The following is a 55,130-nucleotide window of genomic DNA, read 5'->3' on the forward strand; positions in this document are numbered from 1 at the left end:
GGGCGCGTTTCGGGCCGACAACGACGCGCTGGCGCTCCGCCTCAAGGCGGATGACGTAGAGCGGCTCGGGCTGGCCGCCGATCTCCAGGCCCTTGCGCTGGCCGACGGTGAAATGGATCAGCCCCTTGTGGCGGCCGAGCACGCGGCCGGCCATGTCGACAATCTCGCCTTCGCTCTCCGCCTCGGGCCGGAGCTTCTTGACCAGCCGGGCATAGTCGCCGTCGGGCACGAAGCAGATGTCCTGGCTGTCGGGCTTGGCGGCGACCCCCAGGCCCAGCTCGGCGGCGATCGCGCGCACTTCGGGCTTGGGCATGCCGCCCAGCGGAAAGCGCAGGTAATCGAGTTGCTGCGCGGTCGTCGCGAACAGGAAATAGCTCTGGTCGCGCGCGGGATCGGCGGCGCGGTGCAGCTCGGCTCCGTCCGGGCCTTCCACGCGGCGGACATAATGGCCGGTCGCGAGGCAGTCGGCGCCCAGGTCGCGGGCGAGGCGGAACAGGTCGGTGAACTTCACGCCCATGTTGCAGCGCACGCACGGGATCGGCGTGCGGCCGGCCAGATATTCGCTGGCGAACTGGTCGATCACGGAGTTTCGGAACGTGCTTTCGTGATCGAACACATAATGCGCGATGCCGAGCCTGTCGCAGACGGCGCGGGCGTCGCGGATGTCCTGCCCCGCGCAGCAGCTTCCGGTGCGGCCGACCGCTTCGCCATGATCGTAGAGCTGGAGCGTGACGCCGATCGTCTCCGCGCCCGAGCGCGCGGCGAGCGCGGCCACGACCGACGAATCGACGCCGCCCGACATGGCGACGACGATGCGTTTGGCCTTCAGGTCTGGCCCGAGCTGGAAATCCGCGTCCATCGCGCGGCCATATAGGAGCGTGGCGGCCCGGCGTCACCGTCGGCAATCCTCTGCCGGGCTGTGGCAGAAATGGCGCACCTGCCTTTACCGGCGGTTTAGCACATTACGGCTACGACTCGTTCCACAGAGAAAAGCCGGGGACGCATTTGTTTCACGATCCGCACATGACCAACTGGACGCGCAGCGCGCAATCCGCGCGGCCCGATTTCGCGACTCTGGTCGCGGTCGCGGTCGCCCGGCAGTCGGCCAGTGCCACGGTGCAAGTGATCGCCGGCACTGAATCTTCAGCGATTTCTGCCGTTTCTCTGGTCGAGCTGTTCGGGGAGCGCCGCCGCAAGGGGGCCGTGTCCGCGGCCAGTTTCAACAGCGGCGTGGCGGCGCTGCTAAGCCCTGAGAAGGGAACATGACGACGATCTTTACCGATCGGATTTAGAGTTCCTGAACCAGATTTTCGTAAGACCCATGTTGCGTACCGAGGCTCCCCTTCAGAGCCGTTGTTGCTTGAGGAAAAAATGATCGAGAACCAGAAAATCCGCCCCGCTCAAGTCATCGGGCCGCTCGGCGAGTCGCTGACCATCGACACGCTGCCGCCGCCGAACACCACGCGCTGGGTCGTGCGCCGCAAGGCGGAAGTGGTCGCCGCGGTGAATGGCGGGCTGCTCTCGGTCGACGAGGTCTGCGAGCGCTACAACCTGACGGTCGAGGAATTCGCCGCGTGGCAGCGCGCGGTCGATCGCTCGGGCATGCCCGGCCTGCGCGTCACCCGCATCCAGCACTACAAGTCGCTGTACGAGCGCCAGCAGAAATATTGACGCTTCGATCACGTGGCACGAGAAGCCCCGCCCTCACCGGCGGGGCTTTTTGCTTGTCGACTCGAGCGGCAGGGTGTAGAGGCCGCGCAACGGCGCAGGCCCTGTCTGCGACGAACCATTAGCTATTGTTCGGCGTTTTCGGGCTGATGCATCGCCCGGCAAGCGCTGTTTGAAGAGAAACGGAGACTGACGGTTTTATGCAAATTCTCGTCCGCGATAACAATGTCGACCAGGCGCTGCGCGCGCTCAAGAAGAAGCTGCAGCGCGAGGGCGTCTATCGCGAGATGAAGCTGCGCCGTCACTATGAGAAGCCGTCCGAGAAGCGCGCCCGCGAGCGCGCCGCCGCGATCCGCCGCGCCCGCAAGCTGGAGCGCAAGCGCGCCGAGCGCGACGGGGTCAAGTGACCGAGCGGCCGCAGGCCGCGTAGAGTCATCCCGGCGCAGGCCGGGATCCAGCTTTCCACGTCATCCCCGCGAAGGCGGGGATCCAGCTTCTTTCTTCTTCGCTCCGGGCGAGAAGGTGGATTCCCGCGTGCGCGGGAATGACATAAGAGGGGCGGCCTGAACGCCTGAGAGGAAGTCCGCCCATGTCGTCCGTCACCGCCGTTCCGATCGAGCCAACGTCGCGCCGCGTGCTGACGATGCTGTGGCTCGGCCTTGCTGTGATCGTGGCGGCGGCGGTCGCGCTCGCCTGGTTCGGCACTTCGGCGGCGGTGGCGCAGACCGGCACCAACGATCAGTTCCTCGCCTGGAACGCGCGCCAGGCCGGCGTGCAGACGACCGCCTCGGGCCTGCAGTACAAGGTGCTGAAGGCGGGCGAGGGCGGCCGCCCGACCGACGCCGACGTGGCGCTCATCAAATACAAGGGCACACTTCGCGACGGCACCGTGTTCGACCAGAACGACCGCGCGCCGCTGCCGGTCGCCCAGGTCGTGCCGGGCTTTTCCGAGGGCCTGAAGCTGATGCAGAAGGGCGGCAAATACCGTCTCTGGATTCCGCCCGCGCTCGGCTATGGCGACCGCGACACCGGCGGCGCCATCCCGCCCAACTCGGTGCTGGTGTTCGACGTCGACCTGCTCGAGTTCATCCCGATGCAGGTGCTGCAGCAGATGCAGATGCAGCAGATGATGCGCGGCCAGCAGGGCGGCGCGCCGGGAATGCCGGGCGGCCGGTAAGGCACTTCAAGCAGGCCGAAACATAGCCCCCTCTCCTTTAGGGGAGGGGATATTCCTTCTTATCCGACCCGCATGCCCTTCACCGAGCGCGCGCCTTCGAAGCGGATGAAATAGCTCCCCATCAAACCCTTCTTGATCAGCACTTTCTGCCCCGGCTTGGGAAAGGCGTTGATGCCTTCGGTCGTCTCCCACACCGCGCCTTCGTCGACGGTGAAGCGGAATCTGCCGTAGCCGATCGGCCGCACCGTCTTGATCGGCACTTCGATCTGGCTGAACTCGGCCTCGTCCTTGTCGCTGTCCCGCCCGCCGAAGAAAGGCAGCTTGGGCAAGGTGAAGCCGAACAGCGAGCGCTTGGTCTTCTTCACTTCCTGCTGGTCGAGAACGACCGTTTCCTTCTTCTCGACCGAAGTCAGCAGCGCGCCCGCTTCCCTGTCGTAGCAGGCGAGCCGCTGGGCGTTGTCGGCGATCGCGCGGCAGGCGCCGAGCGCCCGGACCGCGGCCGGCTGCTCGTCGGCGGCAAGAGCCGGACCGGTCAGCACGAGCGCGGCCGAAAGGAAGACGGCGGCTTTGATCATCATGAACCCCTCGATTTTCCCGGGAACCTAATCGGGGGTGGCCGGGCTCACAAGGCCAGTCCGTAACGGGTGTGACTGAAATGCTACACTTACGGGCAAAACTCTCATTTACCAGAGGCGGGCCGTTGTTCTGCCGGGGCCATTTCGCCTAGTAGCGGCGTGATAGCTTCGTTTGCAGCTATGCCACCACGTGCGCCCGGCCCAGAAGACCGGCCACGATAAAGGGGAAGAAAGACTATGCAGCTTGCACTTCGTCGGCACCTGCTGGCCTCGACCGTGCTGATCGGCACCTCGATGCTTGGCACCGCCGCTTATGCGCAAACCCAGACCGCCGAGGCGGCCCCCGCTGACGAGGGCACGATCGTCGTCACCGGCTCGCTGATCACCAACCCGAACCTCGAGCGCTCGACGCCGGTCAACGTGACCACGTCGGAAGAAGTCGAGCTTCGCCAGACCAACGTCGCCGAGCAGCTGCTCCGCGAAATCCCGGGCGTGGTTCCGTCGGTTGGTTCGGCCGTGAACAACGGCAACGGCGGCGCGTCGTATGTCGACCTTCGCGGCCTCGGCTCGTTCCGCAACATCGTTCTCCTCGACGGCAACCGCATCGCCCCCTCGGGCCTGGTCGGCCGGGTCGACTTGAACAACATTCCGCTGGCGCTCATCGAGCGCACCGAAGTGCTGACCGGCGGCGCCTCGACCACCTACGGCGCGGACGCCGTTTCGGGTGTCGTCAACTTCATCACCAAGCAGAACTTCTCCGGCCTCGAAATGCAGGCTTCGGAGCAGATCACGCAGCGCGGTGACGGCAACGTGTTCCGTGTCGACACTACGATCGGCGCGAACTTCGACGACGGCCGCGGCAACGCGGTGTTCTCGATCGGATATCAGGAAGCCGACCCCGTCTATCAGGGCTCGCGTCCGTTCTCGCGCTTCAACATCGATTCGTTCACGGGCGGCGCTTCGGGCTCGGGCACGACGGTTCCGTCGCGCTTCACCGGCACGCGTCCGATCGATCCTGCCACGGGTCTGCCGAGCGTCAATCCGGCGACCGCGAACGGCGGCGTCCGTCAGCTCGATCCGACCACGGGCCGTGCTGTTCCGACGTTCCAGCTGTTCAACTTCAACCCGTACAACATCTTCCAGACGCCGTTCCAGCGTTACAACATCTTCGGCCAGGCCAAGTATGAAGTGACGGACGGGGTCGAGGTCTACACGCGCGGCCTGTTCTCGAAGAACACCGTCAAGACGATCATCGCACCGTCGGGCGTGTTCAACTCGTCGGTGACGATCAACCTCAACAACCCGTTCCTGCCGGCCGCGTTGCGGAACCAGTTCTGCGCGTTCAACACGTCGACGACGGCGGGTGTCTACACGCCGCGCTTCGATCAGGCGACGTGTAATGCGGCTGCGCTCGCCACCGGCCCGACTGATCCGCGTTATCGGACGGTGACGACCAACCTCGGCCGTCGTACGCCGGAAGTTGGCCCGCGCATCAGCGACTTCAGGACCACGATCTTCGATTATCGCCTCGGTGTTCGCGGCGACATCACCGACTCGATCCGTTGGGACGTGAACGGTTCGTACGGCGAGAGCGAGAACATCCAGACCCTGCAGGGTTATGTTCTCACCTCGCGCGTCCGCCAGGCGCTGCTCGTCAACGGGACGGCGGCGAACCCGGTTTGTAACGATACGTCGAACGGCTGCGTGCCGCTCAATGTCTTCGGTCCGCTGGGCACGATCTTGCCGAATCAGGTGCCGTTCATCACCGGCGAGAGCACGACGACTATCCGCACCTCGCTCGCTCAGGCGCGCGCGGTGGTCAGTGGTGACTTTGGTGCGTCGCTTCCCTGGGCAAACGACGCGATCAACTTCGCGGTCGGCGGCGAGTATCGCCACTATACCGCTTCGCAGCGTTCGGACATTCTCGCCAAGACGGCGGGCGAACTGGGCGGCGCCGGTGGCGCGGCTCCGGACATCACCGGCGGCTTCGACGTGTACGAAGCGTTCGGCGAGGTCGTCGCTCCGATCGTGCAGGACAAGCCGTTCTTCCAGAATGTGACCCTGGAAGGGGGCGTTCGTTATTCGCACTACACCATCGACGCGCCGAACCGTCCGAAGTTCAACACGACGACCTGGAAGGTTCAGGGCAACTGGGAAATCGTCGACGCCCTCAAGCTGCGTGGCGGTTACTCCCGTGCGGTGCGTGCGCCGAACATCAGCGAGTTGTTCTCGCCGCTGAATACGGGTCTCACCAACCTGGCAGACGACCCCTGCGCCTCGCTGAATAACGCCGGCACTCGGACTCGTCCGGCGCCGACACCGGGCACCAACCTGTACAATATTTGTATTGCGCAGGGCGCGACCGCCGGGAACATCGCGAGCATCCAGCAGCCGACTGCGGGTCAGGCCAACGTGACCACGGGCGGCAACCTGGCCCTGAAGCCTGAGAAGTCGAACAGCTATACGATCGGCGCGGTTCTTCAGCCGAGCTTCATCCCGGGCTTCTCGGCTTCCGTCGACTACTACCACATCAAGATCACCGGGGCGATTACGACGCCCACCCCGGACGACGTCATTAACAACTGTTTCGGCGCCACGCCGCTGACTCCGCCGGCAAACGCGGCGACCACGGCTTGTACGCTGATCCGGCGCAACCCGACGACGGGCGGGCTTGATGGCGACCCGGCGACGACCGGCGGCCTGTTTGCACCTCTGACTAACCAGGGTACGCTCAAGACCGACGGCATCGACCTGACGATGAACTACAATACCGATCTTGGTTTCGGTAAGCTCGCTCTGAGCTTCGCCGGAAACTGGACGCGTTCATCGCAGTTCCGCGCAACGCCGACCTCCGACAACCGCGAGTGCGTCGGTCTGTTCAGCGTCAACTGCTCGAGCCAGTCGGGTTCGATCCAGCCGGAGTTCAGCTGGACGCAGCGCAGCACGCTCACGATCGAGAATGTCGACCTGTCGCTGCTGTGGCGTCACATCAGTGCTGTGAACTACGAAGGTGGCGTGAATGCCCTTTACAGTGGTCCGGTCACGGGCACGGTTGTGGGCGAGACCTTCAACCTCGGCAACCACACCTTTGGCCACATTCCGGCGTTCGACTATTTCGATCTGGCGAGCCGGATCGGGGTGGGCGACAACCTGACGCTGACGCTGACCGTCACGAACCTCTTCGACAAGAAGCCGCCGCTCGTTGGTGCGACGGCCGGTTCGACCTCGTTCAACAGCGGCAACACCTACCCGTCGACCTACGACGCGCTGGGCCGGACCTTCAAGGTCGGCGCCCGCCTGCGCTTCTAAGCGACGGATAAAAACTGAAATCGGGGCGGGTCCTTCGGGGCCCGCCCTTTTTTTGTTTCTGGACCGGCCCGTGCAAGGCAAGGCGAAGCGATGAGCAGTCGCGAACTGGAATCCCGCATCATGGCGGCACTGGATGGGGGAGACGTCGCGGGCGCGGCCTCGCTCGCGCAAGGCGCGCTGGATCAGGGCGCTCCACCCACGCCATTGATCCTCAATCTCGCCGCCTGGGCCCATGAACAGCGCGGCGACCTCGCCGCCGCCGAGGCGCTGCTCCGGAAAGCGCTCTCGCTCTCGCCCGGCGATCCGCTCATCCTTGCCGCGCTCGCCGGCATCGCGCGTCGGACGGGCGATTGGGCCAAGGCACTGAGCTTGACCGGACAGGCGCTTGCGGCGGACCCAGGCTGCGCTTCCGCCTGGCTGGAACGCGGCTTCGCCTTGGATTCCAGCGGCCGTGTTGCCGATGCGGCCGGGAGCTTCGCCCGTGCTTCGTCCCTCGATCCCGGCGCAGCTCCGGCCTGGGGTGGCCTTTCGAACGCTGCCGCGCGACTTGGCGACTTGCCCCGGGCCCGGGAGGCCGCTGCCCACGCCTTCGCGCTAAGCCCGCTGGAGCCGCTGGCGGTGTTCGGTCAAAGCCGCGCGGACATGGCCGAAGGCAACTTCGCGCCTGCCGTCGCGCGGCTGGAAGCCTTGCTTCGTGCGGAGCCCGCGCCCGACAACCGTCTGGTTGCGTTAGCGCTGCTCGGCGACGCGCAAACGCGCCTCGGCGACATTGACGCAGCCTATGACGCTTATCGGCTGGCCGGAGAGGCATTCCTCGCCTTGCATGGCCCAGGCCCGCCGGAGAGTCAGACCCGCTTCGTTCAAAGGATAGAAGCCGGGCTGCGCGCCGCATCACCCGAACGCTGGCCTCGCGCCACGCACACGCCTGTCCCGGGCGAAGCGGCGCGTCACATCTTCGTCATCGGCTTCCCGCGCTCCGGCACGACACTGATGGAAAACATCCTCGCCAGCCTGCCCGGCGCGCACGCCCTGGAGGAACGCCCCACGCTCGAAGCCGCCGACCTCGATTTTCTGCTGCCGGAAGGCGGTGTCGAGGCGTTGGTGAGCCTGTCGGACAGCGCTGTCACTCGCTACCGCCAAGCCTACTGGAACGCGGTCTTTGCAGCCGGCGTGCCGCGCGACGCCGGCCTCTTCATCGACATGGACCCGATGAAGAGCCTTCGGTTGCCGCTGATCGCCCGCCTGTTCCCCGATGCGCACATCGTGTTCATGCGCCGCGACCCCCGCGATGTGGTGTGGAGCTGCTTCAAGACGGCATTCGGCCCCAGCTCCGCAGCGTTCGAATTCACCAGCCTCGAGCGGACCGCCATTCTTTACGATGCCGTAATGAACCTTATCGAGCGGAGCCGCGAATTGCTCCCGCTTTATTTCCACGAAATAGGCTACGAACGGCTGGTCTCCGACTTCGCCGCCGAAACGCAGCGACTCTGCGCCAGCCTCGGCATCGGATGGACCGACGATCTGCTCCGCTTCGACCGCACCGCCGAGCGGCGTGGAGTGGCCACGGCCAGCATCGGACAAGTCCGGCGCGGGCTCTATGACGGCTCGGGCCAATGGCGCCCCTTCGAGCGGCACATGGCGCCGGTGCTGCCGATACTGGAGCGTTGGCTCTAGGCGATCAGCGCGCCGGGCAGGGCGAGGGGAATGCCCGCCGCTTCCGCCGTCACCCGCGCCCATTCCGTGACCTTGGCGAGCTCGTCCTGGTGCGCCGAACCGGCCTCGGCATATTCCGCCTCCCGATCCGCCCGACCGAAGGACTTGCCGGTCTTGGAGTCCTTGCCGAAGCTGGCGGCGACGAGTGCCTGGATCTCGGCCGCATTTAGTCGGAAGCCATAGAGATCCGCCAATGCGCCCACGGCCTGTTCCGGCACGTCGAGCAGGGTTTCACTATCGAGAGTCCGCACGCGGTCGCCGAGGAGCGGCACGAGTTCGGCAAACAGCGCCTGCTGGGCGAGCCAGCCCGCGGCGGCGATCTGGAGGTCGGTCTGGCCGAAGAATTGCTCGTCGGTGAAGCCGAGCCGCTGAACCAGCCCGTCCGCCCGCTGGCCGATGAACAACTCGCGCACCCAGAGCCGGCCGTCGAGCCCTTTCTTGGCGACCGAGGTCAGGAACACGGGCAGCGGCGCGTAGAGCAGCAGCGCCCTGGCATCCGGGCGCAGCGCCATCATCATGCGGATCAGACCATTGGCGACGTTCGACGGCTTGATGATCACCGCCTCGCCGGGTTCGAAGGGGCGGGCGAGAAGCTTCAGCGCGCCGTCCATCACTTCGGCAACATCGCGGCCCGAGGCACCTCGCCGGCGCCAGCCGACCAGGTCGTTCAGGATCGCCGGTTCCTTCAGGCCCATCGCCAGGCCTTCGCGGTCGAACACGCGCGCGAGCAGGGTCGAGCAGCAGAAGGCCGAGTGGAAGACGAAATGGAGCGGCCCCGGCGCCGTTGCCGCCGCGAGCGCCTGACGGCGGTCGATCTCCGCCAGTTGCGGATTGTCGGACAGATGCTGGTCGATGACAAAGGTCGCCGCGCGATGCTCGTCGCGCGTCACATGCCGGAACTGGACCGCGTCCCTGCTCTCGACATAGCGATGCGCGAGCCAGAGCGGGTCGCGGGGGACCGACGGATCAGCCAACCCTCAACTCCAGCTTCCCGTCGCCCTCATCCACCTTGACGGTCGCGCCGTCGCGGACTTCGCCCGACAGGATCAATTCGGCGAGCGGGTCCTGCAGATATTTCTGCACGGCGCGCTTAAGGGGACGCGCGCCATAGACGGGGTCGTAGCCGACGCGGCCGAGCCAGGCGCGGGCGGCGTCGGTCAGGTCCATCGTCACCTTGCGGTCGGCGAGGAGGCGCTGGACGCGGGCGACCTGAATGTCGACGATCGGGCCCATATGCTCCTGCGCCAGCCGGTGGAACAGGATGATCTCGTCGAGCCGGTTCAGGAACTCGGGCCGGAAATGCCCGCGCACGATCTCCATCACCTGCGGCTCGACCGACTTCACGTCCTGGTCGTCGGCAACCTGGCTGAGGAATTGGCTCCCGAGATTTGAGGTCAGGATGATCAGCGTGTTCGAGAAATCGACCGTGCGGCCCTGGCCATCGGTCAGCCGCCCGTCGTCGAGCACCTGCAGGAGCACGTTAAAGACATCGTTGTGCGCCTTCTCGACCTCGTCGAACAGCACGACCTGGTAGGGCCTCCTGCGAACCGCTTCGGTGAGAACGCCGCCTTCCTCATAACCGACGTAGCCCGGAGGGGCGCCGATCAGACGGGCGACGGCGTGTTTCTCCATGAACTCGGACATGTCGATGCGGACCATCGCCGAGGCGTCGTCGAACAGGAATTCGGCGAGCGCCTTGGTGAGCTCGGTCTTGCCGACGCCGGTCGGCCCCAGGAACAGGAACGAGCCCAAGGGCCGGTTCGGGTCCTGCAGCCCGGCGCGGGCGCGTCTGACAGCGGTGGACACGGCGTGCACCGCTTCCTTCTGCCCGATCACGCGCTTGCCGATCACATCTTCCATGTGGAGGAGCTTTTCGCGCTCGCCTTCGAGCATCCGGTCGACCGGGATGCCGGTCCAGCGCGAGACCACGCCGGCGATATCGTCGGAGGTGACTTCCTCGCGCAGCATCGCTCCGGCCGACGCCGTTTGCGCCTCGGCCAACTGCTTCTCCAGCGCCGGGATGACGCCGTAGGAGAGCTCGCCCGCCTTGGCGAGATCGCCCTGGCGCTGCGCCTGTTCGAGCTGGAGCCGGGCCTGGTCGAGCTGTTCCTTGACCTTGGCCTCGCCGGCGATCTTTTCCTTCTCCGCCTGCCAGCGCGCGGTCAGCTCGGCGGACTGCTGCTCGAGATTGGCCAGCTCGGCATCGAGGTTGGACAGCCGCTCGCGCGAGGCCGCGTCGGTTTCCTTCTTCAGCGCCTCGCGCTCGATCTTGAGCTGCATGATGCGCCGGTCGAGATTCTCGATCTCCTCCGGCTTGGACTTGATCTCCATCTGCAGGCGCGAGGCGGCCTCGTCCATCAGGTCGATCGCCTTGTCGGGCAAGAAGCGGTCCGTGATGTAGCGGTTGGAGAGCGTCGCGGCGGCGACGATCGCGCCGTCGGTGATGCGCACGCCATGGTGGAGCTCGTATTTCTCCTTGAGGCCGCGGAGGATCGAGATCGTGTCCTCGACCGTCGGCTCGTCGACGAAAACGGGCTGGAAACGCCGCTGGAGCGCCGCGTCCTTTTCGACATATTTGCGGTACTCGTCGAGCGTGGTCGCGCCGATGCAGTGCAGCTCGCCGCGGGCGAGCGCCGGCTTCAGCAAATTGCCGGCGTCCATCGCACCTTCGGATTTGCCGGCGCCGATCAGCGTGTGCATCTCGTCGATGAACAGGATGATGTCGCCTTCGGCTTGCCGCACCTCGTCGAGCACGCCTTTCAGCCGCTCCTCGAACTCGCCGCGATATTTGGCGCCGGCGATCAGCGCGCCCATGTCCAGCGACATCAGGCTGCGACCGAGCAGGGAGTCGGGCACGTCGCCATTGGCGATGCGGAGCGCCAAGCCCTCGGCGATCGCGGTCTTGCCGGTGCCCGGTTCGCCGATCAGCACCGGATTGTTCTTGGTGCGGCGGGCGAGGATCTGGATGGTGCGGCGGATTTCCTCGTCGCGGCCGATGACCGGATCGAGCTTGCCCTCGCGCGCCGCTTCGGTGAGGTCGCGGGCGAATTTCTTGAGCGCGTCGTAACGGTCTTCGGCCGACACGGTGTCTGCGGTGCGGCCGCCGCGCAGCTTGTTGATCGCGTCGTTGAGACCGGCCGACGTTACATTCGCCTTGGCGAGGGCCTTGCCGGCGGCGGTGGTGGTTGCAAGCGTCAGCGCCAGCAGCAGCCGCTCGACAGTGACGTAGCTGTCGCCCGCCTTGGTCGCGATCTGCTCGGCCTGGTCGAGCACGCGCACCACATCATTGTCGAGCCCCGGCGTCTGTTGCGCGCCCGAGCCGGATACTGCCGGGACTTTGGCGAGCGCATCGTCGGTTTCCTTGAGCGCGATCGCCGGATCGCCGCCAGCGGCCCGGATCAGGCCCGACGCCATGCCTTCATTGTCTTCCAGCAGCGCTTTCAGCAGATGCTCCGGCCCGATCCGCTGGTGCGACATACGGATCGCGACGGTCTGCGCGGCCTGGAGAAAACCCTTGGCGCGGTCGGTGAATTTTTCGAGGTTCATGCTGTCCCCTGAATTCCTTTCAGCGCCAAGTTAGTGTTGCTTTTCTGCAACACAAGGGCTGCGAGCCTGGCGACGCAATCCCTTGCAGCATCTGGTGACGGACTGGATTGCTTCGTCGCTGCGCTCCTCGCAATGACACGGGTTAGGCCAAGCGGGGCCTTCTCTATCTGCCTGTCAGCGCGATCAACTTGCGCGCCGCCAGCTCCTCCTGCGGCGGGTCGAGGCGGACGCGGAAGCCGGGCGCCAGTTCGCGCGCGCGGCGCTGGAAACTGTCGTTCTGGTAAAGCTGGCGCAGCGATGTGGCAAAGGCTTCGGGCTGGATGCTGCCGGCATAGACATGCCCGCCCAATTGCATCCGCGTGATCGCCTGGCCGGTCAGCGCCTTTTCGAGATCGTAATGCACGACGACTACCGGCACGCCGGCCGCGAGCGCGCTGCTGACAAGGCCGAGGCCGCCGGAGGACATCACCACCCGTGAACGTTCGGCAATGCGGGCGAACGAGACCGGTGTGCGCTCGACAGCGAAGCCGAGCTTCTCGAACTCCGCTTGCTGGGCAGCCGATGCGCCCTGCGCATAGAGCCGGACCGGCAGCGCTGCGCGGATCAGCCCGTCCCAAAAGGCGCCGGTTCGCAGCAGCGCGGAGTCGGCATAGACGAACACTTCCTCGCCAGTGCCGGCCTCTCCGACCGGCTGCGCGACTGACGGCGCGACGACCGGCTCCCGCCGCCATTTGGCATAGGGGTCCAGCTTGGTGAAGGTGCCGGGCAGCACGCAATCGGCCTCGAACAACGCAGGGAGCCGTTCGATCGGATCGAGGTTGGCCCGGCGCATCGCGTCGTTCACCGCGGCCAGAATATCCGCTTCCGCGAAGACGGCCGGCCGTCCCGTGAGGCTGGGAAATTCGGCAAGGTGAGCGGGGACCGCATCGAAGCCGACACCCACCGAGACAGTCGGCAACCGACCGCGCGCCGCGCTCAGCAAGGCGGGCGCGAAATCGGCGGCCACTGCGTCAGGGCGGATCGCGTCCAGCATCTGTCGCCAGGCGAGGATCATCGCCGGCAGCGCGCTGGGATCGTCCATCCCAACGCGCACCAGAATGTCGCCCATGGTGCTCGGCGCCGGGCCGCCGAGCGCGCCGACATTGCCGAGCAGCCGCGGCCATATGGGCGCCTGCCACAGCGTCACCTCGGCGGGCAGATCGAAGTCGCGGCTCAACCGCTGTGCGGCGACCGCAACGTCATGGCCTTCCGCCACCAGTCGCCGGGCAATGCCGGCCAGGCGGACCAGGTGCCCGCGATTCGCCCCGAGCTCCCAACCCAGCAGAAATTTCGCCATGCAGTCAGATGCCGCCGGGAACCGGGGTTCGGCCAGCCGCGATGAGACGAGCGGCCAGATCGTCGCGACAGGACTCGAGCACTGCCCGTTCGGTCGAGCGGATCACGAAATTCGCGCCGACCTTGCCTTCGCGAAAGAAGGGATAGCTGCCGATCTGGCACCCCGGATGGCCCTTTTCGGTCGCTGCCAGCAGATCGGCGACTTCGCTTTCGGCGACCCAGCAGCCGACCGTTTCCGACAGCAAAGGCTTGCCGCCCTCGATCGAACCGGAGAGGGCGTCGAGCATCATCGCGGTGATGTGCGGGACGCCTGCCATGATGAAGATGTTGCCCCAGCGAATGCCGGGCGCGCCCGACATCCGGTTCTCGATCAGGTCCGCGCCTTCGGGCACACGCGCCATGCGCAGCCGCGCCTCGGTAACGCCGCCGCGCGTCGCGTAATAGCGCTCCAGCGCCGCCCGCGCCGTCGGGTGCACGGCCACCGGAACGCCGACCGCCTCGGCGATCGCGTCGACGGTGATGTCGTCGTGCGTCGGCCCGATGCCGCCGGTCGTGAACAGATAGTCATTGCGAGCGCGGAGCGCGTTCACGGCCTCGACGATCGCCGCGACCGTGTCGCCCACGACGCGAACCTCGGCCAGGCGAATGCCCTGCAGGTTCAGCCATAGCGCGATCTGGCCAATATTCTTGTCCTGCGTACGCCCGGACAGAATCTCATCGCCGATGATGACGAGTCCCGCGGTCCAGATGCGTTCGGTCGCAGCCATGCCTTGCCCTTAGCCGACAGGGTTGCGCGCGCAAGCATTGGCACAACATCGCGGCTGACGAGTTAAGGCGCCATGTCCGCACCCGATCAAGCGAATGTGCGCAACCGGCTGCTGCGGGCGCTCGCTCCTGCAGATTATGATCGGCTGAAAGCCAAACTTAATCATGTCGAGACGCCCAAGGGCACGGTCGTGATCAAGGAAGACGTGCCGCCTCCCCTGTGCCTCTTTTTCGAAAGCGGGCTCGGCTCGGTGCTCGCGCATGTGCCAGGCGGGCAGACGGCGGAAGTGGGGCTCTATGGCTTCGAGGGATTTGCCGGGCTGCCGATCCTTCTCGAATCCGGTCACTCTCCGCACCGGCTGGAAATGCAGATCGGGGGAACGGCCTATGCGATCCCTTCGGAGGTGATGAGGGACGCGCTGCGTGAAAGCGAGACGCTGCGGGCCGTCATGCTCCGCTATCTGCAATTCTTCATGCTGCAGGTCGCGCAGACGACGGTGTCCAACGCGCTGCACCCGGTCGACGAGCGCCTCGCCCGCTGGCTGCTGATGGGTCACGACCGGATGCCGGACGACGAGGTGCCGCTGACTCACGAGTATCTGAGCTTCATGCTGGCCGCGACGCGGACCACCGTGACGGCGGCGCTCAGTACGCTCGCGGACGCCGGGATGGTCCGGACCGGGCGCGGATCGATCACGATTCTGAACCGAACCGGCCTCGAACGCGTTGCAGCCCACAGCTACGGGCTGGCGGAGCGCGAGTATAACCGCCTGATCAGCAAGACATTCTCCGTCGGATCGGCATAAGGATCAACGACAAGGGGCCGAAGCGGACATATGGAGCGTTATTTTCTGCATCTCGTCGACGGCAAGTTCATCCGCGACGACGAAGGACAAGAATTCGAATGCCTTGAGGCGGCGAAGGCGGAAGCCGTGGCGAGCGCGCGCTCGCTGATGCGCGACGCGATCTGGCACGGCCGGTTGCCGCTCAACGAAAGCATCCAGATCGCCGATGCCCAGGGCCAGGTGCTCGACACCGTTGCATTTCGGGACGTGATCAAGATCGAAGGGAATTAAATCGCGCCAGTGTCGGCGGCGCGACAGAAGTCATCCGCTCGACATGCTAGCTGTGTATCCTTCGGGGGTGCACATCGTGGCTGGCTATCGTTTACACTGCCTCGACGGCGGCGGTCATATCGTCGAGCGTCACGATTTCGACGCTGACGACGACGGCGCAGCGCTGGATTATGCGCGCGCTCGTTATCCGAACCTCGGGCTGGAACTCTGGGAGCTTGGCCGGCGCGTGGTGAAGCTGCCGCCAACAGAGGTCGCGATGAACGGCTTCCGCGCTACTGGACAAGTGATTTAGTCTTGTAATACACCTCCGCTTCAGGAGGTGATTATGCGCAAATGGGTGCGGCTGGGACTGTTTGGCGCGGGTGGGGCGCTCGCTGCGTCGGCGCATGCCGCGCCGCTGGTCGGCCCCTGGCCCGTCTCGAAGCCGACAGAAGTCGCGGTACTCGGCACACCTCATCTCTCTGGCATCGAGACGCTGAAGCCGGAGTGGCTTGCGCCGCTGCTTGATCGGCTGGCGGCGTGGCGGCCCCAGGTCATCACGATCGAAGGCCTGTCCGGCCCGGAATGCTATCTTCTGCGGCGCTACGAAAAGAGCTGGCCCGACACGGCCAATGACTATTGTGCGCGGGTCGAGAAGGTCGCCGGACTCGCCGCCACCGCCACAGGTCTCGACATGCCGGCGGCCGAAGCAGCGGCAGAGGCTGCAGTTGGCAAAATCGGCCCGAACGCTGGCCCGGCAGAGCATCGGCACCTCGCCGCCTTGTTCGCGGCGGCCGGAAATCTCGGTTCGGCTTCGGTGCAGTGGCTACGACTCGCGCCAGCTCAGCGCCGGGCCGGCGATGGCGTGGACGCGGCGCTGGCTTCCGAGCTGAACGAACTGATCGTGCGGCGGAACGAGAACTACCTGATCGCCGCGACGCTCGCCGCCCGGCTGGGGCTGGAGCGGCTCTATCCGGTGGACGATCATCTCTCCGATCGCGTCCAGGCCGAAGCGCCGCCGGGTCAGGACAAGGCGATGCAGGCGATCTGGAGCGGCGCCCGTCCGCCGCTCGCGCTGCAGGCCCAGGCGATGGAGAAAGGCCTGAACGACGGCGCCTCGGTGCTCGCCTATTACCGCTTCATGAACCGCGCCGATGTCGGTGAGGCGTTCGTGCGGGCGGACATGGGCCGCGCGTTCCAGGAACCGTCGCCCGAGCATTTCGGCCGGCGCTATGTCGCCTGGTGGGAAACGCGCAACCTGCACATGGTAGCGAACATCCGCGCCGCGCTTGGCCATTATCCGGGCGGGCGGGCGCTGGTCATCGTGGGCGCGACGCACAAACCCTATTTCGACGCCTATCTCGGCATGATGCACGAGCTACGGCTGGTGCCGGCGGCGCAACTGCTCGGCAAATAGTCAGGGCTTGTCGGTCCAGTAGCGCAGCAGGCGCTCCTGCAGCAGCCGCATGCGCGTGTAATTTTCGGGTCGCATGCCAAGCCCTTCGAGCGCCGCGACTTCGTTCATTTCGTAGAGGATTTCGCGCCGGAACGGGTCGGCAATCCGGCTCTGGATGAAGCTGATCGCGACCAGCCGTTCGCCGCGCGTCACCGGCGCCACTTCGTGCAATGTGTCCGACGGATAGACGATCGCGCTGCCCGCCAGCCCTTTGAACGGCACCGGCCGAGTGCCGAGATGGACGGTCAGCTCGCCGCCTTCATAGTTGCCGGGATCGTTCACGAAGATGGTGCAGCTGAGGTCCGACCGGATCGGCCCGGTCGGCAAGCGGATGACGGCGGCGTCGGCATGCGCGCCGTAGCGCATGCCAGGCTGATAGCGGGTCAGCATCGGCGGCGCGACCGCGACCGGCATCGCGAAATTGCGGAAATCCTCATGCGCCATCAGCGCCTGCATCAGCAGCTGCGACGAGCGCTGATAGGCGGACTGGTCGTGAAGCTGCAGGTTCTGCTTGGCGGTGTTGTGCGGATTGGTGATGCGGCCGTCGATGAAGGGCGCCGCCGCGGCGATCTCGCGCAGCTGCCGCAGTGCCTCGGCAGACAACAGGTCGGGGATTTCCTTGAACATCCCGCCCGCATAGCCGCGGGCGCGCCGTTTCAGAAGAGCGCGCGGCCGCCGAACAGGGTGTGCGTCGCGCCGCCGATCCAGATCTCCCCGTCGGCTTGCTCGACCGAGACGCGGCCGGTGCGGCCGAGCTTGGTCCCTTGTGCCGCGGTGTAGGGCGCGGTCACGCGGCCGCTTCCCAACATCCACTGGGCGACCGAGGCATTGAGGCTGCCGGTCACCGGGTCTTCGATGAGCCCGCCGAACGGGTCGCTGAAGATGGCGCGGACCTCATAGGCGGCTTCCGATCCCGCCGGATAAGGCCCGACCACGCCGATTTCCATGCGGCTCGGATGATGGCGCGCGGGGCTGAGCGCCAGAACCTCGTTGGCCGAGCCGAGCAGCACCGCCACCCAGCCGGGGCCATTATCGGCCCAGGCCGCGTCGAGGATGCGGTCGCGCGAAATGCCGAGCACGCCGGCGATCTCGGCGAGCTTTTCTTCCTCGACCGGGCCCGAGCGGATCAGCGGCGGGGCGGCGAAGGCGAGGCGTCCTTCGCTGCGGCGGACCGGCACCAACCCGGCGCCGCATTCCTGCACGATTTCGTCAGGGTTGCGCGGCTTGCCGCCCGCCTCGAGCCAGGCGTGGCAGGTGCCGAGCGTCGGATGGCCCGCGAACGGCATTTCGCGATCGAGCGTGAAGATGCGGACGCGGTAATCGGCCTTGGCGTCGGTGGGCGGCAGCAGGAACGTCGTCTCCGACAGGTTCAGCCAGCGCGTGATCCGTTGCATCTGCTCGGTGTCGAGATCCGTGGCGTCGTGCACGACCGCGACCGGATTGCCGCTGAAATCGGCGACGCCGAACACGTCGACCAGGCTGAAGTCCATCGTCCGCTCCTTGGCTTGCGTGATCGCGCTTGGCTCACCTATGCCGGTGGCGCAATCGCCGGTGAGCTTGAGGGGGGTCAAGAGAAGCATGCAGCGGTCCGGCCACGGCGTCGCGTTCGTGCTGGTGACGATCTTCATCGATTCGATCGGATTCGGGTTGATCATCCCGGTGCTGCCGCGCCTGCTGATGAGCGTCGGCCGCTTCGACCTGCCGCACGCAATCGAGATCGGCGCCTGGATGGGGCTGGCGATCGCGGTGGCGACTTTTTTCGCCGCGCCTGTGCTGGGAAACCTGAGCGATCGGATTGGTCGGCGGCCGGTGCTGCTGATTGCGCTCGGCGGCATGGCGCTCGACTATCTGCTGCTCGCCATCGCCAACACCCTGCCGCTGATCTTCCTTGGGCGCGTTCTCGCCGGCGCGCTGGGCGGCAGCTATGCGCCAGCGCAGGCCGCCATTGCCGACCAGACCCGGCCGGAGGAACGGGCCAAGAGCTTTGGCTTGGTCAGCGCCGCTTTCGGCATCGGCTTCATCGCGGGCCCGGCGATCGGCGGCCTGCTCGGCCAGCTCGGCATCCGTGCGCCTTTCTATGCGGCGTCGGCGCTCGCCGCGCTCAACTTCCTCTATGGCCTGACAATCTTCCCGAAAACATTGCCGGAGGAGCGACGCCGGCCGTTCGACTGGCGGCGCGCCAATCCGCTGGGGGCGCTCGCCTCGGCGCGGGCGATCCCCGGCATGATGGCCGCGGCGGTGGTGCTGACTCTCTGGCAGATCGCAAGCAACGTCTATCCGCTGACCTGGAGCTTCTACGCCATTGCGCAGTTCGGCTGGTCGAACGCGATGATCGGCGCGAGCCTTGCCGTCGTCGGGCTGATCATGGCGCTGACCCAGACCTTCGTGACCGGCCCTTTGGTGCGGCGGCTGGGCGAGCGTGGGGCTGCGACTGTGGGGCTGGTCGGCGCGATCGCCGGCTTTGTCGCCTATGCCTTCGCCAACAAGACCTGGATGGCGTTCGTGATCATGGTGGCGATCGCGGTTCAATCGCTCGTGCAGCCGAGCATCATGGCGATGCTCTCTCGCCGCGCGACGCCCCAGACGCAGGGCGAGGTGCAGGGAATCGCTGCCATGTCGATGGGCATCGGCTCGATCGTCGCACCGCTGCTGCTGACAGGCGTGATGGCCGAGTTCACAAAGGCGGATGCGCCGGTGCACTTTCCCGGCGCGGCGTTTCTGGTGGCGGCGCTTTTCGGGCTCGCCGCGCTCGCGATGCTACGCCGCCTGCCGCGCGCGACGCCCGCGTAACGGATGCATCCCTTGGCGCCCGCGCCCGTTGAGGCGCGGCACGCAAGGAGAATGACATGGCCGGCAAGCTCGCGATGGTTACCGGAGCATCGAGCGGCATCGGGCTGGAGCTCGCCAGGCTGGCCGCTGCCGATGGCTATGACCTGATCCTCGCCGCCGACACGCCTTTCGTCGAAGCCGGGCCGCAGTTGCGCCGCTACGACGTGCAGATCGACGAGATCGAATGCGACCTGTCGACTTTCGACGGCGTCGACCGGCTGCTCGACGCCTGCCGCGGCCGCAAGGTCGATCTGCTGTTCGCCAATGCCGGGCACGGCCTGGGCCACGGCTTTCTCGACCAGTCGCCGGCCGAATGGCGGCACGTGATCGACACCAACATCACGGGCACGCTCTATCTGTTGCAGAAAGTGCTGCGGGAGATGGTCGCGCGCAACGAAGGCCGGGTGCTGATCACCGGATCGATCGCCGGGCACATGGCCGGCAGCTTCCAGGCGGTTTACAATGGCACCAAGGCGTTCATCGACAGCTTCGCCGATGCGATCCACAACGAGCTGAAGGACACCGATGTCGTCATCACCTGCCTGAAGCCGGGCGCGACCGAGACCGAGTTTTTCCACCGCGCCGAAATGGACGACACCAAGGTCGGCCAGGCGGAGAAGGACGATCCCGTCGACGTCGCAAAGACCGGCTACGACGCCCTGATGAAGGGCGACCGCAGCGTCATCTCCGGCTTCAAGAACAAGCTGCAGGTCGCAGCCGCCAGCGTGCTCGGCGGCGGCTGCTCCGCCGAAGCGCACCGCAAACAGGCGGAGCCGGGCTCGGGCGACTAGACCGCGACCGGCTGGCGCTGCGGCGGCCGGAATGCCGCCTGGCGCCAGCGGGCCTGCGGCGGTTCCTCGGGATCGGGACGGGCGTCCCGCAGATAGCCGAAATAGGTCGCGATCAGCCGTTTCGACGGGTCGGCGATCGGGCGGCGGCCGTGCATGAAGCGGCTGTTATCGAGCATCAGCAGGTCGCCGCTCTGCCAGCGGACGGGCACGGTCAGGCGATGCGCCTCCTGCCGCACCGCATCCACCCACGCGTCGGGCACACCGCGCCCGTCGGCGAGCACGGGGAAGTCCCTGCGGCCGAGATAGTCGCGCGCGAACAGCAGGAAATTTCCGAAGGCGAGATCGCGGCCGAACATGGTGCGGTGAAGCAGGGGCCGCGTGAAATAGCGCCAGATGCCCTCGGGCTCTCGGACGAACCGATAGGGGCAGTCGGTGGGCGGCGTTGCAAGCTGCACGTCGCTCGGCCGATCGGTGCCGAGCCAGAAGCGCAGGATTTCGGGCGGCGCGCCGGCCGGGTACATCAGTCGCTGGCCGGCGAGCAGGTCGCGGAGCGCATCGGGCAGGGCGCGGACGATTGCGACGCCGTCGCAGATCGTCGTCTCGCCGCCTTGATCCGGCGCCTGCAGGCAGTGGAAGAAGGCCACATCGGGCTTCCACGGTTCGCGCGACAGTTCCGGATGCAAGGGAAAGGCATCCGCGCCGCCGTTCACCGACTGAATGTTGTGATCGGCGTCGAACACTTGCCGGTCCGGGCTCTCGTTGAACACCGAACTGGCACAGAAGCGGCCGGTGAAATCGCGGAATTCATCGAGGTCCGGCGCCGCGCCCCGGAACAGCAGTGCGCCGTGCGTCCGATAAGCCGCCATTACGGCTTCGTAATCGAGATCGCGCAGGCCCTCATCCGCTTGTAACGTGAACACGGCATAGGGCTGTGCGTCTTTCGGCGCGCGCATGTCGACCATGAACGGGGCCATAGCGCAGCGCCACGCATCCGGGCTAGGAGCTTCGCGATGCGGATCGAAGACCTGTTCGCCACGCCCGACCATTATCTCTGGGGCTTCGAGGGCGATCTGGCCCGGTTCGTGCCGATGAACCGCGCCGCCTTCCGCCGGTCGCTGTTTCTCGACCAGCGGATTGCGGCACCCACGGCGCAGGAGCTGCGGGTGCCGATCGATCCGCTGTTGGCCGCCTTTCGCCAATGGCAGGCGCCGCGGCCGCGGACCGGTTACATCTTCCACATCGCCCATTGCGGATCGACCCTGCTTAGCCGGGCGCTCGACCTCAGTGAGCATGTGCTTGGATTGCGCGAACCCTGGGCGCTCCGCCAGTTGGCGGTTGCCGGTGCGCAGGGTGCGGCGGAGGATGCGGGCTGGCGCGAAGGCCTGGATTTGGTCACGGGCCTGCTGGCGCGCCGCTATCGACCGGACGAGCCGGTCATCGTCAAAGCGAACGTACCGGTGAATTTCGTGCTGCCGCAGCTCTTCGCGCAGGATGCGGATGCCCCCGCAATCCTGCTGCACCTGCCGGCGGAAGCGTATGTGCTGGCCGTGCTGCGGACGGAGGAACACCGGGCGTGGGTGCGGTTCGTGACCGACGAGCTGCGCCCGGCAATGGAAGCGGCCTTGGGCGAGGCGCTGCCGGCAGGCGATGTCCAGCGCGCGGCGGCATTGTGGCTTGCGCAGATGATCGGCTTTGCCGACGCGCTCGGGCGCTTTTCCAGTGCGCGGTCGCTGGATGCCGCACGTTTCTACACAGCGCCCGCGGAAACGCTGTCAGCCGCGTTCACGCTTTTCGGCGTGTCCGGCGCGGATGCCGAGGCGATCGGCCGAGCGCCGCTGTTCCATGAGCATGCCAAAAATGCCGGCAGGCGCTTTTCGGAAGCCGAGCGGCAGGCGCGCCAGGAGGAGACGCGCGCGGCACTTGCGAACGATCTCAACGCAGCGCGGGACTGGCTCGAAGCACGCGCGGAGCGAGTCCCTTCGGCGCTGGCACGCCCGCTGGTCGGCGATCCGGTCCCGCTGCTCGCCTTTTAGCGCGTTTGCCGCTGCGCCCCTCAGTGTTACGCTTCCGTCACGTCTGGGGAAGGGGCCGACGATGACAGCGAACAAGAACTGGGCCGCCATTGCGGCGATGTCCGCCCTGCTGGCGGCGGGGTGCAGCAAGCCGGCCGCCACCCACACCGAAGCGCCGGCGCAGCCAAAAGTCGCGACCGTTTCTCTTCCCGCCGATCCGGGCGAGCGGGCCGCGACCTGCTACGCCGCGCGCGTCGCGCAGTTCGGCGGGACGGCCAACACCGTGCCGGTCGAGGAAGCCAATGAGGCGGCGCATTTCCTGTTCCTCGGCGCCTCGGGCAGCGGGATCACCGAGCCGAGCAAGGTCGAGATGCTTCAGAAGGTCGCCCAAGCGGCAAAGGCGAGCATCCAGCCGGGCAAGCAGGCGCAGGATTATCTGAATGCCTGCCGCCAGGCCTATCCGGCTGTGGCTAAGCGTTTTTCAGGCCTGCCTGCGGACGGACGCGACGCGCGGATGCAATGCTACACGCTCGCCACGGCGATGACCCAGATTTACGACCACTCGCCGCAACTCGCCGGCGACCGGCTCGCGCGCACGCGCCGATTAGCGCGAGTGCTCGACGACCGCATCACGGCCGAGCTGAACCCGGGCGGGCGCGGCAATCCGGCCGAGCTGGCCGGGCTCGCCACCCGCAGCCTGGCCGTTGCGATCAGCCTTGGGCCCATCACCGACGTGCTCGACGCCTGCGCCGAGCGTTACGCCGGCAGCGCCACCTAGTGTGAAGCCTTGGCCGCGGTCGGCGCGAACAAGTCGCCGAAATAGTCGCGCGCGTACCAGCGCGGCGCCTGGTCGGCGTCGGCGAGGGCGCGGGTGATGCGGTAGTTCACTTCGGCGAAGCGCGCCCCGGCGGTCCAGTCGATCGGCTGGTTCATGTCGTCGGCGGGCTGGTGATAGGCGTTGGCGAAGAAGCGCTTCCACGCCGCTTCGCCGCCATTGGCGTAGCCGGTCGCGAGGAACACCGCCGGGATGCCTTGCTCGACGAAGCGGTAATGGTCGGAGCGGGTGAAGATTCCTTCCTCCGGCATCGGATCGGGCGAGAGCGCAATGTTCATCGGCCGGGCGGCGTCGGCGACGACCTTGCCCAAGGTCGAATGGTCGGCGCCGAACGCGATCACGTCGGTGAACGGATAGATCAAAAGCGGCATGTCGAGATCGACGTCGGCGACGATGCTCGCCAGCGGCACGGTCGGAAAATGCGCGTAGTAATCGGCGCCGAGCAGGCCCTTTTCCTCGGCGGTCGAGGCGAGGAAGACGAGCGTGCGGCGGGGCTTCACCGGCGCGGTGGCGGCGGCGCGCGCCACTTCCAGCATCGTCGCGATGCCGGACGCATTGTCGAGCGCGCCGTTGTTGATCCGGTCCTTGTTGGGCGGATCGCCGGCCCGCGCCTTGCTGATCCCGATATGGTCGAGGTGCGCGGAGAGTATGACGACTTCGGGCGCAAGCTTCGGGTCGGCGCCGGGCAAGACGCCGACGACATTCGGGCTGGTCAGCCGCTCGCTGACCGTCTCGGCCGCGATCCGGACAGTGCCGGCCAGCGCAAAGCCCTTGGGCCGTCCGCCCTGCTGGTCGGCTTCGGCGCGGATCTGTTCGAGCGTCTGCGTCGCGCCGGCGAGCAGAGCGCGCGCGACGGTGTCGTCGGCGCTGGCGGAGGCGCGCAGGCCCGGCGCCTCGACGTGAGGCTTACCATCAGGGGCCACCCAATCGTAGTGCGACCCGTCTGCATAGCGTTGCCGCACGGACCACGGACGCGCGGCGGCGGACTGGATGGTGTCGATCGAGATCGTGCCGATCGCGCCATGCGCCTCGGCCTGCTCCGCCTTGTGGTCGGAAAGGTGCGCGCCGATCTCGCTCGGCATGCCTTTCGGGAAGCCCGAGAGCACGACGACGATCTTCCCGCGAACGTCGAGGCCCTTATAGTCGTCGATGCCGAGCGCCTTGTCGGAAAGGCCATAGCCCACGAACACGATACCGGCGGACAGATCGGTCTTCGGCTCCAGCGAGTTGATGCCGATAATGACGTCCTGGCCGTGCGTCCACTTCCCGGCCGCGCGCGATCCGCTGAGCGTCAGCGTGCCGGGCGTTTCGCCGCGCCGCGTCTTCTGGAACGGGACCTGCTGATACCAGCCGCCCTTGTAGCCGCCCGGCTTCAGGCCGAGCGCTTCGAAATGCGAAGCGACATAGCGGGCCGCGATCTCATGCCCGCGGCTGCCGGTGTCGCGCCCTTCGAGCAGGTCGTCCGCCAGAAAGGTGACGTGCGACCGAAACGCCTCGGGCGTGAAGACGGGAGCGGGAGAGGGAGCGGCGGCACTGACGAGGGCGAGCGGCAGGAGCGACAAAAGAACGCGCGACATGGTTTTCCTTGAACTGCGGCGAGAAGCCGACGGACAGCGTTGGTTCATGCAAAAGCCGCTGCTATGCAAGCGGCATATCCGCTTTTCCGTTCAAGGATCGTCCATGCGCCGCTTGTGGCTCGCCGCTTCCGTTCTCGCCGTTTCCACCGCTGCCTTCGCCCAGGCGCCCAAGCCCGCGCCGCTCGCCGAGCTCTCCCGCGCCGTCACCATTCCTTACGAGCAATTCACGCTGCCGAACGGCCTGCGTGTGATCGTCTCGACCGACCGCAAGGCGCCGGTCGTCGCCGTGTCCGTCTGGTACAATGTCGGCTCCAAAATGGAGCCGGCGGGCAAGACTGGCTACGCGCATCTGTTCGAGCATCTGATGTTCAACGGGTCGGAGAATGCGCCGGGCGATTTCTTCGCGCCGCTGCAGCAGATCGGCGCGACCGACGTGAACGGCACCACCTGGTTCGACCGCACCAATTATTTCGAGACGGTGCCGACGCCGGCGCTGGAGCGGACGCTGTTCCTCGAAAGCGACCGGATGGGGCACTTCCTGGGCGCGCTCACCGAGAAGAACCTGAAGAACCAGATCGGCGTCGTCCAGAATGAGAAGCGCCAGGGCGACAACCAGCCGTTCGGGCTGGTCGAATATGCGCAGATCAAGGCGCTGATCCCGCCGAACCATCCTTATGGCCATTCCACGATCGGATCGATGGCCGACCTGGACGCTGCCAGCCTGGAGGACGTGAAAGGCTGGTTCCGCCAGCATTACGGGCCGAACAACGCGGTGTTGGTGCTCGCCGGCGATATCGACGTGCCGACCGCGCGCACGCTGGTGACCAAGTATTTCGGCGACATTCCGCGCGGGCCGCAGCAGGGACCGGTCGCCGTCTCCGTGCCGACGCCGCCCAAGCGTGTCGACGAAGTGATGAAGGATCGGGTGGCGACGCCGCGCATCTATCGCACCTGGATCGTGCCGGGCCTGAACGATCCGGATTCGGTGCCGCTCGACATTGCGGCGACCGTCCTTGGCGGCCTGAGCAGCTCGCGGCTCGACAACGCGCTCGTCCGTGGCGACAAGAGCGCGGTCAAGGTTTCGACCGAGCTGCAGCAATTCGCGCAGCTGAGCTTCTTCGAAGTGCAGGTCGATTGCGCGCCGGGCGTCGATCCGGCCGAGGAAGGCCGCAAGCTCGACGCGCTGATCGCCGACTATATCGCCAAAGGCCCGACCGCGGATGAAGTGCTGCGCGCCGCCACGCGCGACGTCGCCGGTCGCACGAGCGCGGTGGAATCGGTCGGCGGCTTCGGCGGCAAGGCCGTGACGCTCGCCGAAGGCGCGCTCTATTCGAACGACGCCGGCTTCTACAAAAAACAGCTCGCCGCCTATGCCGCGGCAACGCCCGAGCAGGTGCGCGCGGCGATGCAGAAATGGCTGACCCGGCCGATGCACGCGCTGCTGGTCGAGCCCGGCCCGCGCGGCGCGTACGAAGAATCGAAGTCGGTCGCGTCCAAGCCCTCGACTTTCGCGCCGGCCTTCTACCACAAGCCGGGCGAGGCGCCGGTGACGTTCAAGCCGGCCACCGCGGTCGATCGATCGAAGCTGCCGCCGGTCGGGACAATCGCCGACCTCAAATTCCCGGCGGTCGCGCACGCCAAGCTCTCGAACGGCATCGAGCTGGTCTATGCCCAGCGCACCGCGACGCCGACGACGCGGATCGTGGTGTCGTTCGATGCGGGTGTCGCGGCCGACACCTACGACACGCTCGGCCGGCAATCCCTGACGCTGTCGCTGCTCGACGAAGGCACGGCGACGCGCAGCTCGGAACAGATCGCCGAGGAGCAGGAGCGGCTGGGCGCGAACCTCAGCGTCGGCAACTCCGCCGACCGCAGCTCGGTCAGCCTGTTCGCGCTGTCGCCGAACCTGCAGCCGTCGGTCGACCTGCTCGCGGACGTGCTGCGCAATCCGAAATTCGATCCGGCCGAAGTCGAGCGGCTTCGGAAGCAGCAATTGGTCTCGATCGTCAGCGAAATGACGCAGCCAGGCGGCCTTGCCCAGCGCACACTCGCGCCGATCCTCTATGGGGCGAACCATCCCTATGGTCGCCCGACCAGCGGGCTCGGCGACGCGGCGGTGGTCGAGAAACTGGGCCGTGACCAGCTCGTCGCGTTCCACCGCGCCTGGTTCCGGCCGGAGAAAGCGACGATCTTCGTGGTCAGCGACCGTCCGCTCGCCGAGGTCCGCGCCGTGCTCGACCGCGCGCTCGGCGATTGGCGCGGCACCGGCGCCCCCGGCGTCAAGGCGTTCAATGTCGCGCCGCCGGCGCCGCGCTCCCGCATCGTGCTCGTCGATCGGCCGGACTCGCCGCAGTCGCTTATCTATGGCGGCGTCGTGACGTCGCTCAAAGGCACCGACGAGCTGGTGCCCTACAACGCCGCCAACGACGTGCTCGGCGGCAATTTCCTGTCGCGGCTGAACACCGACATCCGCGAGACCAAGGGCTGGTCGTACGGCGTGAACGGCAGCTTCCGCCGCGCGCTGGAAGCGGTGCCGTACATCGTCTCCGCGCCGGTCCAGGCCGACCGCACCGGCGACTCGCTCGCCGCGATGCAGGCCGACATGCGCGCCTTCCTCACCACCCAGGGGATTACGCCCGAGGAGAAGGAGCGGACGATCAACGGCTTCGTGCGCGAGCTGCCGGGCAGCTTCGAGACCTCGGGCGACGTGCTTTCGGGCATGCAGAACAACGTGCTCTACAAGCGGCCGGACGATTACTACAGCACCGTCGCCAGCCGTTACCGCGCGCTGACCGCGCCGCAGATGGACCAGGCGATCCGCTCGGTGCTCGATCCGTCGAAGATGGTGTGGGTCGTGGTCGGCGACGCGAAACAGGTGAAGCCGCAGCTTGACAGGCTTGGCATGCCTGTCGAGGTGAAGACGGCACCGCAACAAACATCGCAGGGAGAGAAATGATGGCCAATGTCGACGGCGAATGGGATTGCGTCACGAAATCGCCGCTGGGCGAGCAGAAGTCCGTGCTGACCGTGCGGTCCGACGGCAACACCTTCACCGGCTCGAACGTCGGCGCCCAGGGCACGCTCGACATCATTGACGGCAAGGTCGACGGCAACAAGCTGACCTGGAAGTCGGAAATGAAAGTGCCGATGCCGATAACGCTCGACTGCTCGGCGACGATTGAGGGCGATACGCTGACGGGGCAGGTCGGCGCGGGCGCGTTCGGGAGCTTTCCGATGACGGGTGTGCGGAAGGGGTAGATCCGCCTTCCGTCATTGCGAGCGAAGCGAAGCAATCCAGGACGGCGGATGGGCCGAATGGATTGCTTCGTCGCTGCGCTCCTCGCAATGACGGAATAAGCGGGCAATTTAAACGCGGCCCAGCCACAAGTCCGCCGCCGCTTCGAACGCGGCGCGGACGGCGTCCTCGCCGATCCGGCCGAGCGCGTCGCCCACGAACGCGCGGGTGAGCAGGGCGCGGGCTTCGACCGGCGGCACGCCGCGGCTTTCGAGATAGAAGAGCGCCCGCGCATCCAGCTCGCCGACGGTCGCGCCGTGCGCGCATTTCACATCGTCGGCGAAGATTTCGAGCTCGGGCTTCAGGTTCACCGTCGCCGCGCGCTTCAGCAGCAGGCCGCGCAGGCTCTGTTCGGCGTCGGTCTTCTGCGCCCCGCGCGCGACCTCGACACGGGCGGCGAGGCTGGCGACGGCGGTGTCGTCGGCGACCGCGCGCCAGACCTGGCGGGACGTGGTGTTCTCGGCCTCGTGGCGGAACACGACTGCCGCTTCGTGCCGCTGTGTGCCGCGCGTCAGCAGCGCGCCGCCCATTTCGGCATAGGCCCCTTCGCCGGCGATGCGGATCAGCGCGTCGGCGCGGCTTCCCGCGCCGCCCTCAGCGAATACGGTGGTGACGAGGCTTGCCCCGATGCCAAGCTCGGCCTCGTCGCGGAGCGACTGAAAGCCCGACCCCTGCGCCAGCCGCACCGCTCGCATCAGCCGCGCCGAGCGGCCGAGGCGAATCGCGGTCAGCCGGTTCGCCCAGCCGTCGCCAACGAAAGTCTCGACGATCGATGCCTGCGCGTCCTCGTCCAGCACGACCAGGCCGGGGACATGGCTCGCGCCGCCGGTCGCGATGTGCACGATCTCGACCAGTCCCGGCGCCGAATGGTCGCGGCCGAGGCGGAGCGCCCAGCCGGCGCCGGCGGCGAGACGGCCGAGCGGATGATCGCTGCGCGTGTCGACAGGGCCGATCGCGAGCGGTCCGGCATTGCTTTGGGCCTGGTCCAGCTTGCCGTCGACGAACACCAGCCTCGGCCCGTCGCCGAGCGGAACCGGCAGCTCGGCCGCCGTGCCGCTCGGCCGCGCGTCGGCCAGCGCCGGCAGCGCTTCGAGATCGGCCCAGCGCCAGGCTTCGTCGCGGGGGGAGGGGAGGGAAAGACTCACAACCAATCCTCCCCGGCACGGGGAGGGGGACCGCGACGCGAAGCGGCGTGGTGGAGGGGGCCCAAGGGCCTGCGCGGGTGGAGGGCCCCCTCCACCATGCTGCGCATGGTCCCCCTCCCCGTGTCGGGGAGGATTTCGATCACGCCGCCACCTGTGCGTAGCCTTCGCGCTCCAGTTCGTGCGCCAGTTCCGGGCCGCCGCTGCGGACGATGCGTCCACCCGCAAGCACATGCACGAAGTCCGGCTTCACGTAATCCAGCAGGCGCTGATAGTGGGTGATCAGCAGCACTGCCTTGTCGGGCTTGCGCATGATGCGGTTGATGCCTTCGCCGACCGCCTTCAGCGCGTCGATGTCGAGGCCGGAATCGGTCTCGTCGAGGATCGCCATGCGGGGATCGATGATCCCCATCTGCACCATCTCGTTGCGCTTCTTCTCGCCGCCCGAAAAGCCGACATTCACCGGCCGCTTCAGCATCTCCATGTCGAGCCCGAGCGCATCGGCCTGGGCGCGGGCGAGGCGGAGGAAATCGCCCGCCGAAAGCTCGTCCTCGCCCCGCGCGCGGCGCTGGGCGTTGAGCGCTGTGCGGAGGAACTGGACGTTGGAGACGCCGGGGATTTCGACTGGGTACTGAAAGCCGAGGAACAGGCCCGCGGCGGCGCGTTCGTGGGGTTCCATTTCCAAAAGGTTCAGCACACCCGAATCGGTTTGGCCTGAGCTTGTCGAAGGCCTCCCTTCTTCTTTCGGCGGTGAAGAAGAGGAAGGGAGGGCTTCGACAGGCTCAGCCCAAACCGGGTGGGGAGGCTCAGCCCGAACGGGATTGAAGGTGACCGACCCCTCCGTCACCTCATAGCCCGGCCGCCCACCCAGCACATAGGCGAGCGTCGACTTGCCCGCCCCGTTCGGCCCCATGATCGCATGCACCTCGCCCGCATTCACGGAGAGGTCGAGCCCGCGCAGGATCGGCTTGTCGTCGACAGTGGCATGGAGGTTTTCGATCCGGAGCATTAGCCGATAATCTCGCAGTGAAGGTGAACGTATGTAAGCGGTTCCATGAAGTCACCGCTGGGTCTGGAAACGTTTGTCACGCCCGTAACCCGTAGAAGCTTCTGCTCCTTTTCTTGATCGATTATGACTTCTTCTCCGATCCTCGGGATCGAGATGAACTCGTACGTTTCGGCCACGGCCTCATCGCCGTTCTTGTCGTTTGCAAATACGAATACTTGTATCACCCCACGCTCCCCTCAAGGCTGATCCCCAGCAGTTTCTGCGCTTCCACGGCGAACTCCATCGGGAGTTGCTGCAGCACTTCCTTGGCGAAGCCGTTGACGATCAGCGCCACCGCGTCTTCCTGGCCGAGGCCGCGGCTCATGGCGTAGAAGAGCTGGTCGTCGCTGATCTTGCTGGTGGTCGCTTCGTGCTCGATCTGGGCGCTGGGGTTCTTGACCTCGATATAGGGCACGGTGTGGGCGCCGCAGTCATGGCCCAGCAGCAGCGAGTCGCACTGGGTGAAGTTGCGCACGCCTTCGGCCGTCGGGCCGACGCGGACCAGGCCGCGATAGGTGTTGTTCGACTTGCCCGCGCTGATCCCTTTGGAGACGATTGTCGATCGCGACCCCTTCCCCAGATGGATCATCTTGGTGCCGGTATCGGCCTGCTGGCGGTTGTTGGTGACGGCCACCGAATAGAATTCGCCGACCGAGTTCTCGCCCGCCAGCACGCAGCTCGGATATTTCCAGGTGATCGCGCTGCCGGTCTCGACCTGGGTCCAGGAGACCTTCGAGTTGCGGCCTTGGCACAGCGCGCGCTTGGTCACGAAATTGTAGATGCCGCCCTTGCCCTCGGCGTCGCCCGGATACCAATTCTGGACGGTCGAATATTTGATCTCGGCATCGTCCAGCGCGACCAGCTCGACCACCGCGGCGTGGAGCTGGTTCTCGTCGCGCATGGGGGCTGTGCAGCCCTCGAGGTAGCTGACGTACGATCCCTTGTCCGCGACGATCAGCGTCCGCTCGAACTGGCCGGTATTGGCGGCGTTGATGCGGAAATAGGTGCTGAGCTCCATCGGGCAGCGCACGCCTTCGGGGATATAGACAAAGGTGCCGTCGGAGAAGACCGCGCTGTTGAGGGTCGCGAAGTAATTGTCGTGGATCGGCACCACGCGGCCGAGCCATTTCCTGACCAGCTCCGGATATTCGCGGATCGCCTCGGAGATCGAGCGGAAGATGACGCCCGCCGCTTCCAGCTCCTTGCGGAACGTGGTCGCGACCGAGACGCTGTCGAACACCGCGTCGACCGCCACCTTGCGCGCGCCCTCGACGCCGGCGAGGACCTTCTGCTCCTCGATCGGGATGCCGAGCTTTTCATAGGTGCGCAGGATTTCGGGATCGAGCTCGTCGAGGCTCTTCAGCGTCGGCTTCGCCTTGGGCGCCGCGTAATAATAGGCGTCCTGGTAATCGATCGGCGGGATGTCGAGCTTGGCCCAGTCGGGGCTCTCCATCGTCAGCCAGTGGCGATAGGCCTTCAGCCGCCACTCCAGCATCCATTCCGGCTCGTTCTTCTTGGCCGAAATGAAGCGGACGGTGTTCTCGTCCAGTCCCTTGGGCGCGAATTCCTGCTCGAGATCGCTGGTGAAGCCCCATTCGTAGGTGGACAGCTTCTCGGCGACCTCCTGGGCTTCGAGATTGCGGGTGGCCATTACGAACGAGCTCCAGCTTGAACCTTAAACTCCGTTCGGCCTGAGCTTGTCGAAGGCCTTCCCTTCTTTCCCGAGTTTGGAAAAGAGGAAGGGAGGGCTTCGACAGGCTCAGCCCGAACGGGATTGGGGTTGGCGAGACTAGCCAAACTCACCCCCGAAAGCGCGCCCCTGATCGCGTTGTTGACCACGCCCCAATGCGGCCGCACCTGGCAGGCGCCTTCCAGCGCGCAGTCGTGCCGGCCCTCGTCGACGCACGACGTCATCGCGATCGGCCCTTCGACCGCCTCGACAACATCGGCGAGGCTGATCTCCCCCGGCGCGCGGGTCAGCACGAACCCGCCGCCGCCGCCCCGCGCGGAGCGGAACAGCCCGGCGCTCGCCAGCCGCCCCATCAGTTTCTGCGCGGTGGGGAGCGGAATCCCCGTCTCCTCCGCCAGCACGGTCGCCGACAGCCGGGCGCCGTCGCCCGCGCGCGCGGCGGCGGACATCAGCACGACGGCATAATCGGCAAGGTTGGACAGGCGCATGGGCTCAATCGGAGTATTTCGGTCGGATTGCATGTGGTGGAGGGCAGGAGGCGAGTCAACTGCTCCCCTCCAGCCCTTGCTGGAGGGGCCGGGGGTGGCACTTCTTTTCTGAACTCGAAAGGGAGAAGAACCACCCTAACCCCTCCACGAAATCGTGGAGGGGAATTCTCTACCGGGTCGGCACCGGCTCCGGCTCCGAATAATCGTAGAAGCCGCGGCCGGTCTTCTTCCCAAGCCAGCCGGCCTCGACATATTTGATCAGCAGCGGCGCGGGGCGGAACTTCGGATCGCCGGTGCCTTCGTGCAGCACCTTGGCGATCGACAGGCAGGTATCCAGCCCGATGAAATCGGCGAGCGTCAGCGGCCCCATCGGGTGGTTGAGGCCAAGCTGGCAGGCGGCGTCGATGTCGGGGATCGTCGCCACGCCTTCGCCCAACGCAAAGCAGGCCTCGTTCAGCATCGGCAGCAGCACGCGGTTGACGATGAAGCCGGGCGCGTCGTTGGCATGCACGATCCGCTTGCCGAGCTTCTGGCCGTACGCCTCGACCTTCGCGACCGTCTCATCCGACGTCGCAAGCCCGCGGATGACTTCGATCAGGCCCATCACCGGCACCGGATTGAAGAAATGCACGCCGATGAACCGCGCCGGATCGGGCGAGGCCTGGGCCAGCCGCGTGATCGGGATCGACGAGGTGTTTGAGGCGAGGATCGCTTGGCTTCCCAGCACCGCGCCGGCGCCCTCGAAAATCTTGCGCTTGATCGCTTCGTTCTCGGTCGCCGCTTCGACGATCAGCCCGGCCTCGGCCATCGGCGCATAGTCGCCGACCGGCTGGATCAGCGCGAGCGCGGCGTCGCGATCGGCCTGGCTGATCTTCTCCTTGGAAACTGCCCGGTCGAGCAGCTTGGCAATGCCGGCCTTCGCTTTCTCGGCGACGTCCTGGGAGACGTCGGCCAGGAACACCGTGTACCCCGCCTGTGCGGAGACCTGCGCGATCCCCGCGCCCATCTGTCCCGCCCCGATCACGCCGACGCTTTGCATGCCCATACCTTTCGCGATTTTTCGTTCGGGGCGCTCTTGCCGCCGCGGACGCGCCGCCGCAACCGTTAGCGCCGGCGGGTGGCTTCGATCTGTGTGAAGCTGGCCGTGCCGATCGGGTAGTCCGCCCAATCGCGATAGTCGAAATGCCACCACTCGCTGTCGTAGACGGTGAAGCCCTCGCGCTCCATCGCGGCGCGCAACAGGGCGCGGTTCGCGCGCTCGGCATCCGTGCCGCCGGCAAAATCGGAATAGGCGCGTGCCGACATTTCGTCATAGCGGCTCGGCATCGGCGAGATGGCGCCGGTCTTCAGGTCGTAAAGCCCAAGATCGACCGCGCAGCCGCGATTGTGCCGTGAGCCCTTGGCCGGATCGGCGACGAAGACGTGCTTGTCGGCGGGCACGATGTCCCAGAACAGCTTGGTCGCGAACCAGGGCCGATAGCCGTCATAGACGATCAGGCCATAGCCCTTGCTCGCGAGCGCCGTCGCGACTCGCGCCAGCGCTTCCGCGGCCGAGCGCTGGAGATAGGCGCCGGCCCGCTCGTAGATCGGCTGGCCGGTGAAGTTGTTCCCGCTGGCGTAGCGCGTGTCGATCCGCACATGCGGCACCAGACCCTCGAGCGGGACGAGGTCGCTCGCGCGCCGCGACGGCGGTTCGGCTGGTGGGGTCGCCGCCAGCGCCGCCTGGCGCAGCGCAGCGCCGTCGCGACGCGCGGTGGCCCGGATCGCTGCCTCGGTCTCCGCCCCGAAATCGCGGCGCGTGAGCATCTGCCCGTCGATGGTCAGACTCTTGGCTGTCACGAGAGCCACGCTCGATCCGGCCCGGTAGCGTGCCGCACCGATGTATTTCAGCGGCTCCGGCGCATGGCCTTTGCGGGCCAGGAACAACACGCCGCCGCGCTCAAGGATCGTCGCGTCACCCTCGGCCGCGCCGTAGCTTCCGACAATCGAGAGATCGGGAGTATGAGAAAGCGGCCTCGCCCCGACGGCCGTGCATATAAGCAGTAGCGCAATCGCCCATCCGCGCATCAGGGCGCGGTGCCCGGCGGCTGCGCTTCGGCGAGGATCAGGGCGAAACGGTCCTCGGCGTCCGTCCATTCCGCGAGCGGCGTCCACGCCCCGGCGCGGAGCAGCAGGCGCGCGTCGCGCGGGCCGTATTTGTGGCTGTTCTCGGTGTGGATCGTCTCGCCGGCCGCCATCTCGAACCGCTCGTCGTCGATCATGAAGGCGACGTCGCGTACTGCTTCCAGGTGCATCTCGATCCGCGCGAAGGCGTCGTTCCACACTGCCTTGTGCACGAATGCGTCGACCGGAATGTCCGCATCCAGCTCACGATTGATGCGGTGGAGCAGATTCAGGTTGAATGCCGCGGTCACGCCTTGCGCGTCGTCATAGGCGCGGATCAGCGCGTTCACGTCCTTGATCCGGTCGACGCCGATCAGCAGCATCGCGCCGACGCCCAGCGTCTCGACCATCGCGCGGAGTAGGTTGACCGCCGTGCGCGGCACCATGTTGCCGATGGTCGATCCAGGGAAGAAGCCGAGCTTGGGCAGCGACGCGATCTCGGGCGGCGCCACGATCGGGTGCATGAAATCGGCCTCGACCGGCAGGATCGAGAGCTTCGGGAAATCGGAGGCGAGCGCTGCGGCGCTTTCGCGAAGAAACTCGCCGGAGATGTCGATCGGCACATAGGCGGCGGGCTGCACCGCCTCCAGAACATGCGGCGTCTTGGTCGAAGAGCCTGAGCCGAACTCGACCACCGCGCGCCCCGGGCCGACGATCTTCGCCACGTCCGCGGAATGGCGCGCCAGCAGTCCGGTCTCGACCTTGGTCGGATAATATTCGGGCAGCTCGGTGATCTTCTCGAACAGCTCGGAGCCTTCGCGGTCGTAGAACCAGCGCGCCGGGATCGCGCGCGGGCGCATCCGAAAGCCGGCGAGCACGTCGGCGCGGAAAGCGGGATCCACCCGGTTAGGAGCGAGCAGGTTCATAAATCCTTCGCGAGCCGGACGCCGGTGAACTGCCAGCGCTGATGGGGGTAGAAGAAATTGCGATAGCTCGCCCGCATGTGGCCGCGCGGCGTCGAGCAGCTTCCGCCTTTCAGCACGAACTGCCCGCTCATGAACTTGCCATTATATTCGCCGACCGCGCCCTCCGCGGGTTTGAAGCCGGGATAAGGGCGATAGGCGCTGCCCGTCCATTCCCAGACCGATCCGAACGGGCCGTATCCACGCGGCCTCACCGGCCCCGCATCGTCGAGGAACTGGCCCTCGTTCGGGTCCAGACCCGCAGCCGCGCTTTCCCATTCCGCCTCGGTTGGCAGCCGCGCGCCCGCCCAGCTGGCATAGGCGTCGGCCTCGAAAAAGCTGATGTGGGTGACCGGCGCGGTCGCATCGACCGGCTTCAACCCGTCCAGCCCTAAGCTCGTCCAGCCAGAGCCGTCGCCTTCCCAGTAGAGCGGCGCGTCCACGCCTTCGCGCTGCACCCACGCCCAGCCGTCCGACAGCCACCAGCGCGGGTCCTGATAGCCGCCATCCTTGATGAACCCGATCCATTCGCCGTTGGTCACCGGCCGGTCGGCGAGGGCATGCGGGGTCAGCAGGACTTGGTGGCGCGGCCCCTCGCAATCGAACGCGAAGCCGGGGCCGGCGTGACCGATCTCGACCGCACCCGTTCTGCCCTCGATCCAGCCGATCGGGCCGGGAACGGGGGAGGGCGCACTGGCGGCCCCCGGCCAGACAGCAGGCTTTAGCGGGTTCTGCGCAAACAGGTGCAGAATGTCGGTCAACAGCAATTCCTGATGCTGCTGCTCATGATGGCAGCCGAGCTCGACCAGCGCGCGTGCGTCCGGCCCAAGTTGCGGCCAGGCCTCCGCCAGCGCCGCATCCACATGCGCGCGGTAGGCGCGGATTTCGTCCAACGACGGCCGCGTGATCATGCCCCGCCGCGGTCGCGCATGGCGTGGGCCTTCGGCCTCGTAATAGCTGTTGAACAGATAGGCGTAGGCGGGATCGAACGGCCGGTATCCCGCCACGTCCCGCAGCACGAACGTCTCGAAAAACCATGTCGTGTGGGCGAGGTGCCATTTCGCGGGCGAGGCATCGTCCATCGACTGGACGGTCGCATCGGCATCGGAAAGCGGTTCCGTGAGGGCGAGGCTCAGGCCCCGCACCCGCCCGAACAGCTCCGGCTCGGCGAGCGAGCGGTTCGCAATGTCGACTCTGCCGGCCATGCCCCCTGCTCCTTACCGCATCAACGCGGCAATGTCGTTACAGGTTCAACGCGATGCGCCCGGCACCCACAGCACGTCGCCGCCCGCGCGGCTCGCGATCAGCCGGGCCGCGACGAACAGATAGTCGGACAGGCGGTTCAGATAGGCGAGCGCCTGCGGGTTGAGCGCGATCGTCTCGCTCGCGCCCACCGCTGCCCGCTCGGCGCGCCGCACCACCGATCGCGAGACATGCAGGATCGCCGTTGCATAGCTGCCACCGGGCAGGATGAAGGACCTGAGCGGCTCCAGCCCTTCGTTCATTGCGTCGATCTCGCGCTCCAGCCGGGCGACCTGCGCCGGCACCACGCGCAGCACCATGTCGGATGGCGCGAAATCCTCGCCCGGCGTCGCGAAGTCCGCGCCCAGGTCGAACAGATCGTTCTGAATGCCCTTCAGCGCCGCGACCAGCGGATCGTCGCCCAGCGCCGCGATCGCCACGCCGATCGTGCTGTTCGCCTCGTCGACATCGCCGATCAGCGCCATCCGCGCATCGGCCTTGGACACGCGCGACCCGTCGACCAGCCCGGTCGTGCCGTCGTCGCCCGTCCGCGTGTAGATCTTGTTGAGCTTGACCACTCAGCGTTTGGCGAGAAGCATCAGCAACACCGCGCAGATCACGGCCAGCGCCTGGAAAAGGATGCGGCCCATCATCATCCGGTTCTGCTTCAAACCGGACGCGCTCGGGCCCGTGTTGCCGGATTTCAGGTCGGCTTCCGTCGTTTGCAGGAACGTCACGATGCCGCGGATGAGCATCACGGCCGCTCCGATCGCGAAGACGATGATGAGAATCCAGAGAAACACTGTCATTCGGCCAATCTAGACCCCGGAGAGGCGGAAGCCAAGCGGCGCGCGGCCGTCGCGGAACGCCGAAACGATCTCGCGCGGATCGACGCCCTCAGCCCGCAGATCGGCAAGGCTCAGCGCCCCGTGGCGCTTGGCGAGCCGTTCGCCGTTCGCGTCGAGAATAAGCGGATGGTGATGATAAGAGGGCGTCGGCAGATCGAGCAGCGCCTGTAGCAACCGGTGGACATGCGTCGACAGGAACAGGTCCTGGCCGCGGATCACATCGGTGACGCCCTGCGCCGCATCGTCGACGGTCACGGCCACGTGGTAGCTGGTCGGCGCATCCTTCCGCGCCAGCACCACGTCGCCGAGCAACTCCGGCTGAGCGACAATCGCGCCGGCATGTTCGTCATGCCATTCGAGCGGACCGGTCAGCGCCGTCGCCTTGGCGACGTCCAGCCGCCAGGCGTGCGGGCGGCTCAAGTCCGGATCGGCCAGTCCCCGGCACGTCCCCGGATACAGCGGCCCTTCCGGCCCATGCGGCGCTGCGGCGCTGCGGGCGATGTCGGCGCGGGTGCAGAAGCAGGGATAGACGAGGTCGCGCGCCCTCAGCCGCTCCAGAGCCTCGGCATAAAGCGGCAGCCGTTCGGACTGGCGAACCACGGGGCCGTCCCAGTCCAGCCCCAGCCAGCGCAAATCCTCCTCGATACCGCCCACGAATTCCTCGCGCGTCCGCCCCGGATCGATATCCTCGATCCTGAGCAGAAACCGTCCGCCCCGCGCCCGCGCAAAGTCGTGGCTCAGCACCGCGCTCATCGCGTGGCCCAGGTGCAGCCGCCCGGTCGGGCTTGGCGCAAAGCGCGTTGTGGATAAGTCTAGGGACAAAATCGTGGATCGGGTTGACGTCGACTCGCTTGGAATGTCATTTCGCGGTCATCAAAGGCGGGCACAAGCCCGGTCGAGTTGGCAAGGGGAAAGGCGCTTTGTACCATCCCGATCTGATCCGGCATCCGGACAGTTGCCCGGCCCTGGTGCTGAACGCCGACTACAAGCCGCTCAGCTATTACCCCTTGAGCCTCTGGCCCTGGCAGACGGCGATCAAGGCGGTGTTCCTCGACCGGGTCGACATCATCGAATCCTACGAGAAAGAGGTTCGAAGTCCCACCAGCGCGATGAAGCTCCCTTCGGTCATCGCGCTGAAGCAATATGTACGGCCTTCCCAATACCCCGCTTTCACTCGCTTCAACCTTTTCCTGCGCGACCGCTTCTCCTGCCAATATTGCGGCACCTCGCGCGACCTTACCTTCGATCACGTTGTCCCCCGCGCCTATGGCGGGCGCACCACCTGGGAAAACGTCTCCACGGCCTGTGCGCCCTGCAACCTGAAAAAGGGCGGCCGCACCCCGGCCGAAGCGCATATGGCGCTGCACGAAGAGCCCTATCGGCCGACCACCTGGCAGCTCCAGGACAATGGCCGCGCCTTCCCGCCCAATTATCTGCACGAGACGTGGCGGGACTGGCTGTATTGGGATGTGGAACTGATCGCTTGACCGTTCCCCTCTCGCTTGCGGGAGAGGTTAGGGGTGGGATCGGCCTGCCCCCTGTACGAATCCCATAAGGTCCCACCCCCGGCCCCTCCCGCAAGCGGGAGGGGAGAAAGTTAGCCCTTCGGCGTCGGGCTCGGCGCAGGAGTAGGCGTCGGAGCCGGCGCAGCCCCAGTCCCCGCCTTCGCGTCCTGGCCGTCGCCTTCCGGCGCGGCGATGATGTCGCGCGTCACCGCGCCCTTGTCGACCGCGGCCGTCGCCGGCGAGCCGACTTCGGAGCGGATGCCGGGCTCGGCGCGCGCCGCACCCGCGTTGCCCAAAGTTGCCGTCTCCGGAGCGCTGCGCGCGGCGGGGCCGCCGAACATCGCCTGCAGCGCCTGGGTCGAGCTGTCCGCTTCCTGCGGCCGCGGCGCGCCGGGGCTCGGCGGCTTCAGCGCGAAATCGGGCGGCACGACCAGCGGCGCGCGGCGCGCCACCGCGAATTCGTCCGGCCGGGCGCGGTTGAGCCCGCCGCCGCCGCAACCGGCGAGGGTCAGGGCCGCCAGACCCACAACGACAAGCTTACGCATTCACATTCTCCGCGGGTTCGGCTTTCGGGCGCGCGAACAGCGCACGCAGAAGCAGGATCAGGACGCCGATGGTAATCGCGGCGTCGGCGACATTGAAGACCAAAAAGGGGCGGAAGTCGCCGAAATGCAGGTCGAGGAAATCGACCACATAGCCGAACCGCACCCGGTCGAGGATATTGCCGGCGGCTCCCCCCAGCACCAGGCCGAGCGCGGCGATGTCGCCGCGATTGGTCTCGCGCCACAGCCAGACCAGCACGCCGGTGCCGATCGCCGCGGTCAGCGCGACCAGCGCCCAGCGCGTCATGTCGGAACCGGCCGTCAGGAAGCCCATCGACACGCCGAAATTCTGCACGAAATACAGCCGGAAGAACGTCAGCAGCTCGATCGCGCCGACCTCGCCCAGCTTCAGCGGCCCCATCACGACCCACTTCACGAGCTGGTCGAGCAGGAACACGCCAAGCGCGATGGAGAGGCCGAGGCGGCGAGGCGCGTTCATAAGCCCCTCCCCTTCAGGGGAGGGGTTGGGGTGGGGCAGGCGGGGAAGTGCGGAGCGGGAGGACAGGCCCCACCCCCGTCCCCTCCCCTGAAGGGGAGGGGCTTAGCCATTGACCACCTCCGTGCACCGCGCGCACAGCCCGCCATCCTCGGTCACTTCCGGCAGGTGTCGCCAGCAGCGGCCGCATTTCTGATATTCGACATGCTCGATCTTCAGATGCGCCTTTGTGATTGGGTCCACGTAGAAAGAACCAGCCGTCGAGTTGCTAGTAATCACCATCTCAGAAGTGATCGCGATTTCCTGAAAGTCGACTGAACGGAGTAACTCAGCGTCTTCTTCTCCATCGGTGTCAATCTGAACACGGGCCTCCAGGCTCGAACCGACTTGTTTGGCACGGCGGAGAGGCTCGATGGCTTCAGTGGTTGCCGATCGGAATTGGCGGATACGCTCCCACTTCGCGCCCAGCGCTGCGTCCAGCCAACCGGCCTCGATCTCCGGCCACTCGGCGAAATGCACCGAGTCATTCTCGTCCGGCCAACGCGTCTGCCAAACCTCCTCGGTGGTGAAGGTGAGCACCGGCGCCAGCCAGCGCACCAGCGCGTTAAACAATATGTCTAGCACGGTCCGGTACGCGCGCCGCTTCGGATTGGACGGCGCATCGCAATAGAGGCAGTCCTTGCGGATATCGAACAGGAAGGCCGACAGGTCCTCGTTCGCGAAATCGCTCAGCAGCCGGACGTAGCGGCTGAACTCGAAATCATCGATGCACTGACGAAGCTCAGCGTCGAGCTCGGCCAGCCGATGCAGGACGTACCGCTCCAGCTCCGGGAACTCGGTCGTGCGCTCGGCGTCGTCGAACCCTTCCAGCGCGCCCAGCAGGTAGCGGAAAGTGTTGCGCAGCTTGCGATACTGGTCCGCCACGCCGGCCAGGATTTCCTTGCCGATCCGGTGATCCTCGGTGAAGTCGATCGACAGCGCCCACAGCCGGATGATGTCCGCGCCATATTCGGTCATCAGCTTCAACGGATCGACCGTGTTGCCGAGCGACTTGGACATTTTCATGCCCTTGGCGTCCATCGTGAAGCCGTGGGTCAGCACCGCCTTGTAGGGCGCCCGCCCGCGCGTGCCGCAGCTTTCCAGCAGCGACGACTGGAACCAGCCGCGATGCTGGTCCGAGCCTTCCAGATACAGGTCGGCGGGCCAACTCAGCTCCGGCCACTTCCCCGATTCCAGCACGAACACATGGGTGCAGCCGGAATCGAACCACACGTCCAAAATGTCGGCGACGCGCTCGTAATCCTCGGCGCGGTAGGCGTTGCCGAGCAGGCTCTGCGCGGCTTCGTCCGACCAGGCGTCGACGCCGTCCGCCTTCACCGCCGCCACGATCCGCGCGTTCACTTCCGGGTCGGTCAGATACCGCCCGGTCTTGCGGTCGACGAACAAAGTGATCGGCACGCCCCAGGCCCGCTGGCGGGAAAGCACCCAGTCGGGGCGGCCTTCGACCATCGAGCCGATGCGATTGCGGCCCTTGTCCGGCACGAAGCGGGTCTCGTCGATCGCCGCGAGCGCGCGGGAACGGAGGGTGTCTTCAGCAAACCCCTCCCCTTCAGGGGAGGGGTTGGGGTGGGGCAGTTCCCCCAAGCGCTGAGCCTGACGGACAGTCCCCACCCCCGTCCCCTCCCCTGAAGGGGAGGGGCTTAGAGCCTTATCCATCGGCACGAACCACTGCGCCGTGGCCCGGAAGATCACTTTCGCCTTGGACCGCCAGCTATGCGGATAGCTGTGCTTGTAATCTTGGGCGGCCGCCAGCAGCGCGCCGGCCTCGCGCAGGTCGGAGCAGATCGGCCCGTCCGGCGCGTTGAACTTGGGGTTGATGACCGAACCTTGGCCGCCCAGCCAGCCCCAGTCTGCGCGATACTTGCCGTCGCCCTCGACCGCGAACACCGGCTCCAGCCCGTTCGCCTTGCACAGCTCGAAATCGTCCTCGCCATGATCGGGCGCCATGTGAACCAAGCCCGTGCCCTGATCGGTGGTGACGAAATCCCCGGCAAGAAACGGCCGCGGCTTCGCAAAGAACCCGCCGAGACGGTGCATCGGGTGGCGCGCGACAGTGCCCGCAAGGTCGGAGCCTTTGAAGGTCTTTGAGACGTGGCCGATTAGCGGCTGCAACGAAATGCCCAGGCGCGCCTCAATTGCACGCACCAAATCGGTTGCGACCAAGACAGACTTACCGGCGAATGCAGGATGGGGATAGCCTGCTAACCCGCTGACTTGAGTAAGTGTGTACTCCACCTCCGGCCCATAGGCGATCGCCTGGTTGACCGGGATCGTCCACGGCGTCGTCGTCCAGATCACCGCATGCGCGCCGACAAGCTCCGGGATAGGGCTTGCGACGATCTCGAACGCGACGTCGATCTGCGTGGACGTGATGTCCTCATATTCGACTTCGGCTTCGGCCAGCGCGGTCTTCTCGACCGGCGACCACATCACCGGCTTGGCGCCGCGATAGAGCTGGCCGCTGTCCGCGAACTTCAGCAGCTCGGAAACGATCGTCGCCTCGGCGTCGAAGTCCATTGTCAGATACGGCCGGTCCCACGCGCCCAGCACGCCCAGCCGCTTGATCTGCTCGCGCTGCACATTCACCCAGTGCTGTGCGTAGGCGCGGCACTCGGCCCGGAACTCGGGCAGCGGCACCTCGTCCTTGTTCTTCTTCTTGGCGCGATACTGTTCCTCAACCTTCCATTCGATCGGCAGGCCGTGGCAGTCCCAGCCGGGCACATAGGGCGCGTCCTTGCCGAGCAGAGTCTGCGTCCGGCACACCGCATCCTTCAGGATGTGGTTGAGCGCATGGCCGATATGCATGTCGCCATTGGCGTAGGGCGGGCCGTCGTGGAGGATGAACTTCTCCCGCCCCGCACGCTTCTCGCGCAGCCGCTCGTACAGGCCGAGCTTCTGCCAGCGATCCAGAATTGCCGGCTCCTTCTGCGGCAGCCCGGCCTTCATCGGAAAGCCGGTCTTGGGCAGGAAAACGGTGTCGCGGTAATCGGGCGGAGTGGGGTTGTCGGCCATAAGTGGCGGGCGACTTAGCGGGTGCGTGGGGGAAATGCCACACACTCGTCATGCCGGACTTGATCCGGCATCCACCTTCTTTCCAAAGGCAGGTGGACCCCGGGTCAAGCCCGAGGTGACAATCAGGGCACCGGCCCCATCTGCGGCACGGAACCGCCCGCCGCCCGCTGGCGGAGGATGCGGAGGTAGGTGTCGACCAGCGCCTGGTTCACCTGGTCCCAGCCGAACCGCTCCGCCGCTTTCTCGCCGGCCACGCCCGCTGCGCGCCGCTTCGCTTCGTCGGTGCAGTACACTTCCAGCGCGTCGGCAAAGCCTTCGATCCAGCCCGGCCGCACTAGCCGCCCGGTCACGCCGTCGCGCACCAGGCTCTCGCTGCCCGTCGCTATCGCCGCCACCACCGGCAGCGCGCAGGCCATCGCTTCCAGCGTCACGTTGCCGAACGTCTCGGTGACGCTCGGGTTGAACAGCATGTCCATGCTCGCGACCGCGCGACCAAGGTCGCCGCCCATCTGCTGGCCGACGAACACCGCCTCCGGCAGCCGCTTCTCAAACCAGTCCTGCGCCGGGCCCTTGCCGACCACCAGCACGCGGTGCCGGACGCCGCGTCGCTCCAGCGCGTCGATCGTGTCCGAAAACACGTCCAGGCCCTTTTCCATCACCAGCCGGCCGAGAAAGCCGATCACGACCTCGTCGTCGCCGATGCCGAGGCCGCGCCGCCAGTCGAGGTCGCGCTTGCCCGGATGGAAGATTTCCCGGTCGACGCCCCGCGTCCAGATGCCGGTGTCGTAGCTCATCCGCTGCTCGCGCAGCACCTGCGCCATCGAATCGGACGGCGCGACGATCGCGTCGCAGCGGCGGTAGAAACGGCGGAGAATGCCCTCGATCACCGGCTCCAGGAAGGCGAGTCCGTAATAGCGTGGGTAGGTCTCGAACCGCGTATGGACCGAGGCGACCACCGGCACATTGCGCCGGCGCGCGAAGGTCAGCGCCCGGTGCCCGAGCACGTCGGGCGCGGCGATGTGGAAGAGGTTGGGCCGGAACCCGTCCAGATCGTGCCGCAACCGGGCCGGCAGTCCGGTCGAGAATCGATATTCGGGCCGCCCTGGAAAGGCGAAGCTGGGCGCGGAGACCAGATCGCCGGCCGGCGGGAAGGCGGGCGTGTCGGTCGTCGGCGAATAGACCCGCACCGCCGCGCCCTGCCGCAACAGATAGCCGACCAGCCGGTTCAGCGCCTGGTTGGCGCCGTCGCGCACATAATTATAGTTGCCGCTGAACAGCGCGATGCGAAGGTCGCTGGCTTGCATCGCGCGGGTGTTAGCGGTGCAAACGCGAGTTCTCAAATTTCGTCATGCCGGACTTGATCCGGCATCCACCTTTTCTTTTCTGCGCCGACGAAGGAAGGTGGATTCCCGCTTTCGCGGGAATGACGAGGGGAGGGGATGGGAGCGCCTTTCATCATCGGTCATCGCGGGGCTTCGGGCGAGCGGCCGGAACATACGCTCGCCGCGTACACGCTCGCCTTCAACCAGGGCGCCGATTTCGTCGAGCCCGATGTCGTGCCGACGAAAGGCGGACACCTGATCGCCCGCCACGAGAACGAGATTTCGGGCACCACCGACGTCGCCGACCATCCCGAATTCGCCGATCGCAAGGCGACGAAGACGATCGACGGCCAGACGCTCACCGGCTGGTTCACCGAGGATTTCACGCTCGCCGAACTGATGACGCTCCACGCCCGCGAGCGCCTGCCGCAGCTCCGCCCCGCCAATGCCGCCTGGCGCGACGAGAAGATCGTCACCCTCGATGCACTGATCGACCTCGCCCGGTCGCGCGGCCGCGGCGTCGTCGCCGAGATCAAACATTCGAGCTATTTCGGGAGCGTCGGGTTGCCGATCGAGACAAAACTCGTCGAAACCTTCGCCCGCCACGGCTGGAGCAGGCGCAGCGATCCGGTGTGGATCGAGAGCTTCGAGGTCAACAACCTGAAAGCGCTCCGCGGTATGACCGACCTGAAGCTGGTCCAACTGCTCGAAGAGAAGAACGGCCCGGCGGATGGCGGCGCCCAAAGCTATGCGGCGATGACCACGCTAGCGGGTCTGAAGGCGGTCGCCGCCTACGCCGACGGCATCGGCCCCGCCAAGGCGCTGATCGTCCCGCGCGACGGGGAAGGGCGCTCGCTCGCGCCCACCAGCCTCGTCGCCGACGCCCATGCGGCGGGCCTCAAAGTCATCCCCTGGACCTTCCGCTCGGAGAATTTCTTCCTCCCCGCCGAACTGCGCGACGGCCCCGATCCGAGGGCGCATGGGCGTGCGGATGCGGAACTGAAGATGTTCGCGGCGGCCGGAGTGGACGGGTTGTTCACCGATTTTCCGGGAGAGGCGGTGCGGGCGCTAAAGTAAAGACCCTCTCCCCACTGGGGAGAGGGACGGCTGCAGAGCAGCCAGGGAGAGGGGCCGTCACCCTGCGTGCCGACTCTGCCCCTCTCCCGGCTTCGCTGCGCTCAGCCACCCTCTCCCCAGTGGGGAGAGGGTTGATGTGGCTTACGGCATCAGCACCGTGTCGACGACATGGATCACGCCGTTCGATTGCAGCACGTCCTTGATCGTGACCGTCGAATTGCCGCCTTTGGCGTCGGTCAGCACCAGCGCGCCGCCCTTCATCCATGCGGTCAGCGGCTCGCCCTGCACGGTGGTGAGCGTCGCCTTGCCCTTGCCGGCCTTGATCCGGTTCATCAGGTCGGACGCGGTCAGGCGGCCGGACACCACGTGATAGGTGAGGATCTTGGTCAGCGTGTCCTTGTTCTCGGGCTTCACCAGCGTGTCGACGGTGCCGGCCGGCAGCTTGTTGAAGGCGGCGTTGGTCGGCGCGAACACGGTGAACGGTCCGGGGCTCTTCAGCGTGTCGACGAGCCCTGCAGCCTGCACGGCGGCGACGAGCGTGGTGTGATCCTTGGAGTTGACGGCGTTGTCGACAATCGTCTTCGACGGGTACATCGCCGCGCCGCCGACCATCACGGTCTTTTCGGCGGCGATCGCGCCGCCCGCAATGAACGCAAGCGAAAGGGCCGCAGCGGCGGCCTTCAGGGTCGATTTCATGCTTTCTGTCCCTCTTTCTACAGGTCTGCGGCGTCCCTCCGGCCGCCGCTGAAGAAAGCTACGCGACGAATGTTGCAGCGGATGCACTGCAGCGACGAAATATACGCTTTAAACCGCGGACATGACACCCGTCATGACGACCGGTCCGGTGGGCAGGCCGGTCGGCGATCCGCCATGCGGCTCGAGGGAAACGGCGAGCGTCGCACCCCCGGCCATCAGCGCCCGGCGCTCGGCCGCCAGCACCATCGTCGCCGCCGCCTTGTCGGGAATGACGCCCAGGGATCGCGGCTGGCCGCCCGGCGGGATCACCCATAGCTCGGCCGTCTTGCCCCCTGCGTCCATGCCGGTCGGGTTGACCACCATGCGCCCGTCGCGGTCGTTATAGCTGACGCTGAGCGTGCCGGGGTGGCCCTTCGAGGTCAGCGAGGCGACCATCATCCGTGCCTCGGCCGACGCGACTTGCGGGGCCGGCGCGCGTGTCTGCACATTGGCGCCGGGCCGCAGCACGAGAATGCCGAGCAGCACCGCCGCGACCGCGCTCGCAGCGAAGGTCGCGAACCGCCAAGGCCGCGTCGGATCGGTGGCGGCACGCCCGGCATCGTTCGCCGGCAGCGACCGCTCGATCCGGCCCCAGAGATGCGGCGGCGGCTCGCGTTCCGGCCCAAGCAATGGGTCCATCCGCATTCGCCACGCGTCGACCGCGGCCGCGAACGCCGGATCGCTCGCTTCCAGCGCCGATTCGTCGGCCAGGCCCAGCACATGCTCGGCGGCGCGGAGGTCGTCGTCCTCGCTCATCGGCACAGACAATCGCGGAGCTTCATCAGCGCGCGCCGAATGCGGCTCTTGATCGTGCCCAGCGGCTCCGAGGCGCGCGTCGCCAGCTCGGAATAGGTGGCGCCTTCCAGAAAAGCGGCGCGGATCAGCCCGGAATCGCGGCCGGGCAGTTCGCTCAGGCAGCCGTGCAGCCGCCGCGCTTCCGTCTCCTGGCCCAGCATGAACTCGGCGTTTGGACGCTCGTCGGCCAGATCGTGCGCTTCCTCGATCGGCGCCATCGTCCGGGTGCCGCGCGCGCGCAAGCGGTCGATCGCGGCGTTGCGGGCGATTGCGGCCAGCCATGTGATCGGGCTCGCCCGCGAAGCGTCGAAGCGCTCGGCACGCCGCCAGACATTCACATAGGCTTCCTGCAACGCATCCTCCGCATCCCGGCCTTCGCCCAAGATACGGCAGCACACGCCATACAGTTTCGCGGAGGTGCGCTGGTAAAGCTCATGGAAAGCGCGCCTGTCTCCGGATGAAACAGCGCTAAGGATTTCGGCCAGCCGCTGCCGCGCCTCGTCGCCGCCCGGCGACGCCACCGTCCGAACCAGCTCCATGCTGCTGCGATTCACTCCCTGATTCGCGTAGTCGGGAGCGTAACGGTTTGCGGCGGGGCCGCAAAGCCGGCCTCGCGCTCCTTCAGCGAGGTCTCGACCATCCGCGCATGGTGCCGCAGCCGCTCGGCCAGGAAGTCCAGCACGATGCGGACGCGCGGCGTATGGCGCAGCCGCTCGTGCGTGAGCAGCCAGATCTCGCGCATGCCGGTAGCAGGCGGCAGGCAGCGGACGAGGGTCGTGTCCGGCTCGGCGACAAAGCAGGGCAGGGCCGCGCAGCCGAGGCCGGACCGCACCGCCGCCAGCAGCCCGGTCGCGGTCCCCTGCGTCATCGCGATCGCATGCTCCAGGCCGTTGTCGCGCAGCCAGCTTGAATAATAGCGCCCGACATGGCCGCCGCCGCCGCCGATGATCGGGTGCGACGCCAACTCGCGGCGGCTGTGCGGTACGCCGTGGGCCTCGGCGTATTCGCGGCTGCAATAGACGGTCCACAGATCCTCGCCGATCCGCCGGCCGACCAGCCCGCCGCCTTCCAGCTTCTTGGACACGCGGATGGCGATGTCGGCCGCGCCGCCCTCAAGGTCGCGGAGCTCCTCGGTCGCGTCCAGCTCGATGACGATACCGGGATGCAGCTCTCGCAGGTCGCGCAGCATCGGCGGCAGCACCGATACGACGAACGATTCCTCGGCGGTCAGCCGGACCGAGCCTGTGCCGTCGCGCTTCTGCGCCGCCGCCGCTTCGGCCATCGCCTGGGCGGACGTCTGCAGATGCCGCGCCTCGGCAAGCAGCGTCTCGCCGCCGGGCGTCAGCGCATAGCCGGCGCGGCGCTTGTCGAAGAGCATAAGGCCCAGCGCTTCCTCCAGCGCTGCGATGCGCCGGGCGACAGTTGTCTGACTGACTCGCAACGCGCGCCCCGCCGCAAGCGTGCTGCCGGTTTCGGCAACCGCCACGAAGTAGCGCGCATCGTTCCAGTCGAACATCTCGCTATTCTGCACTTTTGCAGAATGGTTTGGCAACATCGTTGCTCCCGCCGGACGAATTCTTCTCCTAGATAGGATGCACGTTGGCGCCGACGGCTCCCCTCAAACCCCGGAGACCCGTCATGAAGACTCTGTTCCTGATTTCGTTCGCCGCGCTTGCTTTCGCCAGCCCGGCCCATGCCCAGCCCGTTGCCGCGCAGACCGCGGTCAGCACTGCCGGGCTCGATCTCGGCACCGCGCGCGGCGTGCGTGCGCTCGACTTGCGCATCCTGCACGCGGCGTCCGCGCTGTGCGGCACCCCTTCGCCGGCCGATCCGCGTGGCCGGCAGGACTATGATCAGTGCCGCGCCGATGCCCGCGCGACTGTCGCTGCGGAGCGTGAGCGGCTGCTCGCCAACGCACGCAGCAACGCGCCAGTCGCGTTGGCGGCTGGACAGTAATGCGCTGAACACCGTTGCGCATGCGGCATTAATACGTTAACGAAACAAGCAACGGCCGAGCAGAGTTTCGACCCTGTAAAGTCGTTGAGCAGATGAAACTTCATTTGCGTTCAATCGTTTCATTCCGGTGACGAGCGGCGGGCCATGTATTCGCGGCAGTCACCGGGAGAATGGGTCGCATGCGTAAAGCGTTTCAGCGAAATCACGCCCGGCACGACTATGTGGTGGACAGCCGTGGCCGCGTCCGGCCCCACAAAAAGGGCGCTGGCATCAATAAGTTGCTGGCGGCGTCGGCGGTCGGCGGCCTGTTGCTGGCCGCGCCCATCACCGATCCCGGCGAAGCTCTGATCGCTGCGGCGCGAAACACCGCTCGCAATGCGGCCGACGCAATTGCTGCGCGTTCGCCCGGCCTTCGCTCGGCCGCCTACCTGATCAAGACCAAGGGTCCGCCGGCCGCCCGGCCGCGCCGCGTTGCGCGCGCTTTGCCCAAGCTGGCGCCTCCGCGACCCTCGGCGCCCGCGCTTGCCCTGCTCACGCCGCCGCGCGCGCCGGAAGCGGTCGTGCTCACCGGCGGCGAATTCCTGCCCGCCTATCCCGCTTTCCTCGAATCCCCCGTGCCGGTCGCTGGGTCGGTTTCGGGGCCCTGCTGCGGCTTCGGGTTCCTGCCCGGCGTCGGACTCGGCGTGATCGGCGGCGGGGGACCGATCGCCGTGGTTGGCGGGGGAGGCGGTGGCGGCGGCGGCGGGGGAGGCGGCGGCACGACGCCGGGCGTTCCCGAACCGTCGACCTGGGCGATGATGATCCTCGGCTTTGCCGCATCCGGCTGGGCCTGGCGCCGCCGCCGGGTGATCTTCCACGCGATCTGCCAATCGCCGCGGCTCTTCTACACGCCGCCCAATCTGCTGGTGCATGTCCGTTACGGCTGAGGCTGCGGCCGGCTGGGGCGCGCGTGCCCTGGTCGTTATCGCGCTGGTTGCCGGTTTCGCCCGCGCCGGTGCCCCGCATTATGTCGCGCCAGCGCCCGGGCCTCCCGCGGGTCTCGAACTGGCCGGGGCGCCGCAGCCGGTCACCAGCCTGCTCGCGGTGCCTGGTCGGATGCAATACGGCCAATCGGTGTGGAACGAAGGCAAGGCAGCGGGCCCGGTCTGGGTCCGGGTCGATCGCCGCGCCCAGCTCATTTCCGTCTTCCGCGGCGGCGACGAGATCGGCACCGCCGTCATCCTCTACGGCGCACCGTCGAAGCCCACGCCTGCCGGCCGCTACCCGGTGCTCGCCAAGATGCGCGACCACCGCTCCGCCACCTACAATAATGCGGACATGCCGTTCACGCTGCGCCTGACCGGCGACGGCGTCTCGATCCACGCCGCCAATGTGCTGGAGGGCCGCGCGACCCACGGCTGCATCGGCGTCCCCGAAGACTTCGCCCGCCGCCTGTTCCACGCCGTCAAGGTCGGAGATCCGGTCGTTATCGTCTGACGTTCGCCGTGCCATAGCGTCGTTCGCGGCAAGCCGGTGACGCTCGCCGCAGCCGTCGGACCCCCGTCGCTCTCCGTTCAGGCGCTGGCAGATCGCCGCCTACGCTGACGGGCATGGCGAGCTTAACAGGGAAAGCGAGCCGTGGGCATGGCTATGTCACGATCAAGCGCCAGGGCGGTTCAACGCCCGGCGAGCCGGTCGAGATGCTTTATGCCTCGGCAGCGTTGCGTCGGCAGCAAGAGGGCGATCTTGCCGGGGCGTTGGAACTCTATCTCGAGGCGGTGGCGCAGGGACCAGGCAATGCGCTGGTTCTCACGATGGCAGCAGACGCCCTGCGAAACGCGGGCCGCTTTCGTGAAGCGATCCCATTGTTCGATCGTGCGCTCGCCATCGACGCCATGATGATCGCCGCCTGGTTCGGCCGCGCGCTCGCTTACGATTCCAGCGGCGCGGCGGACGAGGCCGAGCGCGATTATCACCGCGTCACCGAACTGGCGCCGAACTCTGCGCCCGGTTACGCCGGGCTCGCGTCGATGCAGGCACTGCACGGCCGGCTCGACGACGCGCGCGCCAACGCCGCGCGCGCTGCGGCGCTGGCCCCGCGCGACGGCAGCACGATCATCGCCCAGGCCCGCTGCGATCTTCTTGCTGGAGAAATCGCGGCGGCAGCGGATCGGCTGGAAGCGCTCGTCGCGCGCCAGGATCTGCCGGCCCAAGACCATATCCTCGCGCTCACCCTGCTCGGTCAGGCGCGGGAGCGCTCTCGCGACTATGCAGCCGCCTTCGATGTTTTCACCCGCGCCAAACGCGTGTTCGCCGAGGCGCATGCCGGGCCGAATGCGCCACCGGTCGCACGCCAGCTTGCCGAAAGCATCGCGACCACCGTCGCGGCCTTGGGATCGATGAAGCATGCTCATTGGCCGGCCGGTCGCGCCCGCGTGCGCCGGCACATCTTCCTGCTCGGCTACCCGCGCTCGGGGACGACTCTGGTCGAGCAAGTGCTGGGCACGATCGACGGCGTGTCGACGCTGGAGGAAGAGCCGACGCTCGCCCTTGCCGCCGCATTGCATCTGACGCCAGAGGGCTTGCGCCAACTCCCCACCCTCAGTGAAGTCGAAGTGGACCGGCTGCGCACCGACTATTGGGACCGGGTGGAGGCCTCTGGCGTCGAACTCGGCGAGACGTTCGTCGACATGGACCCGTTCAAGGCGCCGAGCCTGCCGCTGATCGCGCGCCTGTTCCCGGACGCCAAGGTGGTGGTGATGTGCCGCGACCCGCGCGACGTGGTCTGGAGCTGCTTCCGCCAGAGCTTCGCCTACAGCCAGGTCACCTACGAGTTCGGCACGCTCGACCGCGCTGCCCGCCACTATGACGCGACGATGCGCCTCATCCGGCAATGCCTGGAGACCTTCGCGATCGACGCCCACGAGCTGCATTACGAAGCGCTGGTCCGCGATTTCGACGCGACGACGCAGGCGCTTTGCGCCTTTCTCGGTCTGCCCTGGTCCGACAAGCTCCGCGGCTTTTCGGACCGCGCCCGCAGCTCCCGGGTCAAGACCGCCAGCGCCGTGCAGGTGCGCCAGCCGCTTTACGACGGCTCCGGCCAATGGCGCCATTATGCCGATCAGCTCACCCCGATCCTGCCCCTGCTCGAGCCATGGCTGCCGCCGGAATCATTTACGGCAACGAAGGTATTAACCTGATCCTTTAGGATCGTCGGCACGTCCTGCCCCCTAGCCTTGTGTGGCGAGGAGGCAGTAATGACGATTTATAACGTTTCGAATTCAAACGATTTAACGGTCGCTTTAGGTAAAGCGATGGGGGGCGATTCGATCGTTCTCGCCGCAGGAAACTACGGCTCGGCCTGTATCCAGAATATAAATCCCACATCCAACGTCACTATTCAGGCAGCGGCTGGTGCTGCCGTCCATTTCGACGGACTGTATGTCGTCTCCTCGCAGAATTTGACTTTCTCGGGACTTGATGTCGGTCGCGCGCTCAACGCCGGCGAGGCCGAATGGGTAAGATTGAGCACTGTCCGGGACTCGTCGAATCTCACCTTCGATCATGTGAAGTTCCACGGCTCGCTCGACGGCGACCCGTCGAACGACGGCGTCGGTCTCTTCTCGAGCAATGTGACCGGCCTGAAGATCACCAACTCCGAATTCACGGAGCTGTATCAGGGCGCGTCGACGCAGCTCAGCACCAATGTTTCGATCGCCAACAACAACTTCCATCTGCTGCGCTCCGACGGCATCATTTCCGCCGGTAACGATCAGATCACGATCGACTCGAACAACTTCAGCGATTTTCATCCCGTGTACGGCGACCACGCCGATATGATCCAGTTCTTCAACACCGGCCTCACCAAGGGCTCGACTGATGTGGTCTGCAAGAACAACGTGTTCTTGCAGACCTATTTCAGCGGTGTCGATCAGACGGGCGTGCAGGGTATCTTCATCAGCGATCCCGGCACTTACGGGTACAACAACGTTCTGGTGCAGAACAACCTTCTGTACTCGAACAACATGTACAACGGTCTTTCGGTGATGGGCGCGACCAACACCCAGATCATCGGCAATACCGTGGTCTCGGATTCGACCGACAAGATGCAGTTCTGGATGCGGCTCGACAGCGACAACGGCGTCCTCCTGCAGGACAACGTGATGGACAAGCTGATCCAGACCAACGTCACCAATGTCACTTCGGTGAACAACCTGGACCTGTCGACGAACCCGGCCTGGGGCGCATTGCTGCCCAACCTGACCGACGGCGTGAACACCACGGTGTCCGATCTCGTGATCGCGAACGGTCCGGGCTACCACCCGATCGATCAGTCCGGCTCGGTCATCAATGTGGTGCCGCCGGCGCCGGTGCCCGCGCCTGCTCCGACGCCCGCCCCCGCGCCCACTCCGGCCCCTGCGCCTACTCCGGCGCCGTCGCCGTCGCCGAGCGTCATCTACGGCACCGGCCTGTCGGACTCGCTCACCGGCACGACCGGCAATGACAAGATCTACGGCTTCGCCAATGGCGACGCGAAGCTCGGCCGCGGCACCGTCGACAAGATGTGGGGCGGGGCAGGCGCGGACACCTTCGTGCTCGGCGACTCGCGCGGCGTGTTCTACGACGACGGCAACGCCAAGAATGCCGGCAAGGGCGATTACGCGCAGATCATGGATTTCCAGGCCGGCGTGGACAAGATCCAGCTCGCCGGATCGCTCGACCAGTATTTCCTGAAAGCGGGATCGGTCGGCGGCCTCAGCGGCGTCCAGATCTATTTCGACACGAACCATAACGGCGTGTTCGACAGCCGCGACGAGCTGATCGGCCATGTCGCGGGCGTGAAGTCGCTGACTCCGGACTCGTTCGTTTTCGGCTAAGCACGGCGCTCCCGAAGCGAAGCAAAACGGAGAAGCCGGAACCGTGCGTTCCGGCTTCTTCTTTTATCCGGTATCGCACCGACGCGCATCAGGGGCGCTAAGCGACTGGATCGGAACCGTTACGCTTCGGAATCATTGAGCAGCCGGGGCACGGAGACGGATATATGCGCTCGGTTTTGCTGTGGCTGATCGGAGTTCCCATCCCCATCATCCTGCTGCTCGCGTTCTGCACTCATCACCTGTGATTTAGGCTACACGCGCGAACGCCGCCGGCCTTGGAAGGCCAGCGGCGCCCGCGGAAGTGGATGCGCGATCAGGCAGTCGCCGGAGCGCTTGCGCGTCGGCGTGCAGCGGCGCCCAGCAAGCCGAAGCCGCCGATCATCATCGCCCAGCTCGCCGGCTCGGGCACCCGCGCCGCAACTTCCTCGATGCGGAGCGAAATGCCGCCCGAATTATTGGTCCGCGTATTGTCGGTGTCGACAACGAGCAGCCGTGTCATACCGTCGCCTTCCGCCGTAAAAACGAATGGCTGAGGGATCGGGCCGAGATTGGTCGTGGTCGGCACGCCGTTCACGACATGGGTTTCGAAATGCGTGATCGGGCCGGCCTGATAAGCGGCCAGAGACGCTGCCGCGGTACCATACACCTGGTTGGTGCTGTAGCTGTCGACGGAGAAGTCGAGCGGGTTGAAGTTCACGTCCCTGCTCGAAAACGCGTTGCTGAAGCCCGTGACGCACTGGACGCTGCAGTTGAACTGGATGCTCGCAGCGTCGTACAACCCACCGTCCGCTATGCCGACAAGCTTGGCGACATAGGTCTTGCCGGGCGTCAGGTTGATCACCACGCCGGTCGAGTCGGTTGCCGAGACGTTGTAGATGACGGACGATGCCGGAACGCTTAAGCCGCCAATTACGAGACCCAAAGCAACACGCTTGATCGCACGCAGAGCATTGACGCGCATAGCTCTTCTCCCCTGTTGGGCGCGACGAGGTCGATCGAGATAATCTGGATCGGCGCGATGCCGGCAACGCTCCGGCCGCCTTTTTGTTTCGCTGCCGAAAATTTTCTTGGCGGCTGGGCCGTGACTGACCTAGCGCGGAAACGGTATTGCCTGCTGGTCCGCCGGATCAGCGTTGTATGAGTTGAGCGTCCCGGCCCCGCCTTCGATCAGGCGCCGCGCTTCGGCATTGCCGTCGGCAGCGGCCTTCTCCCATTCGGGCTGGGTGCGGCAATCCTTCTTGCTGATCAGCGATCCGACCGGCGTGTAGCGCCGGCATACGAGCTTCGGCTTCTCCGCCGGCTCGGCAGTCGCC

Annotated in this window: 54 protein-coding genes and 1 pseudogene (2 of these 55 cut by a window edge); 23 read left to right on the top strand and 32 right to left on the bottom strand. The window is 66.5% G+C overall.

Translation table 11 applies throughout. The annotated features are described in order from the left end of the window. On the bottom strand, positions 1 to 859 hold the 5' portion of the coding sequence (gene mnmA / locus ACFSCW_RS02750) for a tRNA 2-thiouridine(34) synthase MnmA (RefSeq protein ID WP_380886651.1). 251 nt of this gene lie to the left of the window's left edge; the window shows 859 of its 1,110 coding nt (coding positions 1-859); the start codon lies at positions 857 to 859; its stop codon lies off the left edge, out of view. A gap of 164 nt (positions 860 to 1,023) precedes the next feature. Between mnmA and ACFSCW_RS02755 the strand changes: the two genes are divergently transcribed. The 4 genes from ACFSCW_RS02755 to ACFSCW_RS02770 all read left to right on the top strand — a co-directional run bounded on the left by ACFSCW_RS02755 (position 1,024) and on the right by ACFSCW_RS02770 (position 2,845). Continuing rightward, entirely contained in the window at positions 1,024 to 1,266 is a 243-nt protein-coding gene (locus ACFSCW_RS02755; RefSeq protein WP_380886653.1) for a hypothetical protein, read from the top strand. A 105-nt stretch (positions 1,267 to 1,371) separates the two neighbouring features. Further along, a complete protein-coding gene (sciP, locus tag ACFSCW_RS02760) occupies positions 1,372 to 1,671 on the top strand; it encodes a CtrA inhibitor SciP (protein ID WP_380889992.1) in 300 nt (99 codons plus the stop codon). A gap of 197 nt (positions 1,672 to 1,868) precedes the next feature. After that, on the top strand, positions 1,869 to 2,075 hold the full coding sequence (gene rpsU, locus ACFSCW_RS02765) for a 30S ribosomal protein S21 (RefSeq protein ID WP_046348761.1): 207 nt from the start codon (positions 1,869 to 1,871) through the stop codon (positions 2,073 to 2,075). A gap of 182 nt (positions 2,076 to 2,257) precedes the next feature. Next, on the top strand, positions 2,258 to 2,845 hold the full coding sequence (locus tag ACFSCW_RS02770; RefSeq protein WP_380886655.1) for an FKBP-type peptidyl-prolyl cis-trans isomerase: 588 nt from the start codon (positions 2,258 to 2,260) through the stop codon (positions 2,843 to 2,845). Positions 2,846 to 2,904: 59 nt separating this feature from the next. Here the strand turns inward: ACFSCW_RS02770 and ACFSCW_RS02775 are convergent, their stop codons facing one another. After that, the gene (locus ACFSCW_RS02775) at positions 2,905 to 3,420 is read right to left on the bottom strand and encodes a hypothetical protein (protein ID WP_380886657.1); all 516 of its coding nucleotides are present in this window, start codon (positions 3,418 to 3,420) and stop codon (positions 2,905 to 2,907) included. Between the two features lie 237 nt (positions 3,421 to 3,657). Between ACFSCW_RS02775 and ACFSCW_RS02780 the strand changes: the two genes are divergently transcribed. After that, positions 3,658 to 6,729: a TonB-dependent receptor domain-containing protein gene (locus ACFSCW_RS02780; protein WP_380886660.1), complete on the top strand. Its 3,072-nt coding sequence runs from the start codon at positions 3,658 to 3,660 to the stop codon at positions 6,727 to 6,729. Positions 6,730 to 6,819: 90 nt separating this feature from the next. Beyond that, positions 6,820 to 8,403, top strand: a complete 1,584-nt coding sequence (locus ACFSCW_RS02785) for a tetratricopeptide repeat-containing sulfotransferase family protein (RefSeq protein WP_380886662.1) — start codon at positions 6,820 to 6,822, stop codon at positions 8,401 to 8,403. Here ACFSCW_RS02785 and ACFSCW_RS02790 read toward each other — a convergent pair. The 4 genes from ACFSCW_RS02790 to ACFSCW_RS02805 all read right to left on the bottom strand — a co-directional run bounded on the left by ACFSCW_RS02790 (position 8,400) and on the right by ACFSCW_RS02805 (position 14,090). Continuing rightward, positions 8,400 to 9,416 (bottom strand): hypothetical protein, encoded by a 1,017-nt coding sequence (locus ACFSCW_RS02790; protein ID WP_380886664.1) that lies wholly within the window; start codon positions 9,414 to 9,416, stop codon positions 8,400 to 8,402. The two genes, ACFSCW_RS02785 and ACFSCW_RS02790, sit on opposite strands and share 4 nt — an antisense overlap. Beyond that, positions 9,409 to 11,988: an ATP-dependent chaperone ClpB gene (clpB, locus tag ACFSCW_RS02795; RefSeq protein WP_380886666.1), complete on the bottom strand. Its 2,580-nt coding sequence runs from the start codon at positions 11,986 to 11,988 to the stop codon at positions 9,409 to 9,411. Before clpB ends, ACFSCW_RS02790 begins: the two co-directional genes overlap by 8 nt. A gap of 163 nt (positions 11,989 to 12,151) precedes the next feature. Next, positions 12,152 to 13,324, bottom strand: a complete 1,173-nt coding sequence (locus ACFSCW_RS02800) for a glycosyltransferase (RefSeq protein ID WP_380886668.1) — start codon at positions 13,322 to 13,324, stop codon at positions 12,152 to 12,154. 4 nt (positions 13,325 to 13,328) lie between these two features. Continuing rightward, on the bottom strand, positions 13,329 to 14,090 hold the full coding sequence (locus ACFSCW_RS02805) for a competence/damage-inducible protein A (RefSeq protein WP_380886670.1): 762 nt from the start codon (positions 14,088 to 14,090) through the stop codon (positions 13,329 to 13,331). A gap of 72 nt (positions 14,091 to 14,162) precedes the next feature. Between ACFSCW_RS02805 and ACFSCW_RS02810 the strand changes: the two genes are divergently transcribed. The 4 genes from ACFSCW_RS02810 to ACFSCW_RS02825 all read left to right on the top strand — a co-directional run bounded on the left by ACFSCW_RS02810 (position 14,163) and on the right by ACFSCW_RS02825 (position 16,560). Then, entirely contained in the window at positions 14,163 to 14,894 is a 732-nt protein-coding gene (locus ACFSCW_RS02810; RefSeq protein ID WP_380886672.1) for a Crp/Fnr family transcriptional regulator, read from the top strand. A 30-nt stretch (positions 14,895 to 14,924) separates the two neighbouring features. Continuing rightward, the gene (locus tag ACFSCW_RS02815) at positions 14,925 to 15,164 is read left to right on the top strand and encodes a DUF6894 family protein (RefSeq protein WP_380886674.1); all 240 of its coding nucleotides are present in this window, start codon (positions 14,925 to 14,927) and stop codon (positions 15,162 to 15,164) included. Between the two features lie 76 nt (positions 15,165 to 15,240). Further along, positions 15,241 to 15,456, top strand: a complete 216-nt coding sequence (locus tag ACFSCW_RS02820; protein WP_380886676.1) for a hypothetical protein — start codon at positions 15,241 to 15,243, stop codon at positions 15,454 to 15,456. Between the two features lie 33 nt (positions 15,457 to 15,489). Further along, positions 15,490 to 16,560 carry a DUF5694 domain-containing protein gene (locus ACFSCW_RS02825; RefSeq protein ID WP_380886678.1) on the top strand — a complete coding sequence of 357 codons (1,071 nt, stop codon included), beginning with the start codon at positions 15,490 to 15,492 and terminating at the stop codon, positions 16,558 to 16,560. Here the strand turns inward: ACFSCW_RS02825 and ACFSCW_RS02830 are convergent, their stop codons facing one another. Continuing rightward, positions 16,561 to 17,226 carry a Fe2+-dependent dioxygenase gene (locus ACFSCW_RS02830; RefSeq protein WP_380886680.1) on the bottom strand — a complete coding sequence of 222 codons (666 nt, stop codon included), beginning with the start codon at positions 17,224 to 17,226 and terminating at the stop codon, positions 16,561 to 16,563. Between the two features lie 29 nt (positions 17,227 to 17,255). Then, positions 17,256 to 18,089: a PhzF family phenazine biosynthesis protein gene (locus ACFSCW_RS02835; protein ID WP_380889995.1), complete on the bottom strand. Its 834-nt coding sequence runs from the start codon at positions 18,087 to 18,089 to the stop codon at positions 17,256 to 17,258. Positions 18,090 to 18,177: 88 nt separating this feature from the next. Here ACFSCW_RS02835 and ACFSCW_RS02840 point away from each other — a divergent pair, with 88 nt between their 5' ends. Continuing rightward, positions 18,178 to 19,389, top strand: a complete 1,212-nt coding sequence (locus ACFSCW_RS02840) for a TCR/Tet family MFS transporter (protein WP_380886682.1) — start codon at positions 18,178 to 18,180, stop codon at positions 19,387 to 19,389. Between the two features lie 56 nt (positions 19,390 to 19,445). Then, positions 19,446 to 20,219: an SDR family NAD(P)-dependent oxidoreductase gene (locus tag ACFSCW_RS02845; protein ID WP_380886684.1), complete on the top strand. Its 774-nt coding sequence runs from the start codon at positions 19,446 to 19,448 to the stop codon at positions 20,217 to 20,219. On the opposite strand, the gene ACFSCW_RS02850 is transcribed toward ACFSCW_RS02845, so the two are convergent. Continuing rightward, positions 20,216 to 21,193, bottom strand: coding sequence for a TauD/TfdA family dioxygenase (locus ACFSCW_RS02850; protein ID WP_380886686.1), 978 nt, complete (start codon positions 21,191 to 21,193; stop codon positions 20,216 to 20,218). The two genes, ACFSCW_RS02845 and ACFSCW_RS02850, sit on opposite strands and share 4 nt — an antisense overlap. 36 nt (positions 21,194 to 21,229) lie before the next feature. On the opposite strand from ACFSCW_RS02850, the gene ACFSCW_RS02855 reads away from it, so the two are divergent. Continuing rightward, on the top strand, positions 21,230 to 22,252 hold the full coding sequence (locus ACFSCW_RS02855) for a hypothetical protein (protein ID WP_380886688.1): 1,023 nt from the start codon (positions 21,230 to 21,232) through the stop codon (positions 22,250 to 22,252). 61 nt (positions 22,253 to 22,313) lie between these two features. Beyond that, positions 22,314 to 23,009 carry a hypothetical protein gene (locus ACFSCW_RS02860; protein ID WP_380886690.1) on the top strand — a complete coding sequence of 232 codons (696 nt, stop codon included), beginning with the start codon at positions 22,314 to 22,316 and terminating at the stop codon, positions 23,007 to 23,009. Here the strand turns inward: ACFSCW_RS02860 and ACFSCW_RS02865 are convergent. Beyond that, positions 23,006 to 24,643 carry a M28 family metallopeptidase gene (locus tag ACFSCW_RS02865; RefSeq protein WP_380886693.1) on the bottom strand — a complete coding sequence of 546 codons (1,638 nt, stop codon included), beginning with the start codon at positions 24,641 to 24,643 and terminating at the stop codon, positions 23,006 to 23,008. The two genes, ACFSCW_RS02860 and ACFSCW_RS02865, sit on opposite strands and share 4 nt — an antisense overlap. Before the next feature lie 103 nt (positions 24,644 to 24,746). On the opposite strand from ACFSCW_RS02865, the gene ACFSCW_RS02870 reads away from it, so the two are divergent. Both ACFSCW_RS02870 and ACFSCW_RS02875 read left to right on the top strand, forming a co-directional pair. Then, complete coding sequence (locus tag ACFSCW_RS02870) at positions 24,747 to 27,599, top strand: M16 family metallopeptidase (RefSeq protein WP_380886694.1); 2,853 nt, start codon at positions 24,747 to 24,749, stop codon at positions 27,597 to 27,599. Further along, on the top strand, positions 27,599 to 27,901 hold the full coding sequence (locus ACFSCW_RS02875; protein WP_380886696.1) for a hypothetical protein: 303 nt from the start codon (positions 27,599 to 27,601) through the stop codon (positions 27,899 to 27,901). Before ACFSCW_RS02870 ends, ACFSCW_RS02875 begins: the two co-directional genes overlap by 1 nt. 108 nt (positions 27,902 to 28,009) lie before the next feature. Here ACFSCW_RS02875 and ACFSCW_RS02880 read toward each other — a convergent pair whose 3' ends face one another. The 12 genes and pseudogenes from ACFSCW_RS02880 to gluQRS form a co-directional block, all read right to left on the bottom strand. After that, entirely contained in the window at positions 28,010 to 29,083 is a 1,074-nt protein-coding gene (locus ACFSCW_RS02880; RefSeq protein ID WP_380886698.1) for a SufB/SufD family protein, read from the bottom strand. Between the two features lie 139 nt (positions 29,084 to 29,222). After that, complete coding sequence (gene sufC / locus ACFSCW_RS02885; RefSeq protein ID WP_380886700.1) at positions 29,223 to 30,089, bottom strand: Fe-S cluster assembly ATPase SufC; 867 nt, start codon at positions 30,087 to 30,089, stop codon at positions 29,223 to 29,225. Further along, positions 30,089 to 30,313: a hypothetical protein gene (locus tag ACFSCW_RS02890; RefSeq protein WP_380886703.1), complete on the bottom strand. Its 225-nt coding sequence runs from the start codon at positions 30,311 to 30,313 to the stop codon at positions 30,089 to 30,091. Before ACFSCW_RS02890 ends, sufC begins: the two co-directional genes overlap by 1 nt. Then, on the bottom strand, positions 30,310 to 31,779 hold the full coding sequence (gene sufB, locus ACFSCW_RS02895) for a Fe-S cluster assembly protein SufB (protein WP_380886705.1): 1,470 nt from the start codon (positions 31,777 to 31,779) through the stop codon (positions 30,310 to 30,312). Before sufB ends, ACFSCW_RS02890 begins: the two co-directional genes overlap by 4 nt. 131 nt (positions 31,780 to 31,910) lie before the next feature. Next, positions 31,911 to 32,306, bottom strand: a pseudogene (locus tag ACFSCW_RS02900) (SUF system Fe-S cluster assembly regulator); the annotation flags it as partial. Positions 32,307 to 32,475: 169 nt separating this feature from the next. Next, complete coding sequence (locus ACFSCW_RS02905; protein WP_380886707.1) at positions 32,476 to 33,345, bottom strand: 3-hydroxybutyryl-CoA dehydrogenase; 870 nt, start codon at positions 33,343 to 33,345, stop codon at positions 32,476 to 32,478. A gap of 65 nt (positions 33,346 to 33,410) precedes the next feature. After that, positions 33,411 to 34,373 carry a M15 family metallopeptidase gene (locus ACFSCW_RS02910; protein WP_380886709.1) on the bottom strand — a complete coding sequence of 321 codons (963 nt, stop codon included), beginning with the start codon at positions 34,371 to 34,373 and terminating at the stop codon, positions 33,411 to 33,413. Next, on the bottom strand, positions 34,373 to 35,335 hold the full coding sequence (gene egtD / locus ACFSCW_RS02915) for an L-histidine N(alpha)-methyltransferase (protein ID WP_380886711.1): 963 nt from the start codon (positions 35,333 to 35,335) through the stop codon (positions 34,373 to 34,375). Before egtD ends, ACFSCW_RS02910 begins: the two co-directional genes overlap by 1 nt. Beyond that, positions 35,332 to 36,576, bottom strand: a complete 1,245-nt coding sequence (egtB, locus tag ACFSCW_RS02920; protein WP_380886713.1) for an ergothioneine biosynthesis protein EgtB — start codon at positions 36,574 to 36,576, stop codon at positions 35,332 to 35,334. Before egtB ends, egtD begins: the two co-directional genes overlap by 4 nt. Before the next feature lie 45 nt (positions 36,577 to 36,621). Beyond that, positions 36,622 to 37,191: a cob(I)yrinic acid a,c-diamide adenosyltransferase gene (locus ACFSCW_RS02925; protein ID WP_380886715.1), complete on the bottom strand. Its 570-nt coding sequence runs from the start codon at positions 37,189 to 37,191 to the stop codon at positions 36,622 to 36,624. Then, positions 37,192 to 37,422 carry a hypothetical protein gene (locus ACFSCW_RS02930; RefSeq protein WP_380886717.1) on the bottom strand — a complete coding sequence of 77 codons (231 nt, stop codon included), beginning with the start codon at positions 37,420 to 37,422 and terminating at the stop codon, positions 37,192 to 37,194. 9 nt (positions 37,423 to 37,431) lie between these two features. Then, entirely contained in the window at positions 37,432 to 38,283 is an 852-nt protein-coding gene (gene gluQRS / locus ACFSCW_RS02935; RefSeq protein WP_380886719.1) for a tRNA glutamyl-Q(34) synthetase GluQRS, read from the bottom strand. Positions 38,284 to 38,381: 98 nt separating this feature from the next. On the opposite strand from gluQRS, the gene ACFSCW_RS02940 reads away from it, so the two are divergent. Further along, entirely contained in the window at positions 38,382 to 38,948 is a 567-nt protein-coding gene (locus tag ACFSCW_RS02940; RefSeq protein ID WP_380886722.1) for an HNH endonuclease, read from the top strand. A 110-nt stretch (positions 38,949 to 39,058) separates the two neighbouring features. Here ACFSCW_RS02940 and ACFSCW_RS02945 read toward each other — a convergent pair whose 3' ends face one another. From ACFSCW_RS02945 to ACFSCW_RS02960, 4 genes are all read right to left on the bottom strand, one after another. Beyond that, positions 39,059 to 39,511, bottom strand: coding sequence for a DUF3035 domain-containing protein (locus ACFSCW_RS02945; protein ID WP_380886724.1), 453 nt, complete (start codon positions 39,509 to 39,511; stop codon positions 39,059 to 39,061). Then, a complete protein-coding gene (gene lspA, locus ACFSCW_RS02950) occupies positions 39,504 to 40,007 on the bottom strand; it encodes a signal peptidase II (RefSeq protein ID WP_380886727.1) in 504 nt (167 codons plus the stop codon). The genes ACFSCW_RS02945 and lspA overlap by 8 nt, the downstream gene beginning before the upstream one ends. Before the next feature lie 102 nt (positions 40,008 to 40,109). Further along, the gene (gene ileS, locus ACFSCW_RS02955; protein WP_380886729.1) at positions 40,110 to 43,076 is read right to left on the bottom strand and encodes an isoleucine--tRNA ligase; all 2,967 of its coding nucleotides are present in this window, start codon (positions 43,074 to 43,076) and stop codon (positions 40,110 to 40,112) included. A 122-nt stretch (positions 43,077 to 43,198) separates the two neighbouring features. Then, on the bottom strand, positions 43,199 to 44,380 hold the full coding sequence (locus ACFSCW_RS02960) for a glycosyltransferase family 4 protein (RefSeq protein ID WP_380886731.1): 1,182 nt from the start codon (positions 44,378 to 44,380) through the stop codon (positions 43,199 to 43,201). 135 nt (positions 44,381 to 44,515) lie between these two features. Between ACFSCW_RS02960 and ACFSCW_RS02965 the strand changes: the two genes are divergently transcribed. Beyond that, positions 44,516 to 45,475, top strand: a complete 960-nt coding sequence (locus ACFSCW_RS02965; RefSeq protein WP_380886733.1) for a glycerophosphodiester phosphodiesterase — start codon at positions 44,516 to 44,518, stop codon at positions 45,473 to 45,475. A gap of 141 nt (positions 45,476 to 45,616) precedes the next feature. On the opposite strand, the gene ACFSCW_RS02970 is transcribed toward ACFSCW_RS02965, so the two are convergent. The 4 genes from ACFSCW_RS02970 to ACFSCW_RS02985 all read right to left on the bottom strand — a co-directional run bounded on the left by ACFSCW_RS02970 (position 45,617) and on the right by ACFSCW_RS02985 (position 48,521). Then, entirely contained in the window at positions 45,617 to 46,171 is a 555-nt protein-coding gene (locus ACFSCW_RS02970; RefSeq protein ID WP_380886735.1) for a fasciclin domain-containing protein, read from the bottom strand. A gap of 108 nt (positions 46,172 to 46,279) precedes the next feature. Further along, a complete protein-coding gene (locus ACFSCW_RS02975; protein ID WP_380886737.1) occupies positions 46,280 to 46,966 on the bottom strand; it encodes an anti-sigma factor in 687 nt (228 codons plus the stop codon). Then, positions 46,963 to 47,544 carry a sigma-70 family RNA polymerase sigma factor gene (locus ACFSCW_RS02980; protein ID WP_380886739.1) on the bottom strand — a complete coding sequence of 194 codons (582 nt, stop codon included), beginning with the start codon at positions 47,542 to 47,544 and terminating at the stop codon, positions 46,963 to 46,965. Before ACFSCW_RS02980 ends, ACFSCW_RS02975 begins: the two co-directional genes overlap by 4 nt. A gap of 11 nt (positions 47,545 to 47,555) precedes the next feature. Then, positions 47,556 to 48,521, bottom strand: coding sequence for a LysR family transcriptional regulator (locus ACFSCW_RS02985; RefSeq protein ID WP_380886741.1), 966 nt, complete (start codon positions 48,519 to 48,521; stop codon positions 47,556 to 47,558). A gap of 122 nt (positions 48,522 to 48,643) precedes the next feature. Here ACFSCW_RS02985 and ACFSCW_RS02990 point away from each other — a divergent pair, with 122 nt between their 5' ends. The 5 genes from ACFSCW_RS02990 (at position 48,644) to ACFSCW_RS03010 (ending at position 53,817) form a co-directional block, all read left to right on the top strand. Further along, positions 48,644 to 48,961, top strand: coding sequence for a UrcA family protein (locus ACFSCW_RS02990; RefSeq protein WP_380886744.1), 318 nt, complete (start codon positions 48,644 to 48,646; stop codon positions 48,959 to 48,961). Positions 48,962 to 49,140: 179 nt separating this feature from the next. Further along, positions 49,141 to 49,887, top strand: coding sequence for a PEPxxWA-CTERM sorting domain-containing protein (locus ACFSCW_RS02995; RefSeq protein ID WP_380886747.1), 747 nt, complete (start codon positions 49,141 to 49,143; stop codon positions 49,885 to 49,887). Next, entirely contained in the window at positions 49,871 to 50,437 is a 567-nt protein-coding gene (locus ACFSCW_RS03000; RefSeq protein ID WP_380886749.1) for a L,D-transpeptidase family protein, read from the top strand. Before ACFSCW_RS02995 ends, ACFSCW_RS03000 begins: the two co-directional genes overlap by 17 nt. A 113-nt stretch (positions 50,438 to 50,550) precedes the next feature. After that, positions 50,551 to 52,140 carry a tetratricopeptide repeat-containing sulfotransferase family protein gene (locus ACFSCW_RS03005; protein WP_380886751.1) on the top strand — a complete coding sequence of 530 codons (1,590 nt, stop codon included), beginning with the start codon at positions 50,551 to 50,553 and terminating at the stop codon, positions 52,138 to 52,140. Between the two features lie 114 nt (positions 52,141 to 52,254). Continuing rightward, positions 52,255 to 53,817 carry a right-handed parallel beta-helix repeat-containing protein gene (locus ACFSCW_RS03010; protein WP_380886753.1) on the top strand — a complete coding sequence of 521 codons (1,563 nt, stop codon included), beginning with the start codon at positions 52,255 to 52,257 and terminating at the stop codon, positions 53,815 to 53,817. Between the two features lie 313 nt (positions 53,818 to 54,130). Here the strand turns inward: ACFSCW_RS03010 and ACFSCW_RS03015 are convergent, their stop codons facing one another. Both ACFSCW_RS03015 and ACFSCW_RS03020 read right to left on the bottom strand, forming a co-directional pair. Then, positions 54,131 to 54,778 (bottom strand): PEPxxWA-CTERM sorting domain-containing protein, encoded by a 648-nt coding sequence (locus tag ACFSCW_RS03015; RefSeq protein ID WP_380886756.1) that lies wholly within the window; start codon positions 54,776 to 54,778, stop codon positions 54,131 to 54,133. Between the two features lie 129 nt (positions 54,779 to 54,907). Next, positions 54,908 to 55,130 carry the 3' portion of a hypothetical protein gene (locus tag ACFSCW_RS03020; protein WP_380886758.1) on the bottom strand. It continues 32 nt past the right edge of the window, so 223 of the gene's 255 nt are visible here — the last part of the coding sequence; its start codon lies beyond the right edge, outside the window — the gene reads right to left on this strand; its stop codon occupies positions 54,908 to 54,910.

The sequence above is a fragment of the Sphingomonas tabacisoli genome, from assembly GCF_042678385.1.
In the GTDB taxonomy this organism is placed as follows: domain Bacteria; phylum Pseudomonadota; class Alphaproteobacteria; order Sphingomonadales; family Sphingomonadaceae; genus Sphingomonas_B; species Sphingomonas_B tabacisoli.

Bases quoted from the DNA above. Each gene is read 5' to 3' on its own strand.
- ACFSCW_RS02755 (WP_380886653.1), top strand. From the start codon at position 1,024: ATGACCAACTGGACGCGCAGCGCGCAATCCGCGCGGCCCGATTTCGCG.
- sciP (WP_380889992.1), top strand. From the start codon at position 1,372: ATGATCGAGAACCAGAAAATCCGCCCCGCTCAAGTCATCGGGCCGCTC.
- rpsU (WP_046348761.1), top strand. From the start codon at position 1,869: ATGCAAATTCTCGTCCGCGATAACAATGTCGACCAGGCGCTGCGCGCG.
- ACFSCW_RS02770 (WP_380886655.1), top strand. From the start codon at position 2,258: ATGTCGTCCGTCACCGCCGTTCCGATCGAGCCAACGTCGCGCCGCGTG.
- ACFSCW_RS02775 (WP_380886657.1), bottom strand. From the start codon at position 3,420: ATGATCAAAGCCGCCGTCTTCCTTTCGGCCGCGCTCGTGCTGACCGGT.
- ACFSCW_RS02780 (WP_380886660.1), top strand. From the start codon at position 3,658: ATGCAGCTTGCACTTCGTCGGCACCTGCTGGCCTCGACCGTGCTGATC.
- ACFSCW_RS02785 (WP_380886662.1), top strand. From the start codon at position 6,820: ATGAGCAGTCGCGAACTGGAATCCCGCATCATGGCGGCACTGGATGGG.
- clpB (WP_380886666.1), bottom strand. From the start codon at position 11,988: ATGAACCTCGAAAAATTCACCGACCGCGCCAAGGGTTTTCTCCAGGCC.
- ACFSCW_RS02800 (WP_380886668.1), bottom strand. From the start codon at position 13,324: ATGGCGAAATTTCTGCTGGGTTGGGAGCTCGGGGCGAATCGCGGGCAC.
- ACFSCW_RS02805 (WP_380886670.1), bottom strand. From the start codon at position 14,090: ATGGCTGCGACCGAACGCATCTGGACCGCGGGACTCGTCATCATCGGC.
- ACFSCW_RS02810 (WP_380886672.1), top strand. From the start codon at position 14,163: ATGTCCGCACCCGATCAAGCGAATGTGCGCAACCGGCTGCTGCGGGCG.
- ACFSCW_RS02815 (WP_380886674.1), top strand. From the start codon at position 14,925: ATGGAGCGTTATTTTCTGCATCTCGTCGACGGCAAGTTCATCCGCGAC.
- ACFSCW_RS02825 (WP_380886678.1), top strand. From the start codon at position 15,490: ATGCGCAAATGGGTGCGGCTGGGACTGTTTGGCGCGGGTGGGGCGCTC.
- ACFSCW_RS02830 (WP_380886680.1), bottom strand. From the start codon at position 17,226: ATGTTCAAGGAAATCCCCGACCTGTTGTCTGCCGAGGCACTGCGGCAG.
- ACFSCW_RS02835 (WP_380889995.1), bottom strand. From the start codon at position 18,089: ATGGACTTCAGCCTGGTCGACGTGTTCGGCGTCGCCGATTTCAGCGGC.
- ACFSCW_RS02840 (WP_380886682.1), top strand. From the start codon at position 18,178: ATGCAGCGGTCCGGCCACGGCGTCGCGTTCGTGCTGGTGACGATCTTC.
- ACFSCW_RS02845 (WP_380886684.1), top strand. From the start codon at position 19,446: ATGGCCGGCAAGCTCGCGATGGTTACCGGAGCATCGAGCGGCATCGGG.
- ACFSCW_RS02850 (WP_380886686.1), bottom strand. From the start codon at position 21,193: ATGGCCCCGTTCATGGTCGACATGCGCGCGCCGAAAGACGCACAGCCC.
- ACFSCW_RS02855 (WP_380886688.1), top strand. From the start codon at position 21,230: ATGCGGATCGAAGACCTGTTCGCCACGCCCGACCATTATCTCTGGGGC.
- ACFSCW_RS02860 (WP_380886690.1), top strand. From the start codon at position 22,314: ATGACAGCGAACAAGAACTGGGCCGCCATTGCGGCGATGTCCGCCCTG.
- ACFSCW_RS02865 (WP_380886693.1), bottom strand. From the start codon at position 24,643: ATGTCGCGCGTTCTTTTGTCGCTCCTGCCGCTCGCCCTCGTCAGTGCC.
- ACFSCW_RS02870 (WP_380886694.1), top strand. From the start codon at position 24,747: ATGCGCCGCTTGTGGCTCGCCGCTTCCGTTCTCGCCGTTTCCACCGCT.
- ACFSCW_RS02875 (WP_380886696.1), top strand. From the start codon at position 27,599: ATGGCCAATGTCGACGGCGAATGGGATTGCGTCACGAAATCGCCGCTG.
- sufC (WP_380886700.1), bottom strand. From the start codon at position 30,089: ATGCTCCGGATCGAAAACCTCCATGCCACTGTCGACGACAAGCCGATC.
- sufB (WP_380886705.1), bottom strand. From the start codon at position 31,779: ATGGCCACCCGCAATCTCGAAGCCCAGGAGGTCGCCGAGAAGCTGTCC.
- ACFSCW_RS02905 (WP_380886707.1), bottom strand. From the start codon at position 33,345: ATGCAAAGCGTCGGCGTGATCGGGGCGGGACAGATGGGCGCGGGGATC.
- ACFSCW_RS02910 (WP_380886709.1), bottom strand. From the start codon at position 34,373: ATGCGCGGATGGGCGATTGCGCTACTGCTTATATGCACGGCCGTCGGG.
- egtD (WP_380886711.1), bottom strand. From the start codon at position 35,335: ATGAACCTGCTCGCTCCTAACCGGGTGGATCCCGCTTTCCGCGCCGAC.
- egtB (WP_380886713.1), bottom strand. From the start codon at position 36,576: ATGGCCGGCAGAGTCGACATTGCGAACCGCTCGCTCGCCGAGCCGGAG.
- ACFSCW_RS02930 (WP_380886717.1), bottom strand. From the start codon at position 37,422: ATGACAGTGTTTCTCTGGATTCTCATCATCGTCTTCGCGATCGGAGCG.
- ACFSCW_RS02945 (WP_380886724.1), bottom strand. From the start codon at position 39,511: ATGCGTAAGCTTGTCGTTGTGGGTCTGGCGGCCCTGACCCTCGCCGGT.
- lspA (WP_380886727.1), bottom strand. From the start codon at position 40,007: ATGAACGCGCCTCGCCGCCTCGGCCTCTCCATCGCGCTTGGCGTGTTC.
- ileS (WP_380886729.1), bottom strand. From the start codon at position 43,076: ATGGCCGACAACCCCACTCCGCCCGATTACCGCGACACCGTTTTCCTG.
- ACFSCW_RS02960 (WP_380886731.1), bottom strand. From the start codon at position 44,380: ATGCAAGCCAGCGACCTTCGCATCGCGCTGTTCAGCGGCAACTATAAT.
- ACFSCW_RS02965 (WP_380886733.1), top strand. From the start codon at position 44,516: ATGGGAGCGCCTTTCATCATCGGTCATCGCGGGGCTTCGGGCGAGCGG.
- ACFSCW_RS02970 (WP_380886735.1), bottom strand. From the start codon at position 46,171: ATGAAATCGACCCTGAAGGCCGCCGCTGCGGCCCTTTCGCTTGCGTTC.
- ACFSCW_RS02975 (WP_380886737.1), bottom strand. From the start codon at position 46,966: ATGAGCGAGGACGACGACCTCCGCGCCGCCGAGCATGTGCTGGGCCTG.
- ACFSCW_RS02980 (WP_380886739.1), bottom strand. From the start codon at position 47,544: ATGGAGCTGGTTCGGACGGTGGCGTCGCCGGGCGGCGACGAGGCGCGG.
- ACFSCW_RS02985 (WP_380886741.1), bottom strand. From the start codon at position 48,521: ATGTTCGACTGGAACGATGCGCGCTACTTCGTGGCGGTTGCCGAAACC.
- ACFSCW_RS02990 (WP_380886744.1), top strand. From the start codon at position 48,644: ATGAAGACTCTGTTCCTGATTTCGTTCGCCGCGCTTGCTTTCGCCAGC.
- ACFSCW_RS02995 (WP_380886747.1), top strand. From the start codon at position 49,141: ATGCGTAAAGCGTTTCAGCGAAATCACGCCCGGCACGACTATGTGGTG.
- ACFSCW_RS03000 (WP_380886749.1), top strand. From the start codon at position 49,871: ATGTCCGTTACGGCTGAGGCTGCGGCCGGCTGGGGCGCGCGTGCCCTG.
- ACFSCW_RS03005 (WP_380886751.1), top strand. From the start codon at position 50,551: ATGGCGAGCTTAACAGGGAAAGCGAGCCGTGGGCATGGCTATGTCACG.
- ACFSCW_RS03010 (WP_380886753.1), top strand. From the start codon at position 52,255: ATGGGGGGCGATTCGATCGTTCTCGCCGCAGGAAACTACGGCTCGGCC.
- ACFSCW_RS03015 (WP_380886756.1), bottom strand. From the start codon at position 54,778: ATGCGCGTCAATGCTCTGCGTGCGATCAAGCGTGTTGCTTTGGGTCTC.